Annotated in this window: 53 protein-coding genes and 2 pseudogenes (1 of these 55 cut by a window edge); 30 read left to right on the top strand and 25 right to left on the bottom strand. The window is 66.3% G+C overall.

What is annotated here, in order from left to right:
• Positions 1 to 40: 40 nt before the first annotated feature.
• Genes DMX06_RS11040 through DMX06_RS11025 form a run of 4 tightly spaced genes read right to left on the bottom strand, consistent with a single transcriptional unit; the run spans position 41 to position 4210 of the window.
• The gene (locus DMX06_RS11040; protein ID WP_110736918.1) at positions 41 to 1165 is read right to left on the bottom strand and encodes an agmatine deiminase family protein; all 1125 of its coding nucleotides are present in this window, start codon (positions 1163 to 1165) and stop codon (positions 41 to 43) included.
• Positions 1166 to 1169: 4 nt separating this feature from the next.
• A complete protein-coding gene (locus tag DMX06_RS11035) occupies positions 1170 to 2264 on the bottom strand; it encodes an extracellular solute-binding protein (protein WP_375538093.1) in 1095 nt (364 codons plus the stop codon).
• 3 nt (positions 2265 to 2267) lie between these two features.
• Positions 2268 to 3164 (bottom strand): N-carbamoylputrescine amidase, encoded by an 897-nt coding sequence (aguB, locus tag DMX06_RS11030; protein WP_110736916.1) that lies wholly within the window; start codon positions 3162 to 3164, stop codon positions 2268 to 2270.
• Positions 3161 to 4210 carry an agmatine deiminase family protein gene (locus tag DMX06_RS11025; protein ID WP_110736914.1) on the bottom strand — a complete coding sequence of 350 codons (1050 nt, stop codon included), beginning with the start codon at positions 4208 to 4210 and terminating at the stop codon, positions 3161 to 3163. The genes aguB and DMX06_RS11025 overlap by 4 nt, the downstream gene beginning before the upstream one ends.
• Before the next feature lie 134 nt (positions 4211 to 4344).
• On the opposite strand from DMX06_RS11025, the gene DMX06_RS11020 reads away from it, so the two are divergent.
• The 4 genes from DMX06_RS11020 (at position 4345) to DMX06_RS11005 (ending at position 8637) form a co-directional block, all read left to right on the top strand.
• Positions 4345 to 5202, top strand: coding sequence for a LysR substrate-binding domain-containing protein (locus tag DMX06_RS11020; protein WP_110736913.1), 858 nt, complete (start codon positions 4345 to 4347; stop codon positions 5200 to 5202).
• Positions 5203 to 5506: 304 nt separating this feature from the next.
• Positions 5507 to 6706 (top strand): enoyl-ACP reductase FabV, encoded by a 1200-nt coding sequence (gene fabV / locus DMX06_RS11015; protein ID WP_110700646.1) that lies wholly within the window; start codon positions 5507 to 5509, stop codon positions 6704 to 6706.
• A gap of 167 nt (positions 6707 to 6873) precedes the next feature.
• Positions 6874 to 7560: an N-acetyltransferase gene (locus tag DMX06_RS11010; RefSeq protein ID WP_110736911.1), complete on the top strand. Its 687-nt coding sequence runs from the start codon at positions 6874 to 6876 to the stop codon at positions 7558 to 7560.
• A gap of 168 nt (positions 7561 to 7728) precedes the next feature.
• Complete coding sequence (locus DMX06_RS11005) at positions 7729 to 8637, top strand: alpha/beta hydrolase family protein (protein WP_110736909.1); 909 nt, start codon at positions 7729 to 7731, stop codon at positions 8635 to 8637.
• A gap of 63 nt (positions 8638 to 8700) precedes the next feature.
• On the opposite strand, the gene DMX06_RS11000 is transcribed toward DMX06_RS11005, so the two are convergent.
• The 5 genes from DMX06_RS11000 to DMX06_RS10980 all read right to left on the bottom strand — a co-directional run bounded on the left by DMX06_RS11000 (position 8701) and on the right by DMX06_RS10980 (position 11458).
• Positions 8701 to 9042 carry a HopJ type III effector protein gene (locus tag DMX06_RS11000; protein ID WP_028689852.1) on the bottom strand — a complete coding sequence of 114 codons (342 nt, stop codon included), beginning with the start codon at positions 9040 to 9042 and terminating at the stop codon, positions 8701 to 8703.
• Positions 9035 to 9331 (bottom strand): DUF1244 domain-containing protein, encoded by a 297-nt coding sequence (locus tag DMX06_RS10995; RefSeq protein ID WP_050706872.1) that lies wholly within the window; start codon positions 9329 to 9331, stop codon positions 9035 to 9037. The genes DMX06_RS11000 and DMX06_RS10995 overlap by 8 nt, the downstream gene beginning before the upstream one ends.
• Before the next feature lie 13 nt (positions 9332 to 9344).
• The gene (folM, locus tag DMX06_RS10990) at positions 9345 to 10037 is read right to left on the bottom strand and encodes a dihydromonapterin reductase (protein ID WP_110736907.1); all 693 of its coding nucleotides are present in this window, start codon (positions 10035 to 10037) and stop codon (positions 9345 to 9347) included.
• 76 nt (positions 10038 to 10113) lie between these two features.
• Entirely contained in the window at positions 10114 to 10686 is a 573-nt protein-coding gene (locus DMX06_RS10985; protein ID WP_110736906.1) for an antibiotic biosynthesis monooxygenase, read from the bottom strand.
• A gap of 148 nt (positions 10687 to 10834) precedes the next feature.
• Positions 10835 to 11458, bottom strand: a complete 624-nt coding sequence (locus tag DMX06_RS10980) for a hypothetical protein (protein WP_110736904.1) — start codon at positions 11456 to 11458, stop codon at positions 10835 to 10837.
• A 184-nt stretch (positions 11459 to 11642) separates the two neighbouring features.
• On the opposite strand from DMX06_RS10980, the gene DMX06_RS10975 reads away from it, so the two are divergent.
• Entirely contained in the window at positions 11643 to 12098 is a 456-nt protein-coding gene (locus tag DMX06_RS10975) for a flavodoxin (protein WP_096049361.1), read from the top strand.
• 133 nt (positions 12099 to 12231) lie between these two features.
• On the opposite strand, the gene DMX06_RS10965 is transcribed toward DMX06_RS10975, so the two are convergent.
• A complete protein-coding gene (locus tag DMX06_RS10965; protein ID WP_110736900.1) occupies positions 12232 to 13113 on the bottom strand; it encodes a LysR family transcriptional regulator in 882 nt (293 codons plus the stop codon).
• Positions 13114 to 13213: 100 nt separating this feature from the next.
• Here DMX06_RS10965 and DMX06_RS10960 point away from each other — a divergent pair, with 100 nt between their 5' ends.
• From DMX06_RS10960 to DMX06_RS10945, 4 genes are all read left to right on the top strand, one after another.
• Positions 13214 to 13600, top strand: a complete 387-nt coding sequence (locus tag DMX06_RS10960) for a CidA/LrgA family protein (RefSeq protein ID WP_110736898.1) — start codon at positions 13214 to 13216, stop codon at positions 13598 to 13600.
• Positions 13590 to 14276, top strand: coding sequence for an LrgB family protein (locus tag DMX06_RS10955; RefSeq protein WP_110736896.1), 687 nt, complete (start codon positions 13590 to 13592; stop codon positions 14274 to 14276). Before DMX06_RS10960 ends, DMX06_RS10955 begins: the two co-directional genes overlap by 11 nt.
• Positions 14277 to 14449: 173 nt before the next feature.
• Complete coding sequence (locus DMX06_RS10950; RefSeq protein ID WP_110736894.1) at positions 14450 to 15355, top strand: alpha/beta fold hydrolase; 906 nt, start codon at positions 14450 to 14452, stop codon at positions 15353 to 15355.
• Positions 15356 to 15471: 116 nt separating this feature from the next.
• Positions 15472 to 16386 (top strand): SDR family oxidoreductase, encoded by a 915-nt coding sequence (locus tag DMX06_RS10945; RefSeq protein ID WP_110736892.1) that lies wholly within the window; start codon positions 15472 to 15474, stop codon positions 16384 to 16386.
• A gap of 516 nt (positions 16387 to 16902) precedes the next feature.
• On the opposite strand, the gene DMX06_RS10935 is transcribed toward DMX06_RS10945, so the two are convergent.
• A complete protein-coding gene (locus DMX06_RS10935; RefSeq protein ID WP_110736888.1) occupies positions 16903 to 17685 on the bottom strand; it encodes an IclR family transcriptional regulator in 783 nt (260 codons plus the stop codon).
• Between the two features lie 189 nt (positions 17686 to 17874).
• Here DMX06_RS10935 and hmgA point away from each other — a divergent pair, with 189 nt between their 5' ends.
• From hmgA to DMX06_RS10915, 4 genes are read left to right on the top strand one after another with little or no spacing between them, the layout of a single operon-like run.
• Positions 17875 to 19176 carry a homogentisate 1,2-dioxygenase gene (hmgA, locus tag DMX06_RS10930; protein WP_110736886.1) on the top strand — a complete coding sequence of 434 codons (1302 nt, stop codon included), beginning with the start codon at positions 17875 to 17877 and terminating at the stop codon, positions 19174 to 19176.
• A 3-nt stretch (positions 19177 to 19179) separates the two neighbouring features.
• Positions 19180 to 20472 (top strand): fumarylacetoacetase, encoded by a 1293-nt coding sequence (gene fahA, locus DMX06_RS10925; protein ID WP_110736884.1) that lies wholly within the window; start codon positions 19180 to 19182, stop codon positions 20470 to 20472.
• 13 nt (positions 20473 to 20485) lie between these two features.
• A complete protein-coding gene (gene maiA, locus DMX06_RS10920; RefSeq protein ID WP_110736882.1) occupies positions 20486 to 21115 on the top strand; it encodes a maleylacetoacetate isomerase in 630 nt (209 codons plus the stop codon).
• 51 nt (positions 21116 to 21166) lie between these two features.
• Positions 21167 to 22516 (top strand): MFS transporter, encoded by a 1350-nt coding sequence (locus tag DMX06_RS10915; RefSeq protein WP_110736881.1) that lies wholly within the window; start codon positions 21167 to 21169, stop codon positions 22514 to 22516.
• Here DMX06_RS10915 and DMX06_RS10910 read toward each other — a convergent pair.
• Positions 22505 to 23311, bottom strand: coding sequence for a SirB1 family protein (locus DMX06_RS10910; RefSeq protein WP_110736879.1), 807 nt, complete (start codon positions 23309 to 23311; stop codon positions 22505 to 22507). The genes DMX06_RS10915 and DMX06_RS10910 overlap by 12 nt on opposite strands.
• A gap of 123 nt (positions 23312 to 23434) precedes the next feature.
• Between DMX06_RS10910 and DMX06_RS10905 the strand changes: the two genes are divergently transcribed.
• Complete coding sequence (locus tag DMX06_RS10905) at positions 23435 to 24454, top strand: Leu/Phe/Val dehydrogenase (RefSeq protein WP_110736877.1); 1020 nt, start codon at positions 23435 to 23437, stop codon at positions 24452 to 24454.
• Positions 24455 to 24540: 86 nt separating this feature from the next.
• Here DMX06_RS10905 and DMX06_RS10900 read toward each other — a convergent pair whose 3' ends face one another.
• A complete protein-coding gene (locus DMX06_RS10900; RefSeq protein WP_110736875.1) occupies positions 24541 to 24804 on the bottom strand; it encodes a YebG family protein in 264 nt (87 codons plus the stop codon).
• Positions 24805 to 25026: 222 nt separating this feature from the next.
• Here DMX06_RS10900 and DMX06_RS10895 point away from each other — a divergent pair, with 222 nt between their 5' ends.
• Entirely contained in the window at positions 25027 to 25497 is a 471-nt protein-coding gene (locus DMX06_RS10895; protein WP_110736873.1) for a phosphate-starvation-inducible protein PsiE, read from the top strand.
• A 3-nt stretch (positions 25498 to 25500) separates the two neighbouring features.
• On the opposite strand, the gene DMX06_RS10890 is transcribed toward DMX06_RS10895, so the two are convergent.
• Both DMX06_RS10890 and DMX06_RS10885 read right to left on the bottom strand, forming a co-directional pair.
• Positions 25501 to 25800 carry a DUF3509 domain-containing protein gene (locus DMX06_RS10890; protein ID WP_110736872.1) on the bottom strand — a complete coding sequence of 100 codons (300 nt, stop codon included), beginning with the start codon at positions 25798 to 25800 and terminating at the stop codon, positions 25501 to 25503.
• A 131-nt stretch (positions 25801 to 25931) separates the two neighbouring features.
• Positions 25932 to 26279, bottom strand: coding sequence for an HPF/RaiA family ribosome-associated protein (locus DMX06_RS10885; protein WP_110736870.1), 348 nt, complete (start codon positions 26277 to 26279; stop codon positions 25932 to 25934).
• Between the two features lie 252 nt (positions 26280 to 26531).
• Between DMX06_RS10885 and DMX06_RS10880 the strand changes: the two genes are divergently transcribed.
• Positions 26532 to 27635 carry an NADH:flavin oxidoreductase gene (locus DMX06_RS10880; protein WP_110736868.1) on the top strand — a complete coding sequence of 368 codons (1104 nt, stop codon included), beginning with the start codon at positions 26532 to 26534 and terminating at the stop codon, positions 27633 to 27635.
• On the opposite strand, the gene DMX06_RS10875 is transcribed toward DMX06_RS10880, so the two are convergent.
• On the bottom strand, positions 27604 to 28815 hold the full coding sequence (locus DMX06_RS10875) for a glycosyltransferase family 4 protein (RefSeq protein ID WP_110736867.1): 1212 nt from the start codon (positions 28813 to 28815) through the stop codon (positions 27604 to 27606). The genes DMX06_RS10880 and DMX06_RS10875 overlap by 32 nt on opposite strands.
• A 56-nt stretch (positions 28816 to 28871) precedes the next feature.
• Between DMX06_RS10875 and DMX06_RS26810 the strand changes: the two are divergent.
• Both DMX06_RS26810 and DMX06_RS26805 read left to right on the top strand, forming a co-directional pair.
• Positions 28872 to 29717: pseudogene (locus tag DMX06_RS26810) on the top strand (PAS domain-containing protein); the annotation flags it as partial.
• Between the two features lie 162 nt (positions 29718 to 29879).
• Entirely contained in the window at positions 29880 to 30311 is a 432-nt protein-coding gene (locus tag DMX06_RS26805; RefSeq protein ID WP_371923703.1) for a methyl-accepting chemotaxis protein, read from the top strand.
• Between the two features lie 217 nt (positions 30312 to 30528).
• Here DMX06_RS26805 and cysZ read toward each other — a convergent pair whose 3' ends face one another.
• Positions 30529 to 31257: a sulfate transporter CysZ gene (gene cysZ / locus DMX06_RS10865; RefSeq protein WP_110736863.1), complete on the bottom strand. Its 729-nt coding sequence runs from the start codon at positions 31255 to 31257 to the stop codon at positions 30529 to 30531.
• 315 nt (positions 31258 to 31572) lie between these two features.
• Between cysZ and trxB the strand changes: the two genes are divergently transcribed.
• Positions 31573 to 32535 carry a thioredoxin-disulfide reductase gene (gene trxB / locus DMX06_RS10860; RefSeq protein WP_110736861.1) on the top strand — a complete coding sequence of 321 codons (963 nt, stop codon included), beginning with the start codon at positions 31573 to 31575 and terminating at the stop codon, positions 32533 to 32535.
• Between the two features lie 73 nt (positions 32536 to 32608).
• On the opposite strand, the gene nadC is transcribed toward trxB, so the two are convergent.
• Positions 32609 to 33457, bottom strand: coding sequence for a carboxylating nicotinate-nucleotide diphosphorylase (gene nadC, locus DMX06_RS10855; protein ID WP_110736858.1), 849 nt, complete (start codon positions 33455 to 33457; stop codon positions 32609 to 32611).
• Between the two features lie 243 nt (positions 33458 to 33700).
• Between nadC and DMX06_RS10850 the strand changes: the two genes are divergently transcribed.
• From DMX06_RS10850 to DMX06_RS26795, 5 genes and pseudogenes are all read left to right on the top strand, one after another.
• Positions 33701 to 35845, top strand: a complete 2145-nt coding sequence (locus tag DMX06_RS10850; RefSeq protein WP_110736856.1) for a DUF1631 domain-containing protein — start codon at positions 33701 to 33703, stop codon at positions 35843 to 35845.
• 94 nt (positions 35846 to 35939) lie between these two features.
• Positions 35940 to 36506 (top strand): 1,6-anhydro-N-acetylmuramyl-L-alanine amidase AmpD, encoded by a 567-nt coding sequence (gene ampD / locus DMX06_RS10845; RefSeq protein WP_110736854.1) that lies wholly within the window; start codon positions 35940 to 35942, stop codon positions 36504 to 36506.
• Positions 36503 to 37333: a regulatory signaling modulator protein AmpE gene (gene ampE / locus DMX06_RS10840; RefSeq protein WP_110736852.1), complete on the top strand. Its 831-nt coding sequence runs from the start codon at positions 36503 to 36505 to the stop codon at positions 37331 to 37333. Before ampD ends, ampE begins: the two co-directional genes overlap by 4 nt.
• Before the next feature lie 165 nt (positions 37334 to 37498).
• Positions 37499 to 38620, top strand: a pseudogene (locus DMX06_RS26800) (HAMP domain-containing protein); the annotation flags it as partial.
• 144 nt (positions 38621 to 38764) lie between these two features.
• Positions 38765 to 39478, top strand: a complete 714-nt coding sequence (locus tag DMX06_RS26795) for a methyl-accepting chemotaxis protein (RefSeq protein WP_375538095.1) — start codon at positions 38765 to 38767, stop codon at positions 39476 to 39478.
• Between the two features lie 201 nt (positions 39479 to 39679).
• Here DMX06_RS26795 and DMX06_RS10830 read toward each other — a convergent pair whose 3' ends face one another.
• The gene (locus DMX06_RS10830; RefSeq protein ID WP_110736849.1) at positions 39680 to 40477 is read right to left on the bottom strand and encodes a TatD family hydrolase; all 798 of its coding nucleotides are present in this window, start codon (positions 40475 to 40477) and stop codon (positions 39680 to 39682) included.
• A gap of 2 nt (positions 40478 to 40479) precedes the next feature.
• Positions 40480 to 41475 carry a catabolite repressor/activator gene (gene cra, locus DMX06_RS10825; RefSeq protein WP_110736847.1) on the bottom strand — a complete coding sequence of 332 codons (996 nt, stop codon included), beginning with the start codon at positions 41473 to 41475 and terminating at the stop codon, positions 40480 to 40482.
• A 296-nt stretch (positions 41476 to 41771) separates the two neighbouring features.
• On the opposite strand from cra, the gene ptsP reads away from it, so the two are divergent.
• From ptsP to DMX06_RS10810, 3 genes are read left to right on the top strand one after another with little or no spacing between them, the layout of a single operon-like run.
• A complete protein-coding gene (gene ptsP / locus DMX06_RS10820) occupies positions 41772 to 44621 on the top strand; it encodes a phosphoenolpyruvate--protein phosphotransferase (protein ID WP_110736845.1) in 2850 nt (949 codons plus the stop codon).
• Positions 44621 to 45568 carry a 1-phosphofructokinase gene (gene pfkB, locus DMX06_RS10815; RefSeq protein ID WP_110736843.1) on the top strand — a complete coding sequence of 316 codons (948 nt, stop codon included), beginning with the start codon at positions 44621 to 44623 and terminating at the stop codon, positions 45566 to 45568. The genes ptsP and pfkB overlap by 1 nt, the downstream gene beginning before the upstream one ends.
• The gene (locus DMX06_RS10810) at positions 45568 to 47289 is read left to right on the top strand and encodes a PTS fructose-like transporter subunit IIB (RefSeq protein WP_110736841.1); all 1722 of its coding nucleotides are present in this window, start codon (positions 45568 to 45570) and stop codon (positions 47287 to 47289) included. The genes pfkB and DMX06_RS10810 overlap by 1 nt, the downstream gene beginning before the upstream one ends.
• Positions 47290 to 47513: 224 nt before the next feature.
• Here the strand turns inward: DMX06_RS10810 and DMX06_RS10805 are convergent, their stop codons facing one another.
• A complete protein-coding gene (locus DMX06_RS10805) occupies positions 47514 to 47735 on the bottom strand; it encodes a DUF3820 family protein (RefSeq protein WP_110736839.1) in 222 nt (73 codons plus the stop codon).
• A gap of 204 nt (positions 47736 to 47939) precedes the next feature.
• Between DMX06_RS10805 and DMX06_RS10800 the strand changes: the two genes are divergently transcribed.
• Complete coding sequence (locus DMX06_RS10800; RefSeq protein WP_110736837.1) at positions 47940 to 48416, top strand: ferritin-like domain-containing protein; 477 nt, start codon at positions 47940 to 47942, stop codon at positions 48414 to 48416.
• A gap of 147 nt (positions 48417 to 48563) precedes the next feature.
• On the opposite strand, the gene DMX06_RS10795 is transcribed toward DMX06_RS10800, so the two are convergent.
• Positions 48564 to 50060: a GGDEF domain-containing protein gene (locus DMX06_RS10795; RefSeq protein ID WP_110736968.1), complete on the bottom strand. Its 1497-nt coding sequence runs from the start codon at positions 50058 to 50060 to the stop codon at positions 48564 to 48566.
• A gap of 550 nt (positions 50061 to 50610) precedes the next feature.
• Between DMX06_RS10795 and DMX06_RS10790 the strand changes: the two genes are divergently transcribed.
• Positions 50611 to 50850 (top strand): hypothetical protein, encoded by a 240-nt coding sequence (locus DMX06_RS10790; RefSeq protein ID WP_110736835.1) that lies wholly within the window; start codon positions 50611 to 50613, stop codon positions 50848 to 50850.
• Entirely contained in the window at positions 50847 to 51098 is a 252-nt protein-coding gene (locus DMX06_RS10785; RefSeq protein ID WP_110736833.1) for a DUF3077 domain-containing protein, read from the top strand. The genes DMX06_RS10790 and DMX06_RS10785 overlap by 4 nt, the downstream gene beginning before the upstream one ends.
• A gap of 140 nt (positions 51099 to 51238) precedes the next feature.
• Here DMX06_RS10785 and DMX06_RS10780 read toward each other — a convergent pair whose 3' ends face one another.
• The 3 genes from DMX06_RS10780 to DMX06_RS10770 form a co-directional block, all read right to left on the bottom strand.
• Positions 51239 to 52549, bottom strand: a complete 1311-nt coding sequence (locus DMX06_RS10780) for an OprD family porin (RefSeq protein ID WP_110736831.1) — start codon at positions 52547 to 52549, stop codon at positions 51239 to 51241.
• 204 nt (positions 52550 to 52753) lie between these two features.
• Entirely contained in the window at positions 52754 to 52978 is a 225-nt protein-coding gene (locus DMX06_RS10775) for a hypothetical protein (protein WP_050703787.1), read from the bottom strand.
• A gap of 130 nt (positions 52979 to 53108) precedes the next feature.
• A protein-coding gene (locus tag DMX06_RS10770; protein WP_110736829.1) for a heavy metal sensor histidine kinase crosses the window boundary here: on the bottom strand, positions 53109 to 54192 show its 3' portion. 338 nt of this gene lie beyond the right edge of the window; only the last 1084 of its 1422 coding nucleotides appear in the window; the start codon falls outside the window, past its right edge — the gene reads right to left on this strand; the stop codon is at positions 53109 to 53111.

The raw sequence follows: 54192 nt of genomic DNA, 5'->3' as shown, positions 1-54192 counted from the left end.
CCGGTCGGAAAGGGCTGCGCAGCAGCCCCGGCAATCGTGCCTACACCGCCGGGCACTGGTTGGTCACGCAGTGAATCCCGCCGCCACCCGCTGCAATCGCATCGATATCCAGCTGCACCACCTTGCGCCCCGGATAGAGCTTCACCAACAACGCCCGCGCCTTCTCGTCGGCACTGCGGTCACCAAACTGCGGCGCGATCACCGCGCCATTGATGACGAAGTAGTTGATATACCCCGCCGCGAAGTCCGGATTGTCTTCGCTGAACTTGCTGCGCCGAGGCTTGAGCGGTGGCGACATCGTATGTACCTGCAACTTGCGCCCATCGGCATCGGTGGCGTTGCGCAGGATTTCCAGGTGCTCGAGGGTCACGTCGTGGTCGTAGGAGTCCGGATCGTTGTCCAGGTTCGCCACCACCACGCCGGGCGCCGCGAAGCGCGCATAGAAGTCCACATGGGCATCGGTGATGTCCTTGCCCTTGATGCCCGGCAGCCAGATGATCTTGCGCAGCCCCAGCCGCTCCTTCAATTCGGCCTCGACCTGGGCCTTGCTCCAGCCGGGGTTGCGGTTGCCGTTGATCCAGCTGCTCTCGGTCATTATCCCGGTGCCGTGACCATCCACCTCGATACCGCCACCTTCACCCACCAATTCGCTCTGCTGATACTGGGCGCCGGCCAACTTGGCGACGCGGGCCGCCAGCTTGGCGTCGTAGCGGTGCTGCTGCTTGCCGCCCCAGCCGTTGAAGTTGAAGTCCACCGCGCCCAGCGCGCCGTCGTCGTCGACCACGAAGTTGGCGCCGATGTCGCGCATCCAGATGTCGTCCAGCTCGGTCTCGACGTAGGTGATGTTGTGGCTGCCGCACTCCTCCTCGGCGATATCGCGCTCGCTGGCGCGGCAGAACACCGTCACCGGCTGGAACGCGGCGATGGCCCGGGCGATGCGCCCGAGGGCCGCCTGGACGTCTTCGGTGAAGTCTTCCCAGATGGCGTCCTGGGCGCCGAAGGCGATGTAGGCGCGCTGGTGCGGTTCGCCCTCGTCGGGCATGAACCAGCGGCCAGACTCGGCGGCGCGGGCGCTGCTGCCGCCGAACGGCAGGCCGAAGCTGGCGGCGGCGCCGAGGCCGGCGACGACGCTCATTTGCTGGAGGAAGGTACGGCGAGTGGGCATGGGGTCAGTCCTGTGCGGTCTTGAAGCGGGTCCAGACGCGCATGCGCGCACGCATGTCGGCCTGGGGGATGTCCTTGCCCGGGATCAGCCGGGTGTAGGTGGCATCGTTGAGGTAGATGTCCGGGTTGTCGCGCAGACGCGCATCCACCAGGGGGCGGGCCTTGGCGCTGGCGGTGGGGTAGCCGGTGAAGTTGCTGATCGCGGCCATGTTCTCCGGGCGCATGACGAAGTTGATGAAACGATAGGCGTATTCCGGGTGCTTGGCGTCGGCGGGGATGGCCATGGTGTCCATCCACACCGTGGTGCCTTCGCGGGGCACGCGGTACTGGAAGTCGATGGCCTTGCCGGCGGCCTCGGCGGTGCGCTGAGCCTGGATCACGTCGCCGCTGTAACCCAGCGACAGGCAGGTGTTGCCGTTGACCAGCTCGGTGACCGGTTGCGACTGCAGCTTGCGCACATAGGGGCGGATGCCCTTGAGCAGCTCGCTGGCGGCGGCCAGGTCCTCGCGTTTGGCGCTGCGCGGTTCGCGGCCCAGATAATGGAGCACCACAGCCAGCACTTCGTCGGGCGAGTCGATCATCGAGATGCCGCAGTCGGCGAACTTGGCCGCCAGCTCCGGCTTGAACAGCAGGTCGAGGCTGTCCAGCGGGGCGTCGGGCATGCGCTCGCGGATCTTCGCCGCATCCATGGTCAGGCCGATGGTGCCCCAGGTGTAGGGCACGGTGGCCTGGCTGGCCTTGGGGTAGCGGTCGTGCAGCTGGCGCAGGCCGGGCTCGATATCGTCGAGCGCGGTCAGTTGCTTGCGATCAAGGGCTTGCAGGCTGCCGGCGCGCATCAGCCGTTCGGCCACGGTGTCGCCGGGGAACACCAGGTCGTAGCCGCTGCGCCCGGACATCAGCTTGGCCTCGAGCACTTCGCTGCCGTCCATGACGTCGTAGATTACCGGGATGCCAGTCTCGGCGGTGAAGCGCTTGAGGGTGTCCTCGGCAAAATAATCGGCCCAGTTGTACAGGCGCAGGGCATCCTGCTCGGCCTGGGCGACGCCGGTGCAGGCCATCAGGGTGGCGATGGCGAGCAGTTTCGATGGACGGCTTGGCATGGTTCAGGCCCTCGCGGTCTGTGGGGTGCGGCCGTCCAGGCTGAGCAACGGCGCGTACATGCTGGGGCGACGGTCGCGGTAGATGCCCCAGGTCAGGCGGTCCTCGCGCATGCGTTCCAGGTCCAGGTCGTGCAGCCAGACGCCGCTGCTGTCGCGGTCGGCCTCTTGCAGCATCGCGCCCTTGTGGTCGCAGATGAACGACGAGCCGTAGAAGCGCATCGACAGGTTGTCGTCGCTGCGCGCCACTTCATGGCCGACGCGGTTGGCGGCCACCACCGGCAGCAGGTTGGCGGCGGCGTGGCCGCGCATGGCCATCTGCCAATGATCGCGTGAGTCCAGTTCGGCGGCGCCCGGCTCCGAGCCGATGGCGGTGGGGAACAGCAGCACCTCGGCGCCCATCAGGGCCAGGCAGCGGGCCGTCTCGGGGAACCACTGGTCCCAGCAGATGCCGATGCCCAGGCGGCCGAAGGCGGTGTCCCAGACCTTGAAGCCGGTGTCGCCGGGGCTGAAGTATTCCTTTTCCTGGTAGCCGATGGCGTTGGGGATGTGGGTCTTGCGGTAAACCCCCAGCAGGCGGCCGTCGGCGTCGGCCACCGTCAGCGAGTTGAAGAAGGCATTGCCGGCGCGCTCGTACCAGCTCAGCGGCAGCACCACGCCCAGCTCCTTGGCCAGGGCGGCGAAGCGCTTGAGCAGCGGGCTGTCGTGGTAGTCCTGGGCCAGGGCCTGGTGGCTGTGGCACTGCTCGATGCAGAAGTACGGGGTGGCGAACAGTTCCTGCAGCAGGATCACCTGGGCACCCTGGGCGGCGGCCTGGCGCACCAGTTGCTCGGCGCGCTCGAGGTTGGCGGCCAGGTCCCAGCTACAGGCCATCTGCGTGGTGGCGATGCGCAAGGTGCTCATGGGCGCGCTCCCTGCCAGGCCGGCTGCTGCTGGGTGATGCAGTGGATGCCGCCGCCGCCGTGGGCGATGTGGTCGATGCGCACCGGCACGACCTCGCGGCCGGGGAAGGCCAGGGCCAGCTGCTGCGCGGCGGCCTGGTCGGCGTCGATGCCGTAGGCAGGCATGATGACCGCGCCGTTGGCCAGGTAGAAGTTGGTGTAGGAGGCGCAGAACACCTCGGCTTCGGTATCCACGGCCGCCGTGGCTTCGTACAGGTCGAGCAGCTCGAACGAGCGGCCCTGGGCATCGGTGGCCAGCTCGAGGGCGCGGCGGTTCTCGCGGGCCACCTCGGCATAGACCGAACCGTGGTCGTGGGTCGCGTCCACCAGCAGCACGCCGGGACGGGCGAAGGCGCACACGCCATCGACATGGCCGTCGGTCATGTCGCCGGTGACGTACTGCGGGTCGCCCGGCAGCCAGATGGTCTTGCGGATGCCCAGCAGGCGGGCGAAGCAGTCCTCGAAGTCGGCCTTGCTCACGCCCGGGTTGCGGTTGGGATTGAGCAGCACCGACTCGGTGGTGATCAGCGTGCCTTCGCCGTCGACATGGATGGCGCCGCCCTCGTTGCACAGCGGGGTGCTCAGGCCTTCGAGGCCGAGGTGATCGAGGATGCGCCGGGCCAGGCTGCGGTCCTTGCCGTGCTCGGACTTGTCGCCCCAGGCGTTGAAGCGCCAGCTCAGGCCGGCCACGCCCTGTTGCGGGTGAATGAGGAAGGTCGGGCCGCTGTCGCGGCACCAGCTGTCGTCCACGGCCAGTTCGACCAGCTCGATGCCGGGGCCGCACAGTTCGCGGGCAATGGCCATGGCCGAAGGATCGACCACCATCTTCACCGGCTCGAAGCGGGCGATGGCGGCGGCCACGCGGGCATAGTCGCGCTGCACGTCGGCCAGGGTCACGCCCCAGCCCGACTCCCACAGCGGCTTGTTGTGTGGCCAGATCATCCAGGTGGCGGCGTGGCGGGCCCATTCGGCAGGCATGCGCCAGCCGCTGTCGCGGGACAGGGTCATAGTGAACTCCGATCTATTAGGGATTGTTATCAACGAAGCCCGCCGTCGCGGGTGTTGTTGCCCATGTTATGGCTGGGAAAGTGGGGCGACAAACGATAGATTTAGCGTATTTCTGATCAGTCAGGCTTATCAGCATGCTCAAGCATTGGCCCCCGCTCAACGCCCTGCGCGGCTTCGAAGCCGCCGCCCGCCTGGGCAGCTTCCACAAGGCTGCCGAGGCGCTGAACCTCACCCAGTCGGCGATCAGCCAGCAGATCCGCAGCCTGGAGAGCTACCTGGAACAGCCGTTGTTCCACCGCAGCGGGCGCAGTGTCAGCCTGACCGATGCCGGGCATGACCTGCTCAGCACCACCCAGGCCCTGTTGCAGCAACTGGCGGTGGGTATCCGTCGCCTCGATCAGTACCGCAAGCCCAACCAGCTGGTGGTCAACACCACCCCGGCGTTCGCCCGCCATTGGCTGTTGCCGCGTCTGGCGGATTTCCACCAGCGTCATCCGGATGTCGATCTGTGGCTGTTCACCAGCTTCGAGGTGCCGGACATGGCCAGCGAGACCATCGACCTGGCGATTCGCGACGATATCGGCCCGCAGGCCGAATGCAGCTTCACTGTGCTACACCAGGACACGCTGTATCCGGCTTGTCACCCGACATTATCCGAGACCGGGCGCACGACCTTGCACGGCGAGCGCGAGATGGACTGGAGCCACTGGCAGCTGGAGGGCGGCGAGGAGGTAGGGCAGCAGGGCAAGGGGCTGAATTTCTCCGACCCGGGGCTGCTGCTGGAGGCGGCGGGCGAGGGGCTGGGGACTGCCCTGGTCAGTCAGCTGCTGGCGCAGCGGATGGTCGACGAGGGACGTTTACGGCCCTTGTCGGCACAGCGTGTACGCGGGCCGGTGTGGAGCTGCCTGGTGCACTGGGAAAGCCAGGAGGATCCGTTGGCGCGGCAGTTCCTGGCGTGGTTGCGAGAGGCCCTGTCGCCTGTGTCGTCCTGATGGACTGGACCTTGTGGGAGCGGCCTTGTGTCGCGAAAGGGCCGCGCAGTGGCCCCGGCGATCTTTGTGTCAACTCTGAAATCCTGGGGCCGCTACGCAGCCCTTTCGCGACACAAGGCCGCTCCCACAGGATCGAGCCAGCCTTACGCTCAGAGCCGAATCGGGCTGTACAGACCATGCAGCAATCTCAATGACCCCGTAATATGTGTCGGATATCCCACGAGGGTAGTCTCACCCTCTAGATCAAACGGTAGCGCCCCGAATCCGGGTGCTGCCCCAGCCTAAACCTGACGAGGTACAGACATTGGCCATCATTCATCCCAAGGTTCGCGGTTTCATCTGCACCACGACTCACCCCAAGGGCTGCGAGCTCAACGTCCGTGACCAGATCGAAGCCACCCGCAAGCTGGGCGTGCGCGAGGATGGTCCGAAGAAAGTCCTGGTGATCGGCGCCTCCAGCGGCTACGGCCTGGCCGCGCGTATCACCGCGGCGTTCGGTTTCAAGGCCGACACCCTGGGCGTGTTCTTCGAAAAGCCGGGCACCGAGACCAAGGCCGGTACCGCCGGCTGGTACAACGCCGCCGCCTTCGACAAGTTCGCCAAGGCCGAAGGCCTGTACAGCAAGTCGATCAACGGTGACGCCTTCTCCGACGAAGCCCGCGCCAAGGTCATCGAGCTGATCAAGAACGAAATGGGCGGCCAGGTCGACCTGGTGATCTACTCCCTGGCCTCGCCGGTGCGCAAGCTGCCGCAGACTGGTGAAGTGATCCGCTCGGCGCTCAAGCCGATCGGCCAGCCGTACAAGTCGACCGCCATCGACACCAACAAGGACACCATCATCGAGGCCAGCATCGAGCCGGCCACCGAGCAGGAAATCGCCGACACCGTCACCGTGATGGGCGGCCAGGACTGGGAACTGTGGATCGACGCCCTGAACGCCGCTGGCGTGCTGGCGCCGCAGGCCCGCACCGTGGCCTTCAGCTACATCGGCTCCGACATCACCTGGCCGATCTACTGGGACGGCGCGCTGGGCAAGGCCAAGCAGGACCTGGACGAAACCGCCCAGCGCCTGGGCAAGAAAGTCGGTGGCAGTGCCAACGTTGCGGTGCTGAAGTCGGTGGTTACCCAGGCCAGCTCGGCGATCCCGGTGATGCCGCTGTACCTGTCGATGGTCTTCAAGATCATGCAGGAGAAGGGTATCCACGAAGGTACCCAGCACCAGCTCGACCGCATGTTCCGTGACCGCATGTACCGTGCGGACGGTGCGCCGGCTGCCCTGGACGACGAAGGCCGCCTGCGTCTGGACGACTGGGAACTGCGTGATGATGTGCAGGACGCCTGCCGTGCCATGTGGCCGAAGGTGACCACCGAGAACCTGTTCGAGCTGACCGACTACGCCGGCTACAAGAAGCAGTTCCTCAACTTGTTCGGCTTCGAGCGCGCTGACGTCAACTACGACGAAGACGTGGCCACCGACGTACGGTTCGACTGCATCGAGCTGTAAGCAAGTCCTTGACCGCGCAGCCGTTGATGGCGGCTGCGCGGTTCCCGCCGACGACTTGTTAATATTCTGAAACAAATCACCCAATGGCCCTTTGCCATGGGCACCCCGCGCCTGATCTATACCCCAGCTATTGGCCTGGCAATTCCGCCGGGGCCGAGGAGGGAGCAATGGGCGCACTGCAAAAACTACAAGAACGCATTCGCCAGAAGGGCCTCAAGCGCACCTTCAAGACCTTGTTCGAACGTTACGTGTTCTTCCACTGGGAATTGTTGTGGATGGAACGCGACCTGATCAGTCCGGTGCCTCCCTACAGCCTCAAGGCCCATACACCGGTCACCCTGGTGCAGATCACCACTGCCAACGCCGACGCCTTCGCCGCGAATTTCGGCGACCGTGTCGAGACCATGCGCGAACTGGCCGCCGAAGGGCACACCGGGCACATGTACCTGGACGAGCAGGGCGACGCCGTGGCCTTCATCTGGGCCAGCGTGGTCGACTATTACGACAAGCACTACTACGGTTGCACCTTCCCGGTGAAACCAGGCGAGTTCTTCGAATTCGGCGGCGAGATGACCCGGCCCTATTTTGGCAGCGAGCTGTCGGTGACGGCCCAGGTCGAGCTGTGGAACGCCATGCGTGAGAAGGGCTGCCACAAGGTGGTGGACGTGGTGGAGACCCACAACGTGCCGGCCATGAAGTTGCACCTGCGCATGGGCTATCACGAGCAGGGGCGGGTGATGCATGTGTACGGCCTGCTCGGCCGTTGGAAGCTGTTCCGCGAAACCCGCTACGACGGCTCGCGCCTGGCGGTGCTGCGCAAGCCGGGTGTGGCGCGGGCCCTGCCGACTGCCTGAACCTATCGCGGGGCAAGCCCGCTCCCACGCCGCCTTGAGATGACCACGGTGGCGTGGGAGCGGGCTTGCCCCGCGATAGGGCCGGTACAGCCAGCGATTTTTTTGCTAGCGTGGGCGCACGACAACAGCCCGTCCGCCAGCATGGCGCGACGCCGCAGGGAGCGCGCCATGAGCAGCCTCACCCAACCCGCCTGTGCCTTTCGTCATGTCGCCGCCGATGGTTATAGCCTCGGCGGATTCCGCTGGCGCCACGCCGAGCCCGATCCCGGGCGAGCGCTGGTGATCATCAACGCCGCCACCTCGGTGCGCTGCCGTTACTACTCACGCTTCGCCGACTACCTGTTTGCGCAGGGCTTCGATGTGCTCACTTACGACTACCGCGGCATCGGCGAATCGCGCCCGGCCACGCTGCGCGGCTTCCAGGCGTCCTGGAGCGACTGGGGGCGCCTGGACTTCGAGGCGATGCTGCAATTGGCTGCCGCCGAGCATCCCGGCCAGTCGGTGCATGTGGTCGGCCACAGTTTCGGCGGTTGGGCCCTCGGGCTGGCGCCGTCGGCGGGGCAGGTGCGCCATGCGGTGCTGGTGGGGGCGCAGTTCGCCTACTGGCGCGACTATGCGGCGGACCAACGCTGGCAGCTGTTCGGCAAATGGCATGTGCTGATGCCGCTGTTGACCCGGGTGTTCGGCTACTTCCCCGGCAAGCGCCTGGGCTGGCTGGAGGACACCCCGGCCGGTGTGGTGCACGACTGGAGCACCCGCACCCCGCGCTACGAACACCGGCCTAGCGGGCGCCTGCTCGGGGCGGTGCCGTTCGAACAGGTGCGGGCGGCGACCCTGGCCGTCAGCCTGACCGACGATCCGTTCGGCACGGTGGCGGCCACCGAGCGGTTGTTGGGGTATCTGCGGCAGGCCGAGCGTCGGCACCTGCGGGTGGCGCCTGTGGATATCTCGGTGGAGGAAATCGGGCATTTCGCGTTCTTTCACGATCGGTTTCGTGAAAGTTTGTGGCCAATAGCGCTGGGATGGCTGCGAGAAGGGCAGTTGCAGGGCCAGGTGCCGGGTCGCGTTATCGGTTGAGGACCTCATCGCGGGGCAAGCCCGCTCCCACATAACCGGAGCGGACTTGGGCATGACACGCTATCAGGCCAGGCGCGCCAGCGGCTGGGCGGTGAACTTCACGCCGGCCAGCCCATGCTTGATCAGCGCACGGATGTTGCCATGGTCGCTACCCTCGGGGGTGGCCACCACGCTACGGTAGTGCTCGCCGAAGGCCAGCAGCGCTTCCTGATCGCTCAGCCCTTCCAGCAGCGCCAGGCCCAGGGTCTTGCACGAACCCTCGTTCTGCCCGGCGGCGTTGTGCACGTCGCCGTTGTCGAAGGCCTGGGGCTGGTAGCTGTAGTTCGCGGCGATGAACGCCAGGGTGTCGGCGAAAACGTGTTCGCCGCTGGCGAGGCTGCTGCGCAGGGTGTTCAGGTCAGTCACGAGGTTTTCCTTGTTCGAACGCCGCCTGTTGCTCGGCGCTGGCTTCTTTCTGGTGTTGGGCTTTCCACTCGGCGTAGGGCATGCCGTACACCTGCTCGCGGGCATCGTCCAGGCTCAGCTCGATCTGGCGATCGTCGGCGGCGGCCTTGAGCCATTTCGACAGGCAGTTGCGGCAGAAGCCGGAGAGGTTCATCAGGTCGATGTTCTGCACGTCGGTGCGTTTCTGCAGATGGTCGACCAGGCGCCGGAACGCGGCGGCTTCGAGTTCGAGCTGTTGTTGCGGGGTCATGGGCGGTGTCTCTTCAGGTCATGCGGTTCTTCAGATGGCGGCCACCGTTGATGACCACCTGGCTGCCGGTGCTGTACTGGCTTTCGAGCAGGAACAGCACGGCGTCGATCAGCGGGCGGGCGCCGGGTTCGAATTCGAGCAGGGCCTTTTTCAGGGTCTGCTGGCGGTACTGCTCGTCGCCGCCTTCCTTGAGGATCAACAGGCCCGGCAGGATACCGTTGACCCGCACCTTGGGCGCGTATTTTTCGGCGAACGACAGCACCATGTTCTGCAGCGCGGCCTTGGTCGCGGCGTAGCCGATATGGCTTTTGCTGCCGCGTGAGGAGGTCTCGTCGCAGATGTGGATGATATCGGCCTTGTCCACCTTGTTCAGCCACTCGCCGAGGGCCAGGTTGAGGTGGTAGGGCGCCTCGACGTGCAGGCGGAACATGGTGTCGAGGTTGTCCAGGCCATCGTCGAGCCACAGCGAGGCGTTGTGGATGATCCCGCGCAGGCCGTCGTAGTGGTCGTGCAGGTGGTCGATCAGGGCTTGGCGGTCTTCACTGCGGGTCAGGTCGGCCTGGAACTGCCGGATGTTCGGGTGGGCCGCCTGGGCATGCAGGCTGCGGCTGGCGCTGACCACCGTATGGCCGGCCTGGGCCAGCTCCAGGGCCAGGGCCAGCCCGACGCGCTGGCTGGCGCCGGTGATGAGGATTGGGCTGTTCATGTGCGGGCGGTCTGTTCGTCTGTCCGTGCGTGATGCCCCAGCATACCCGAACTGCGCGGCCTTGCGAGCCCGTGCCTCAGCGGCTGCGCAGCCCCTGGGCGCGGTCGGCGGCGGCGCGTGGCGCGGCGTTCAGCCAGCCGGACAGCAAACGGGTGGACAGCGGGATGAACAGGTACACCATCAAGGGGGTCAGGGCCAGGGTGCTGAACAGCACGCGGGGCAACAGTTCGAGTGGCGCCAGCCAGTGGCCGAACACCAGGTTGAACAGCAGCGAGACCGGGAAGAACGCCAGCCAGATGGCCGTGGCCTGTTTCCAGCGTGGCGGTTTTTGCACCATGTTGGTGCCGAACCAGTCGTCGATGCCGCTTACACGCCTCTCCTTGGGGCGTTCGAACAGGCCGTCGCCGCGCTCCAGCCAGGCCCGGCGCGAGGCGGAATGCTCCCAGGCGTGCAGGGTCTGCTCGTCGGTGAAGCGGAAGATGATCTGGAATTCATCGCCCTCGGCCGGCGGCGCGAGGATGCCCGAGCCCAGGTAGCCGGGGAAGTCGGTGGCCAGCTGTTCGCCTTCGTGCAGCCAGGCCAGCAGGTCCTGGTAGCGGCCACAGGCGGCGCGGCGCGACACCATCAAGGTGACGGGTGGGGTAGACATCGTGTATCTCCTGGCGACGGGGCTGGCGGGTAGCCGGCCCCTTGGCATGCGGCCCGGGGTGGTGGGCGGCGCAGGCGTACTTGCAAGAATCGGGCGCAGATTATGCGCGATCAGTCATGACCGGTCAGTTTCAGCGGCTGGACGGTCCTCAGAACGCGGCGGGGGTCTGGGCGTGCAGCTCGGGGTGGGCCTGGCGGTGGGCCTGCAGGATGTACTCGCGCAGGCGTTCGATTTCCTCGGCCGGGCTGTGCGACAGGTCATAGGCAGCCAGGCGCGGACCGATGCGTCGGCGCAGCACGCCGTGCAGGCCGATCGGCGGGATATCCGCGGCGGCGAAGCGCAGCTTGAAGTGGGACGGCGCCTCGCGCTGGCCACGGACTTCCAGCAGCACGCCCTTGAACGAGATATCCCGCACCCACAGGTCGCAGGCCCGGCCATGATCGTCCAGCAGGGCGCTCGGTCGCTCCAGCGACAGGCGCCAGGGCCGCAGCATCGGGCCGTCCTCGTAGATGTCCGGCGAGCCCAGTTGCAGGTGCAGGGCGTGGAATTCGTCCTCGACCAGTTGCAAGGGGAAGCTCAGCTGCTGGTTGTTGAAACTGGCCTGCAGGGTCACCTGCTCGTTGGCCACCAGGCGGGTTAGCAGCTCCTTCAGACGACGGTCGCCATTGACCAGCAGGCTCGACATGGGGTCGGCCAGGTTCAGCTGGGGCGAATGCTGCATGTCCTGGATGAAATCCAGCTCGTCCTGGGAGAGTAGGGCGTCTGCTTGCATGGTCGAACTCGAAGGGGCGATCGGTAAGGGCGATTTCTTCACGGCGATGGACAGTGGGCAATACGCTTCGTTCCGGTCATTCGTCGGATAATCCTGAAACGTGTGACTTCAGGCGTAGGCGGCCTTTTGCCACTGTCGAGTGCTAGTATCCTACGTTTTCACTCAGTTTCGGAATCCTCACCCGATGAAAGTCGCCATTATTTCCGGTTCGGTATACGGCACCGCCGAAGAAGTTGCCCGTCACGCCGAGTCGCTGCTCAAGGCCGCCGGCCTTGAAGCCTGGCACGCCGCCCGTGCCACCCTGCAGGACATCGAGGGCTTTGCCCCGGACGCGTTGTTGGCAGTGACCTCGACCACCGGCATGGGTGAACTGCCCGACAGCCTGATGCCGCTGTACAGCACCATTCGTGACGTGCTGCCGGCGGCCTGGCGGGGGCTGCCTGGGGCGGTGATCGGCCTGGGCGACTCGAGCTATGGCGATACCTACTGCGGCGGCGGCGAGCAGATGCGCGAGCTGTTTGCCGAGCTGGGGGTGAACGAGGTATTGCCGATGCTGCGGCTCGATGCCAGCGAGACCGTGACGCCGGAGACCGATGCCGAGCCGTGGTTGGCGGAGTTTGTGGCAGCACTCAAAGGTTAAATCGCCCGTGTAGGAGCGGCCTTGTGTCGCGAAAGGGCCGCAGCGCGGCCCCAGCAATTTATGTGCAGACGCTCAGAACCTGGGGCCGCTTCGCGCCCCTTTCGCGACACAAGGCCGCTCCTACACGTTCGTGTCATTCGTTCTGTTCGCGCAACAACGCCAGCCACGCCTGCGCCGCCCGCGACAGATAAGCCCCGCGCCGCCAGATGAAGGCGATGTCCCAGCGCAGGTACTCCGGCGCCCGCAACGGCAGGCGCACCACCCCGGGCCGCTCCAGCGCCCGCGCGACGATCGCCGGCAGCAGCACCACGCCTTGACCGGCCGCCACCAGCGCGGCGAGAAAGTCCGCCTGGCCGCTGCGTCCGCCTTCCCTGGGCGTGAAGCCCTCCTGCTGGCAGGCACTGAGCAACCGATCGTTCAACACGAAGCTGCGTTGGTACAGAAGGAACGGCGTGTCGGCCAGTTGCGCCAGGGCGACGTCGGCGTGCCCGGCCAGCGGGTGCCCGGCGGGCAGCAGGGCCTCCAGCGGCTCGTTGCAGAAAGGTTGATAGTCGAACGCCGGATCGCTCGGCGTCAGGCTGCCGCCCAGTTCCAGTTCGCCACCCTTCACCGCCTGCTCGACCATGCGGCTGCCGCCTTCGAGCAACTGGATCGAGATGTTCGGATGCCGCCGCCGGTACTCGGCGAAGAGTCCGGCGAACAGCGCGTCGCTGCCCAGCAACGGCAGGCCCAGGCGCAATTCGCCGCGGGCCATCTGGCTGAGATCGTCCAGCTCGCTCTGCAACTCCTGGCGCTGACGCAACAGCGCCTCGCCACGCTCGAGGACGATGCGCCCGGCGGCGGTCAGCAGCAACTGTGAGCCCTGGCGCTCCAGCAGTGGCTGGCCGATAGCCTGTTCCAGCTGGGCGACCTGCTTGCTCACCGCCGACTGGCTGATGTGCAGGGTGGTCGCCGCCTGGGTGAAGCCGCCCTTGTGAACGACCTCGATGAAACTGCGCAGCTGTTTGAATTCCATGATCGCTCGATTCCATTCTGGAATGGCTGTCAGTCTAACAATTCGCTTCTGGCCTAGGTGCGCGACTTCTACAATGGGCGCGTTGTCGAGGAACCCCGCCATGAATCCTGAATTGCTGAAGAAAACCCTGCGCCTGCTCGCCGAGCTGACGGTGCTGCTGGCCCTGTTCCTGATCGGTGGCCAGCTGGCCGCCTGGCTGGCCTGGCCGATCCCCGCCGGGGTGATGGGCCTGGCGCTGCTGCTGGTGCTGTTCGCGACCGGCGTGCTCAAGCCGGCCACCCTGCAACTGGGCGCCGGCTGGCTGATGGCCGAGATGCTGTTGTTCTTCATCCCGGCGCTGATGAGCCTGCTCGACTACGCCAGCCTGCTGCGCAGCGAAGGCTGGCGCATCCTGCTGGTGATCGCCCTGAGCACGCTGCTGGTTATGGTCGTTACCGCGCTGACCGTGGAACTGGTGTGCCGCTGGAGGTTGCGCCATGAGCCTTGAACCCATGCCGCTGTTCTGGCTGGCGCTGACCCTGGGCGCCTACCTGGGCAGCCGCTGGCTGTACCGGCGCAGCGGGCGCTACCTGCTGTCGCCGCTGATCCTGGTGCCGGCGCTGCTGCTGGCGGTGGCCATGCCGCTGCACACCGCCTACGCCGAATATGCCCGCAACACCCACTGGCTGATGGGCGTGCTGGGCCCGGTCACCGTCGCCTTCGCGGTGCCGATCTGGCAGCAGCGGGCACTGCTGGCGCGCCACTGGCCGGCGCTGCTGGTGGGCATGCTGGCCGGCAGCGTGGCCTCGATCAGCAGTTCCTGGGCGCTGGCGCACCTGCTGGCGCTGGACGAGGCGGTCAGCCTGTCGCTGCTGCCGCGCTCGATCACCACGCCGTTCGCCATGCCGGTGGCCCAGGACCTGGGCGGCGTGCCGGAGCTGACGGCGGTGTTCGTGATGTTCACCGGCGTGCTCGGGGCGATGTTCGGCGGCATCCTGCTGCGCTGGCTGCCACTGCGCACGCCGTTGGCGCGGGGCGCGCTGTTCGGCGTCGGCGCCCATGGCGCGGGCGTCAGCCGGGCCCAGGAGGTCGGCCGCGAGGAGGGCTCGGTGGCCGGCCTGGTCATGGTCCTGACCGGGCTGCTCAACCTGCTGGCGGCGCCGCTTTTGATGAAGCTGATCTGACCGTTCGTGCCACTGACTCGCACGGTCATCAGGCTGGCTGCCAAGGCGACTTATCACCTTCGTATAGGCTTCTAGACTGAGCCTCGACATAGAGAGCACATGTATGTGCCGAGGTGACATGCAATGAACGCAGCCTTGCCCTCTTCCGACACTTATCCACCGGGACGACCGTGATGCCACTGGCCGAGATTCCATTGTGCGTCTGGCGCACCCGGAGCCAGGGTTTCACCTTCCGGGGCCAGAGCATCCGCTACTGGACGGCAGGGCAAGGAGAGCCCCTGCTATTGCTTCACGGTTTCCCCACGGCCAGCTGGGATTGGCACTACCTGTGGGCACCCCTGACCCAGCGTTTTCGCGTGGTGGCCTGCGACATGCTCGGCTTCGGCGACTCGGCCAAGCCCGCGGACCACGACTACAGCCTGCTCGAGCAGGCCGACCTGCAGCAGGCGTTGCTGGCGCACCTGCACATCGACCAGCCGGTGCACCTGCTGGCCCACGACTACGGCGGCAGTGTCGCCCAGGAGCTGCTGGCCAGGCACCATGAACAGCGGCTCGAGGTGGCCAGTTGCGTATTCCTCAACAGCGGGCTGTTCCCCGAGAGCTGCCGTGTGCTGCTGGTGCAGAAGCTGCTGCTCAGCCGCCTGGGCTGGCTGGTCGGGCGCTCGTTCGGGCGCGACGACCTGGTGCGCAACGTCACCCAGGTCTACGGCCCCTGCACCCACCCCAGCGAAAGCGCCCTGGACGACTACTGGAGCCTGATCGCTTCCAATCGCGGCCCGCGCATCCTGCACCGGCTCATCAGCTTCCTGCCCGAGCGCAGGGCCCAGCGCGAACGCTGGGTCGCGGCGCTGCAACGCCCGGGCGTGCCGCTGCGCTTCATCAATGGCGCTGTGGATCCGTTGTCCGGCGCGCACATGGTCGAGCGCTACCGTGAACTGGTGCCGGAGCCCGACACCGTGGTGCTGCAGGGCATCGGCCACTACCCGCATACCGAGGCGCCAGTGCAGGTGCTGCGCCACTACCTGGCCTTTCGTGAACAACCGATGAGCTATGTGCCGCTGAAGGTCGCCTGGTCCTGACCGGGCGATCATCGCCGGGCGTTATCGGGCGGCATTCGCCACGGTGCGCTTGATTGCCCGGCCCCGGCGGCTGGCGGAGACTGCGTTGCATCCCTTCATTGCCAGGAGCCTTGAGCATGAGCGAACCAGTACGTCTGCAGGATCGAGTGGTGATCGTCACGGGGGCCGGTGGCGGCCTGGGCCGGGCCCATGCGTTGCTGTTCGCCGCGCGCGGCGCGCATGTGGTGGTCAACGACCTGGGCGGGTCGACCCACGGCGAAGGTGCCAACGCCTCGGCGGCCGACCGCGTGGTGGAGGAGATCCGCGCCGCGGGCGGTTCGGCGATCGCCAACCATGACTCGGTCACGGACGGCGCACGCATCGTCGAGCAAGCCATGGACACCTTTGGCCAGGTCGATGTGCTGGTCAACAACGCCGGCATCCTGCGTGACAAGACTTTCCACAAGATGGAAGACAGCGACTGGGAGCTGGTCTACCGCGTGCATGTCGAAGGTGCTTACAAGGTCACCCATGCCGCCTGGCCGCACCTGCGGGCGCAGAACTGGGGGCGGGTGATCTTCACCTCGTCCACTTCGGGCATCTACGGCAATTTCGGCCAGGCCAACTACGGCATGGCCAAGCTCGGCCTCTACGGGCTGACCCGCACCCTGGCCATCGAGGGCCGCAAGCATGGCATCCTGGTCAACGCCATCGCCCCGACCGGTGGCACGCGCATGACCGAGGGGTTGATCCCGCCGCAGGTGTTCGAACGGCTGCAGCCTGAGCTGATCAGCCCGCTGGTGGTGTACCTGGGGAGCGATCAGTGCCAGGACAGCGGCGAGCTGTTCGAGGTGGGTGGCGGCTGGGTCGGCAAGGTGCGCTGGGAGCGCAGCCAGGGCGTGGGTTTCGACCCGCGCGAAGGGTTCACGCCCGAGCAGGTGGCGGACAACTGGGCGCGGATTGGCGACTTCGAGGGCGCCGGGCATCCGCAGGACAGCCTGCAGGCGTTGCAGCAGATGATGGCGAACCTGCAGAAGTATCCGTTGGGTTGAGGCGCGCGTGTCACGGCAGGGTCGGATTTGCGTGGGAGATCGCCCAGCCCTTTGGGCCGAATTGTCGCGCAGGGAACGATCCCCCTGTGGGAGCGGCCTTGTGTCGCGAAAGGGCTGCGCAGCAGCCCCCAGCAATTTCGATGGAGGCTCGGAGTCTGGGGGCGCTGTGCGCCCCTTTCGCGACGCAAGGCCGCTCCCACAAAGACCGCTCTCAGCCAGCCCGTTCCCACAAGGTTCCGTCAGCCGATTCTTGCACAAATAAAAAAGGCCGCTGCAATCGCAGCGGCCAATCGAGACGTTAGATCAAGGAGCTTCAAAATCAACGTCGGTGAACCTGGGCGGGCGCGAAAGGCGGGGGGGAGAGCCCTTCGTGCCGGCCAGTGAGATCAGGATAAGCGTTCGAACCCGTGGGAAAAATAGCCGCTTATGACATTCACCTTTACGTTTCGGGTAAAAGTGCAAGGCGGACTATAGCCAGCCTTCGCAGTGAAAATCCGTAATGCTTTGTAAGTCCTTTCACTGGTCCGCGCCGTAGCCCATCCGCCAGCTGGTGGCCTGGGTGGCGGCGAGCAGGCGCCGGGCGGCGGGGCCGTGCTCGTCGGCATGGAAGATCGAGGTCGGCCCGACCACGGTCATCACCGCGGCGACCTGGCCCATGGCGTTGAACACCGGCGCGGACAGCGCATCCACCCCCGGCATCAGCAACCCGTGCACATGGTGCAGGCCGCGCTGGCGGATCTGCTCCAGCAGGGGCGCATAGTCGTCCGCCTTCTGGCCGAGCGTGGCCAGTTCCTGGTCGCGCAGTTCCACGGTCTCCCGCTCGGGTAGATGAGCCGCGAACACCAGTCCGGTGGACGAACTCAGCAACGGCAGCACCGAGCCGATCTGGGTCACCACCGTCACTGCCCGCACTGCCGGCTCGATGCTCACCACGGTCGCGCCCTGGTTGCCCCACACGGCGATGAAGCAGCTTTCGTTGAGTTCGTCGCGCAGCTGCGACAGCGGTAGCGCCGCCACTTTCAGAACATCGATGCTGCCCAGGGCCGCCATGCCTACCCGCAACGCCTCGCGCCCGAGCCCGTAGTGGTTGGTGGCTGGGTCCTGCTCGGCGAAGCCGCTGGCGATCAGTGCCTGCAGGTAGCGGTGCACCTTGCTCGCCGGCATGTCCACGTGCTCGGCCAGGCGCGACAGCGAGGTGGAGGGGGAGAGTTCGGCCAGGGCCTTGAGGATGTCGGTGCCGACTTCCGCCGAGCGGACCTTCTGTTTGCCGTTGTCGGCACTGCTGCTGGCTTTGGCCATGGGGGGCTTCTATGCAGATTTCATGGAGTGGCGCCTTTATAGCTTGACGCCTGCGCGCGGGCAAATTACGTTATTCGTAATCTGATTACGATAAAAACAATGCAGACGCGCTGCCGCCCTTGGTGCCGGTTTCAGGATCGGGCCCGCAGCCAGCTGCCCGCAACGGCTCCCAGCAGCCTGGAGGCACCGATGACCCGCGACACTTCCCCTGAACTCGAGTACCTGAGCGGCTTCGGCAACGAATTCGCCAGCGAAGCCTTGCCCGGCGCCCTGCCGGTCGGGCAGAACTCGCCGCAGAAGGCCCCTTACGGGCTGTACGCCGAGCTGCTGTCGGGCACTGCCTTCACCATGACCCGCAGCGAACTGCGCCGTACCTGGCTGTACCGCATTCGCCCGTCGGCGCTGCACCCACGCTTCGAGCGCCTGGAGCGCCAGCCGCTGACCGGCGCGCTGGGGCCCGTCAACCCCAATCGCCTGCGTTGGAGCCCCCAGCCGATCCCGTCCGAGCCGACCGATTTCATTGACGGTTGGGTACCCATGGTGGCCAACTCGGCATCGGAAAAGCCGGCTGGCGTGAGCATCTACATCTACCGCGCCAACCGTTCCATGGAGCGGGTGTTCTTCAATGCCGACGGCGAGCTGCTGCTGGTGCCTGAACAAGGTCGCCTGCGCATCGCCACCGAGTTGGGCGTGCTCGAGGTCGGGCCGCTGGAGATCGCGGTGATCCCACGGGGCATGAAGTTCCGGGTCGAACTGCTTGATGCCCAGGCCCGTGGCTACATCGCCGAGAACCACGGTGCGCCGCTGCGCATTCCGGACCTCGGCCCGATCGGCAGCAACGGCTTGGCCAACCCGCGTGACTTCCTCACCCCGGTCGCCCATTACGAAGAGAGCACCGGCCCGGTGCAACTGGTGCAGAAGTTCCTCGGCGAACACTGGGCCTGCGAACTGCAGCACTCGCCGCTGGACGTGGTCGCCTGGCACGGCAGCAACGTGCCGTACAAGTACGACCTGCGCCGCTTCAACACCATCGGCACGGTCAGTTTCGACCATCCCGACCCGTCGATCTTCACCGTGCTGACCTCGCCCACCAGCGTGCATGGCATGGCCAACATGGACTTCGTGATCTTCCCGCCGCGCTGGATGGTGGCCGAGAACACCTTCCGTCCACCATGGTTCCACCGCAACCTGATGAACGAGTTCATGGGCCTGATCCAGGGCGCCTACGACGCCAAGGCCGAAGGCTTCCTGCCCGGCGGTGCTTCGCTGCACGGGGTGATGAGCGCCCACGGCCCGGACGCTGAGACCTGCGACAAGGCCATCTCGGTGGACCTGGCGCCGCACAAGATCGACAACACCATGGCCTTCATGTTCGAGACCAGCCAGGTGCTGCGTCCGAGCCGCCAGGCCCTCGAAAGCCCGCAGTTGCAGGCCGACTACGATAGTTGCTGGGCTACCCTGCCGAGCACCTTCAACCCGAACCGGAGATAACCGATGAACCACACCGCCATTGCCCGCAGCTGGGTCGAGCACGCCAACGGGCACCGTGACTTCCCGCTGCAGAACCTGCCCCTGGGCATCTTCAGCCGCCCAGGGCAGGCGCCACGTTGCGGCGTGGCCATCGGCGACGCGATCCTCGACCTCGAGGCCGTGCTGGCCGCCGGCCTGTTCGACGGCGCGGCCAAGGCCGCCGTCGAAGCCACCGTCGGTGGCGCGCTGAACGCCTTCTTCGCCCTCGGCCGGGCGGCCCGCGTGGCCCTGCGCGAGCGCCTGCTGGCGCTGCTGGGCGAGGGCAGCGAGCACCAGGGCGCGCTGAAGGCCGCGCTGTACCCGGCCAGCGAATGCCAACTGCACCTGCCGGCGAAGATCGGTGACTACACCGACTTCTATGTTGGCATCGAGCACGCCAAGAATGTCGGCAAGCTGTTCCGCCCGGACAATCCGCTGCTGCCCAACTACAAGCACGTGCCGATCGGCTACCACGGCCGCGCCTCGACCATCCGTGCTTCCGGCGCCGATGTGCGCCGCCCCAAGGGCCAGACCCTGCCGGCGGGCCAGACGGAGCCGAGCTTCGGCCCCTGCGCGCGCCTGGACTACGAGCTGGAGCTGGGCATCTGGATCGGCCAGGGCAACGAAATGGGCCAGCCGATCCCGGTAGGCGACGCCGCCGAGCACGTGGCCGGTTTCTGCCTGCTCAACGACTGGTCGGCGCGGGATATCCAGGCCTGGGAATACCAGCCGCTGGGCCCGTTCCTGTCCAAGAGCTTCATCACCACGGTGTCGCCATGGGTCGTCACCGCCGAGGCCCTGGAGCCGTTCCGTTGCGCCCAGCCGGCCCGTCCGGACGGTGACCCGCAGCCGCTGTCCTACCTGCTGGACAAGCGCGACCAGGCCGCCGGCGCCTTCGACATCGAACTGGAAGTGTTGCTGCTGACCGCGAACATGCGCGAGCAGAACCTGCCGGCCCACCGCCTCACGCTCAGCAACACCCGCAGCATGTACTGGACCGTGGCGCAGATGGTCGCCCACCACAGTGTCAACGGCTGCCAGCTACAGCCGGGCGACCTGTTCGGTTCGGGCACCCTGTCGGGCGCCGCGCCGGGCTCGTTCGGCAGCCTGCTGGAGATCACCGAGGGCGGCAAGCACCCGGTGGAACTGGCCAGCGGCGAGGTGCGCAAGTTCCTCGAGGACGGCGACGAGCTGATCCTGCGCGCCCGTTGCGTGCGTGATGGCGTGGCCAGCATCGGCTTCGGCGAGTGCCGCGGCACCATCGTCGCGGCCAACTGAGGGGGGCAGGGCGATGGAACTGTTCACCTACTACCGCTCCACCTCGTCGTATCGGGTGCGCATCGCCCTGGCGCTCAAGGGCCTGGATTACCAGGCCGAGCCTGTGAACCTGCTCAAGGGCGAGCAGCGCGGCGCGGACTACCTGGCACTCAACCCCCAGGGCCGGGTGCCGGCCCTGCGCCTGGAGAGTGGCGAGCTGCTGGTGCAGTCGCCGGCGATCATCGAGTACCTGGAGGAAGCCTTCCCCCAAATGCCCCTGCTGCCTCGTGCGCCCGAAGCCCGGGCCAAGGTGCGCGGTGTGGCGGCGATCATCGGTTGCGATATCCATCCGTTGCACAACGTCAGCGTGCTCAACCAACTGCGTCAGTTGGGGCACGACGATGCCCAGGTCAACCAGTGGATCGGCCACTGGATCAGCCAGGGGCTGGCGGCGGTGGAGCAACTGATCGGCGATGACGGCTTCTGTTTCGGGGCGACGCCGGGCCTGGCCGATGTCTACCTGATCCCGCAGTTGTACGCAGCCGAGCGCTTCAACATCGACCTCGGTGGCTACCCGCGCATTCGCCGGGTGGCCGCCCTGGCCGAGCAGCACCCGGCCTTCCACCAGGCCCACCCGGCGAGGCAGCCCGACACGCCCGACTGATCGCCACCGCCCGCACCTGCACTCATAACAACAAAAGACAGGGACCTTGCGATGCACAACCAGATAGCCAGCTTTCGCGCGGCGCTCGACGCGCGCCCGGTGTCACCCTACCAGTGGCGCCTGCTGCTGCTGTTGATCCTGCTGTTGGTCACTGATGGTTATGACGCCCAGGTGCTGGGCTATGTGATTCCCGCGCTGGCCCAGGACTGGGGCCTGGAAAAGGCCGCCTTCGGGCCGGTGTTCAGCGCCAACCTGCTGGGGCTGACGGTCGGCTCGCTGGCGGTGACGCCACTGGCCGACCGCTTTGGCGTGCGCCGGGTGCTGCTGTGCTGCGTGCTGTTGTACGCCAGCCTGACGGTGTTGATGGTGTTCGCTTCTTCGCTCGACAGTCTGATGCTGGCGCGCTTTCTCTGCGGCATCGGCATGGGCGGCGCCATGCCCAGCGCCATGGCGCTGATGGCGGACTACGCGCCGCCTCGACTGCGTACCCTGATGGTCACCCTGGCGGCCTGCGGTTTTTCCCTGGGTGGCGCTGCGGGAGGCTTCGTCGCTGCGGGCTTCATCGACCATTACGGCTGGCAGGCAGTGTTCCTCGCCGGCGGCGTTGCACCCTTGCTGCTGTTCCCGTTCCTGGCACTGTTCCTGCCCGAGTCACTGCCGCGCCTGCTGCGCGACGCCCCGCCCTATGTGCGGTTGCAGCGGGTGACTGCCCGTCTGTTGCCCGGTTGGCAGATACCCGCGGCGCGGATCACGGCCGACGAGCCGGCGGACAGCAAACTCACCGTGGTGTCGCTGTTCCGCGACGGTTTCGCCCGCCCGACCCTGCTGCTGTGGAGCACCTTCTTCGTCAGCCTGATCCTGTTGTATTTCATGATCAGCTGGCTGCCGTCGCTGCTGCAGGAAAGCGGGCTGGCGCTGAACCAGGCCAACCTGGTCACCTCGCTGTTCCTGTTCGCCGGCACCTTCGGCGCGGTGTGCCTGGCCTGGTGCGCCGACCGCATGGCCAACAAGGCTTATCTGCTGGCCGCCGTGCTGCTGGGCGCGGCGCTGTTCAGCGTGCTGGTCGGCCTGAATCATGACGATCCGCGCTGGCTGGTGCCCAGCGTGTTCGCCGCCGGATTCTGCATCATCGGCGGCCAGTTGACGCTCAATGCCTTCGTCAGCAACTTCTACCCGGCCCAGGTGCGTGCAACCGGTACTGGCTGGGCCCTGGGCGTCGGGCGTTTCGGCTCGATCCTCGGGCCTCTTCTGGGCAGCCTGCTGCTGACCTTGCACATGCCGGTGGAGCAGATCTTCTTCTTCTGCGCCGTCCCGGCCGTGCTGGGGGCGCTGTTGATCAGCAGGGTGCGGGCGCCGCGGCCGCGTGAGCCGAAGGTCGAGGGCGAGGCCTTAATGGATTGAGCGTTTGCCGCTGGGCAACTGGCCGAGGCGTTCGCTGAGCTTCAGGCGCTGCAGCGGGTCGTCGGTCAGCAGCAGCGCGTGCTCCAGGTCGAAGCGTTCGGCCTGGGGGCAGTCCAGATGCTGGTACAGCGTGGCGCGGGCCAGGTAGTCGTTGACCTGCACCGGGCCCAGTTGCATGACCCGCTCGGCATCGACCAGCGCGGCCAGGTCGTTGTCGTTGCTGGTATGCAGCTGGCGCAGGTTGCGCGACAGGCGTTGGAGCATCTGCATCGGCGAGGCGCTGCGCAGGTGCTCGGCGGTCAGCGGCATCTGCGGGCCGAACTGGCGGGCGAGCAGTTCACGGCAGTCGTTGGGGTAGAGGCGCCGGCCACCGCAGGGGTCGAGCAGGTGGTCGGCGCCGGGTACGCGCAGCAGGAAGTGGCCGGGGAAGTTGACGCCTTCCAAGGGGATCGACAGGCGGCGGGCCAGTTCCAGGGCAAGGATGGCCAGCAGCAACGGCTGGCCGCGGCGGCGCTGCAGCACCTTGTCCATCAGGGCCGCCTGCGGTCGCAGCGGGTGGTACTCGTCCTGCTGGAAGCCCAGGGCGTTGAGCTGGCGCAGCAAGGGTTGGGCCAGCTCAACGAGTGGCAGCATCGGCAGGCTGGTGCTGACGTCGCGTTGCAGCTCGTGCAGCCGTGCCAGGCCGGCCGCAGGCTCGACGCTGCCGTCATGCTCGGCGGCGATCCACAGGGCGGCTTCCAGCAGGGCGACCGGCTCGCGTTCCAGGCAGGCCAGGCAGGCTTGGCGTGGGTTCATGGGACCTCTCCATCACGCTTAACTTGTAGCCCTGGCGCGGCTTTTCGTCCAGTGGTCCGCCCGTGAGTTGTCCGGCCACGACCTGTTTATACTGGTAGGAGCACCTCGTTGGGGAGCCCGTCTATGTTCGAGCTCATGCAAAGCACCCGCGCTCAGTCACTGCACCTGTTCATCGACCCGCCCACGGGCCTGAAGGCCGTGGTGGTGATCCACAGTGAACAGCTGGGACCGGCCATGGGCGGCTGCCGCTACCTGCCCTATGCCGACGATGAAAGCGCCATGACCGACGCCATTCGCCTGGCCCAGGGCATGAGCTACAAGGCGGCCCTGGCCGGCCTGCCGATGGGCGGGGGCAAGGCGGTGATCGTGCGCAATCCGCACGTGGAAAACCGTGCGGCGCTGTTCGAGGCCTTCGGCCGCTTCGTCGACACCCTCCAGGGGCGTTTCATCACGGCGGTGGACAGCGGCACCTCGACCCTCGACATGGACTGCATCGCCCAGTCCACCCCCTATGTGACCAGCACCACCGCTTCGGGCGACCCATCGCCCCATGCGGCCATCGGCGTGTTCGCCGGCATCCGCGCCACCTCCATGGCCCGACTGGGCAGCGACAACCTGGAGGGGCTGCGGGTGGCGGTGCAGGGGCTGGGCAACGTGGGCTATGCCCTGGCCGAGCAACTGCATGCGGCGGGCGCCGAGTTGCTGGTCAGCGACCTGGATGCAGGCAAGGTGCGCCTGGCGGTGGAGCAGTTCAATGCCCATCCGGTGGCCCACGAGGCCTTGATCAGCACCCCGTGCGACATCTTCGCGCCCTGTGGCGTGGGGCCGGTGCTCAACGGCCAGAGCGTGATGCAGTTGCGCTGCGCGGCGGTGGCGGGGTCGGCGAACAACCAGCTGACCACTCTGCAGGTGGCCGACCAGTTGGAGAGTCGGGGGATTCTGTATGCGCCGGACTACGTGATCAACGCGGGCGGGTTGATCTATGTGGCGCTGACCCACCGGGGGGAAGCCGTGGGCACCATCACCGCGCACCTGGCGCGAATTCCCACGCGGCTGACCGAGGTGTTCGCCCATGCCCAGGCGGAGAAACGGTCGCCGGCCAGGGTGGCGCAGATGTTGGCCGAAAGATTGTTGTATGGCTGATGGCCCAATCGCGGGGCAAGCCCGCTCCCACGCTGGCCGCCTTTACAGGAGGGGGGCGTGGGAGCGGGCTTGCCCCGCGATGCTGTTTACTCGGCTGTGCCACCTTCGAGCAACTCCGCCAGCGCATCCGGCTGGCTCTTGAACGCCCGGGCGAACACGTCGCGGTTCTTGGCCATGTAGATACCGGCTTCCTCGACCTGCTGTTCGCTCAGCGACGGCACGGCCTTGTGCAGCACCTCGGCCAGGCGCTCGGCCAGTTCGAGCATCTTGTCGTGACGGTCTGCTTCGGCCTTATCCATGAACAAGCGCTCCGGGTCGCGGCTGCTGCGATACACCACTTCGACGGCCATTCATCACCTCTGTGCCTTTTTGCTGGTTGGGTTGCGGACAACTGTATTTTTATACAGTACATCGCCCGGCCATCATCCTGCAACCGCAATGATGGCCCGGCAAACTGAAAATCAGCGTAGCCCACAGGTGTCCTGCGGCAATCGGCCGCCTTCCAAGACAGGGGCCGTGGCCCTTTAACTGCATGGCACAAGACCTTCAGCCGTATCTAGGAATCGAACATCGTGAACATCAAATGGGCAGAAAGACTGCGCAAGGGCCTGCACGGCTCCGCCGACTCGCTGGGCAACCTGTGCGTGGAAGCCTTCCACTACCTGGCGCTGTTCGGCATCGGCGCGATCACCGCCTATGCGGCGGTGGTGACCTTCCTGGACATGCTGGGCAAGGGCGGGGTCAGCGTCGATGACATCCTGCTGCTGTTCATCTACCTGGAGCTGGGGGCGATGGTGGGGATCTACTTCAAGACCAACCACATGCCGATCCGCTTCCTGCTCTACGTGGCGATCACCGCGTTGACCCGCCTGCTGATCGGCGATGTCTCGCACCACAAGGCGCCGGATGTCGGGCTGCTGTACGTGTGCGGGGGCATCCTGCTGCTGGCCTTCGCCATCCTGGTGGTGCGCTACGCCTCGTACCGCTACCCGTCGACCAAGGCGCTGGATGCCAGCGGCAAGGAAGTGGACGAGGGCAAGTAGGCCTCAGTTGGCAATGCCGGCGGCAGGAAAGCGCTGCTCGCCGTGCCCAGTGCGGGTCAGGGCCGCCAGCACTTCCAGCGGGTTCTGCCCCAGCTCGATGGCCAGGCCCAGGCGGATGCTGTCGATGACCCGCTGCAGGCGCACCGGGTCGTTGCGCTGGGCCTGGCTGATCAGGCGCCTGGCGACCACGCCGCTGTCGTCGGAAAGGGTCAGCATGATGCTGCCGTCCAGGCGTTCGATGCTCAGGTTGACCCGGTACTCGGGGGCGAAGGCGGCGCTGATCTGATCGAAAGGGTTGTTCATGGTAGGGGTCTGCAGTGAATGACTGCAGGGGTTGACCGGAGGCGGCCGGGGTTGGTTCAGGCCCGCTGATCGGCGAACAAATGAAAACGCCCGGCGCGAGGCCGGGCGTTTTCATTGGACACATTCGAGTGTCAGGCGTCTGGATCGCTCAGTTCCAGGACGCCGCGCTTGCTGCGCAACTTGCCATAGAAGTGTTCCAGCGCATGGTTCAGCTTGCTGGCGGCGCCATCGACGGCATGTTCCAGCGAAGTGGCGGTGTGGGTCACGGAGATCGGCTGGTGACCTTTCGGGCGAGCCTCCATCTGGCAGCGTTTGTCGTGGGGACCGGGCTTGGCGCCGTTTTCGTCACGCAGGTGGACTTCGATGCGGGTGAGGTCGTCCTCGTAACGTTCGAGGCTGCTCTGCAGGGTACTGCGGACCCATTGGTCGAGACGGATGTTGCCTTCGATGTGGTTGCTGCTGTTGACCTGGATTTGCATGATTCAATCCTTATTCAGCTTGCTCGCGAGAGGCGTGCCTAGGCCACTGAGGGCGTTGGGTTTTCTGCGCCTCTTGACTCTAAAGTCAGGCAACCGCCGGACGAATTCAAGCCCTTTCGCAAAATAAATTTCCTGTTGCAAATCGGCCCGCTCGCAGCGATACCTGCCGATCACTGCAATCAATGATGCTGTGACACGCACCTGACGGCCCCTAAGCTCGGGCGCATCCATCTCATCCCTCGGGAGCGCCGCATGTCCAGCAACCCTCTGTTCCAGCCCTTCACCCTCGGCTCCCTCGACCTGCCGACCCGCGTGGTCATGGCACCGATGACCCGTACCTTCTGCCCCGGCGGCGTGCCCCACGACGGCGTGGTCGAGTACTACCGCCGCCGCGCCGCCGCCGGTGTCGGCCTGATCATCACCGAGGGCACCACGGTCGGGCACAAGGCCGCCAACGGCTACCCCAACGTGCCGCGCTTCCACGGTGAGGATGCCCTGGCCGGCTGGAAGCGCGTGGTCGAGGCCGTGCACGCCGAGGGCGGGCGCATCGTGCCGCAGCTGTGGCACGTGGGCAGTGTGCGCCGCCTGGGCACCGAGCCCGACGCTGCGGTCCCGGGCTATGGCCCGAGCGGCAAGGAAAAGGACGGCCAGGTGCTGGTCCACGGCATGAGCCGGGAGGATATCCGCGAGGTGATCGCCGCCTTCGCCCAGGCGGCGCGCGATGCCCAGGCCATCGGCATGGACGGCGTGGAGATCCACGGCGCCCACGGCTACCTGATCGACCAGTTCTTCTGGGAAGCCAGCAACCGTCGCGACGATGAATACGGCGGCGACCTGGCCGGGCGCTCGCGTTTCGCCATCGAACTGATCCAGGCCGTGCGCGCGGCCGTCGGCCCGGACTTTCCGATCATCCTGCGTTTCTCGCAATGGAAGCAGCAGGACTACAGCGCGCGCCTGGTGGAAACCCCCGAGGCCCTGGCGGCGTTCCTCAAGCCCCTGTCCGAGGCGGGCGTGGATATCTTCCACTGTTCCACCCGGCGCTTCTGGGAGCCGGAATTCGAGGGCAGCGAGTTGAACCTTGCCGGCTGGACCCGCCAGCTCACCGGCAAGCCGACCATCACCGTGGGCAGTGTCGGCCTGGATGGCGAGTTCCTGCAGTTCATGGTCGCCACCGACAAGGTGGCCAAGCCCGCCAGCCTGGAAGGGCTGCTGCGCCGCTTGCACGACCAGGAGTTCGATCTGGTGGCCGTGGGCCGCGCCTTGCTGGTGGACGCCGAGTGGGCGCGCAAAGTGCGGGACGGGCGTGAAGACGATGTGCTGCCGTTCAGCCGTGAGGCGCTGACGACCCTGGCTTGATCACCAGCGCCGGGGTCTGTTCGCGGGCGGACTGCAGCTCGCGGCAGGCGCCGTACAGGTAGCCCTCGAACTGCTCGACGATCGCCGGCCAGCCCTGGCGGCTGGCATGCTGGCGGGCGTTGAGGCGCACCCGGCGCAGGGTTTCGCCTTCCTCCAGCAACCAGCAGGCGGCGTCGATGAACGCCGCCTGGTCCCCCGGCATGGCCAGGGCGCCGCTGTGGCCGTGGCGGATATGCTGGGCGGCGGCGGCCTCGTCGTAGGCGACCACGGCCAGGCCCGAGGCGAGTGCCTCGAGCACGACATTGCCGAAGGTTTCGGTCAGGCTCGGGAACAGGAACAGATCGCCGCTGGCGTAATGTTCGGCCAGCACCTTGCCGCGCTGTGCGCCACAGAACACGGCATCGGGCAGTTGCTGTTCGAGTTGGCCGCGCATCGGGCCATCGCCGACGATCACCAGGCGCAATCGCCGCTGTGGATAGGCCTTGGCCAGCGCCTCCATGCAAGGACGCAGCAGGGCCAGGTTCTTCTCCACGGCCAGGCGTCCGACGTGCAGCACGGCAATGTCATCCACACCCAGCCCCCACTGCTCGCGCAGGGCCTGGCTGCGCCGTGATGGGGTGAACAGGCTGGCATCGACGCCGCGGGCCATCAGGCCGAGCCGCTCGAAACCACGGCGTTCCAGCTCCAGGCGCTGGCTGACGCTGGGCACCAGGGTGATGGCGGTGCGCCGATGGAACCAGCGCAGGTAGTGGGTGAGCATCCGCGACAGCAGGCCCAGGCCATATTGCCCCGAGTACTGCGGGAAGTTGGTGTGGAAGCCGCTGACCACCGCCACGCCCAGGCGCCGGGCGGCGCGCAGGGCGCTCAGGCCCAGCGGGCCTTCGGTGGCGATGTACAGCACGTCCGGACGTTGCCGGCGCCAGCGGCGCCACAGCTTGTGCATCGACACCTCGCCCCATTGCAGGCCAGGGTAGCCCGGCAATGGCCAACCCCGGCACAACAGCAGGGTCTCATCGTTGCCGGCCCCGTTGTCGGAGGCCTGGCGCGGGCGGATCAGTTCCACCTGGTGGCCGCGCAGACGCAGCCCTTCGCTGAGGCGGCCAAGGGTATTGGCCACGCCATTGATCTCGGGTGGGAAGGTTTCGCTGACCAGGGTGATACGCAGGGACGGTGTGCTCATGAGAAAAAGTGTCCGCCGCCCCCGTTGCGGCCATGTGACGCCTTTGTGACGTGCGCATGACGCCTGATTTCCGGCACTTTCAGTCGTTTGAATATTTCCTTGCAAAGCTCTCAAGAACTCTTGTCACGCAGCCGATGCAGAGGCATTCGACTACAGGAATTCGCTCCGGGAGAGCGGCCATGTTCAACAGCAAACTGAAGAAAGAAATCCAGCAACTGCGCGAAGAGCTGATGTCCATCGAGCAGGTCAAGAACAGCCTCGACAGCGAGATGCTGGTGCTCCAGCTCGACCCCCAGGGGCGCATCGAGTCGGTAAACAACAACTTCGAGGCCGAGATGGGCTATCGCGCCGAGCAGCTGGTCGGGCGCAACATCGAAGAGATCGTGCCGGCGCATGTGAAGAAGCTTGATTTCTACCAGCGCATGAAGCACGCCATCACCCGTGGCGAGCACCTCAACGGCGCCTTCCGTCTGCTGCGCGGCAACGGTGACGAGGCCTGGCTGCGCTCGATCCTGCAGCCGGTCAAGGACAGTGACGGGCGCATCAAGTACTTCTCTCTGCACTCCAGCGACCTGACCCGCACCATCGAGACCTCCCGCGAGCACGAGAGCCTGATCAAGGCCCTGATGCGCTCCACCGCGGTGATCGAGTTCAACCTCGAAGGCCAGGTGCTGACCGCCAACGACCGCTTCCTGCAGACCATGGGCTACAGCCTGGAGCAGATCCGTGGCAAGTCCCACCGGATGTTCTGCGACCCGGAAGAAGCCAACTCGGCCGGTTACCAGGCTTTCTGGGAGCGGCTGCGTCGCGGCGAATTCGTCGCCGAGCGTTTCAAGCGCATCGACGCCCATGGCCGCGTGGTCTGGCTGGAGGCCTCGTACAACCCGATCATCGACGCCCATGATGTGCTGTACAAGGTGGTCAAGTTCGCCACCGTGATCACCGACCAGGTCAACCAGGAACTGGCCGTGGCCCAGGCCGCCGACATCGCCTACACCACCTCGCTGGAGACCGACGACAGCGCGCGCAAGGCCACCGACGTGGTGACCCAGACCGTCGAGGTGATGCGCGGCCTGGAAGGCTCGATGCAGGACGCCGCCGATGGCATCCAGGCGCTGGACAAGCAGTCGAAGGTGATCGGCGCGATCATCAAGACCATCAGCGACATCGCCGGGCAGACCAACCTGCTGGCGCTCAACGCCGCCATCGAGGCTGCCCGCGCCGGCGAGCAGGGGCGTGGCTTTGCCGTGGTCGCCGACGAAGTGCGCCAGCTGGCCTCGCGCACCAGCAGTGCCACCGAGGAGATCGCCAAGGTGGTGCAGCAGAACGAACAGTTGGCCCAGGCCGCGGTGGACATCATCGACACCAGCAAGCGCCAGGCCGAGCAGGGCCTGGCCCTGGCCGCCGATACCGGCGGGGTGATCGTCGAGATCCAGGAAGGGGCGAAGAAGGTGGTGGATGCGGTGGGGCAGTTTTCCAGTCAGTTGAGCCACTGATTGGCTTCATGGAGCAAACCGTAACTTATTGATTTAGTGAGACCCTGTGGCAGCGGCCTTGTGTCGCGAAAGGGGCGCGCAGCGGCCCCAGATTCCGGGCGAACATCGAAATTGCTGGGGCTGCTGCGCAGCCCTTTCGCGACACAAGGCCGCTCCCACAGGGAGATAGCTCCCTGCGCAACAGCGTAGTCCGAAGGGCTGTGTGATCTCCCACAGGTCAGGTACGCTCACGCACCCAGAACAGCGTCGCCCCGGCCACCGCCGCCGGCATCATCAGCACGTTGACCCCCGGAATCATCAGCGCAAGATAAGTGATTCCGCCAAAACCCATCGATTGCCAGCGCTTCTGCCGCAGCCAGGCGAGCATGTCCTGCCAGCTCATCTTGTTGTTGTCCGCCGGGTAGTCGATGTACTGGATGGCCATCATCCAGATGCCGAACACCAGCCACAGCGGCGCGGCGATCACGTTCACCACCGGGATGAACGAGAGGATGAACAGGCCGATGGCCCGCGGCAGGAAATAGCCCAGCTTGCGCATCTCGCGGCTGAGGGTGCGGGGCACCATGGCCACCAGTTCGCCCCAGCTGAAGGGCGGGAAGTTGTCCTGGCCGCGCACCACCACCTCGACTTTTTCCGCCAGGAAGCCGTTGAACGGGGCGGCGATGATGTTGGCCAGCAAGGTGAAGGTGAAGAACACCATCAATAGCACCAGTGCGACGAACAGCGGCCACAGGATATAGCTGAGGAAGCTCAGCCAGTCGGGCAGGGTGGGCATCAGCGCATCGACCCACAGGCTGAACTGATGGCCGGCGAAGTAGATCAGGCCGCCGAACAGCAGCAGGTTGACCGCCAGCGGCAGCAGCACGAACAGGCGCAGGCTCGGGCTCAGGATCAGTTTCAGGCCTTCACGCAGGTACTGGGGGCCGGAAAGGACAGGGGCTTGCATCGGAATGCTCCGCTTGAGGAAAACGCGCTGACCTTACCGAGTTTGGCGCGCCGACGAAAGGCACCGCGCCTTTGGGAAACGGCGTGTAACAAAGCATTGGGACAATGGCTGACGGATAGAGACTGTCTATAAGGTGGATTGTCGAAGGATATTTCCTTAATCTCTGCGGCCTCGCTACAGTGCGCTCAACTTTTTTGGTTTTGGACCAACGCGTTGTAGCCTTCCCCAAGTGCTGCGTGGGTCCCTTTTAATTCCAGCTGGCGCAACCGGCACCTAGATGCCGGCCCCGTGCGACCCGCTCGACAGGAGTTCGACATGTCCGAAGTACGTCATTCGCGCGTCATCATTCTCGGTTCCGGCCCTGCCGGTTACAGCGCCGCGGTGTACGCCGCCCGCGCCAACCTCAAGCCGCTGCTGATCACCGGCATGCAGGCTGGCGGCCAGCTGACCACCACCACCGAAGTCGACAACTGGCCGGGCGACCCCCATGGCCTGACCGGCCCGGCCCTGATGCAGCGCATGCAGGAACACGCCGAGCGCTTCGAGACCGAGATCGTCTTCGACCATATCAACGCCGTCGACCTGGCCAACAAGCCGTTTACCCTGCAGGGTGACAGCGGCACCTACACCTGCGACGCGCTGATCGTCGCCACCGGCGCCAGCGCCCGCTACCTGGGCCTGCCGTCGGAAGAAACCTTCATGGGCAAGGGCGTTTCGGCCTGCGCCACCTGCGACGGTTTCTTCTACCGCAACAAGCCGGTCGCCGTTGTCGGTGGCGGCAACACCGCCGTGGAAGAGGCGCTGTACCTGGCCAACATCGCCAGCAAGGTGACCTTGGTGCATCGCCGCGATACCTTCCGTGCCGAGAAGATCCTGATCGACAAGCTGCACGCCCGTGTCGCCGAAGGCAAGATCGAGCTCAAGCTCAACGCCACCCTGGACGAAGTGCTGGGTGACAACATGGGCGTGACCGGTGCGCGCCTGAAGAACAACGACGGCAGCTTCGACGAAATCAAGGTCGACGGCGTGTTCATCGCCATCGGCCACACCCCGAACACCTCGCTGTTCGAAGGCCAGCTGACCCTGAAGGACGGCTACCTGGTGGTCCACGGTGGCCGTGAAGGCAACGCCACCGCCACCAACGTCGAGGGCGTGTTCGCCGCCGGCGACGTGGCCGACCACGTCTACCGCCAGGCCATCACCTCGGCCGGCGCCGGCTGCATGGCGGCCCTGGACGTCGAGCGCTACCTGGACGGCCTGGCCAACGCCGCGCACTGATCCAGCCTTTGCGGGCCAGCCCTGCATAAAAAAACCGGCCATCTGGCCGGTTTTTTTGTACCCGCGTTTCAGCTCACAGGCTCAGGCGCATCGACAGGTCCACCGCCTTCACGTCCTTGGTCATCGCGCCGATCGATATGTAGTCCACACCCGTTTCGGCGATCACCCGCAGGGTGGTCTCGTTGACGCCGCCGCTGGCCTCCAGCTTGGCCTTGCCGGCGGTGAGGCGCACCGCTTCGCGCATCTCGTCCAGGGTCAGCTCGTCGAGCATGACGATATCGGCCCCGGCCACCAGCGCCTGGCGCAGTTCGTCCAGGCTTTCCACCTCGATTTCCACCGGTTTGCCCGGGGCGATGCGGTGCGCCGCCGCCACGGCCTCGGCCACGCCACCGCTGGCGGCGATATGGTTTTCCTTGATCAGGAAGGCGTCGTACAGGCCGATGCGGTGGTTGTGGCAGCCGCCGCAGGTGACCGCGTACTTCTGCGCCAGGCGCAGGCCGGGCAGGGTCTTGCGGGTGTCGAGCAGGCGCACCTGGGTGCCCTCTACCAGGTCGGCCAGCAAGCGTGCGCGGGTGGCCACGCCCGAGAGCATCTGCAGGAAGTTCAGCGCCGAGCGTTCGCCGCTGAGCAGCGAGCGTGCCGGGCCTTCGAGGTGGAACAGCACCTGGTTGGCCGTGGCCCGTTCGCCGTCGGCCACCTGCCAGTGCACCGCCACCCGTGGGTCGAGCTGGCGGAACACCGTATCGACCCAGGCGGTGCCGGCGATCACGCAGTCCTCGCGGGTGATGATGGTCGCCTTGGCCAGGCGCTCGGCCGGGATCAGCTGGGCGGTGATGTCACCGCTGCCGATGTCTTCGAGCAGCGCGCGGCGCACGTTGGCTTCGATTTCGGCGGTCAGGTCGGCGAGGCGTAGGTTCGGCATGGTCGGCTCCACAAGCTAGGTGCCGGCGATTATAGGGCAGGGGGGCTGCGTGTACAGCTGCCGGGCCGATGACCTTTGGTCCGGCGGTTTGAGCAATCCAGCGAACGCACTGTCAGTTGAGGCGTGCGAATGGCGTGCTGGCAGCTATCACAATTTTCACCGATAATAGCGCCCAGTATTTGGCGTCATAGCTTTGACGATTACCTCCAGTCGAACAACGCAACATCCAGCAAGGAGTCCGGGATGCATGATGAAGGCAAGGTGGTGCCCCTGGCGGCCGCCATCGACCGGGGTGCGCGCGCGCCCTCGCCATGCCTTCCCGTGCTGCTCCTGCAGGTGCGCGACAAGGCCGCGCTGCAATTGCGCCAGGGCTTGCAGGCGCTGTTCGACAATGCCGACGACACCCTGTTCGAAATGGCCGACAAGGCCAGCGGTCGTCTCGACCAGAACCTGTATTTCGAAGCCATGCGCGACCTGCGCCTAAAGCGCAAGAGTATTGAACGGGGTTTCCTCGACACCTTCTACGAGGCCTTCGCCCGGATCGGCCAGGGCGACGGGCTCGAGTCCCTGGTCAGGGCACAGACGCAGGACAAGCCGTCGCTGGAGCGCTCGGTGGCCGTGCAGGCCATGGTCGACCGGGTGCTGTCCCGCGACGGCTTCCTGCTGGAGCAGTTGAACCTGCGCTTCACCACGCTGCTGGAGTTGCCGCTGGCGAGCGCAAGCAATCCCCTGGGCCCTGGCAACCTGTGTGGCTACTTCCTGGACGCCGGGCGTAACCTGGGAGTCGGCGCCAGCGTCAAGATGGTGCTGCTCAAGCTGTTCGAGCGCTATGTGCTGCGTGACCTCGACCTGTTATATGGCGAGGCCAGCCAGTTGCTCGCCAGCGCCGGTGTGCTGCCTGACCTGATGCCCGCCCCACGGCGCCGCGCCGAGGACCGGCGCAGTATCGCCCGGCGCATCCCGGCCAGCCCGGCGCTGGGCGGCTTGTCCGACTCCGCCGGCCAGGCCTTCTTCGCCTCGGTGCAGGCGCTGCTGGCGCCGGTGCGCGGGCGTGTCGCGCCGCGGCTGCAGGCGGCCGGAGCGGCACAACCGACTAGCACCGGCGACCTGCTGCGCCTGCTTACCCACTTGCAGCATTATGTGCCGGCCCCCGGCGAGCCGGATGACTTCAACCTCGGCCAGCAGTTGGAGCAGCTGTTGCTGCGGGTCAGCGTGCGCAGTGGCACGCGGCGGCGGATCGCTACCGACGACGAAGACACGATCAACCTGGTCGACCTGCTGTTCACCTACATCCAGGGCGACGACAACCTGCCGGCCAGCCTGCGGGCGCTGATCGCCCGCCTGCATATCCCGGTGCTCAAGGTCGCACTGATCGACAAGGGCATGTTCAGCCGTGGCAGCCACCCGGCGCGGCGCCTGCTCAACGAGATCGCCGCCGTGGCCATCGGCTGGGAGAGCGATGCCGAGGGGCTGCGCGACAGCCTGCACCTGCGGGTCGAGCGTATCGTCCAGCGCCTGCTCAATGACTTTTCCGACGACTGCGCGGTGTTCAACGAGCTGCTCGACGAGTTTCTCGCCTTCAGCCAGGACGAGCGCCGACGCAACGAACTGCTCGAGCAGCGTACCCGTGACGCCGAGGAGGGCCGTGCCCGTACCCTGCAGGCCCGCCAGCGGGTGCAGCAGGAGCTGAACGACCGCCTGCATGGCCGGGTGCTGCCGCAGGTGGTGGTGCAGATGCTGGTGCAGTCCTGGAGCCAGGTGCTGCTGCTGGCCTGGCTGAAGCAGGGCGAGGCCTCGGCGGCCTGGGCCGACGCCCTGGCGACGGTGGACGACCTGCTGGTCAGCATTGCCCCGTACCGTGAGCCGCAGCGCCTGCTGGAGCAGGTGCCGGGCCTGCTCAAGGCCTTGCGCGACGGCCTGGCGGGGATAGCGCTGGACTCCGCCGCCACCCGTGATTTCTTCCTGCAACTGGAGAAGCTGCACCTGCGCGCCTGCGGTGGCACGCCTGAGCCGGATGCCGCGCTGGACGAGGTGTGGCTGGAAGACGCTATCGTGCTGGCGGTCAGCGACGAGTCCGCCCTTGCCCCTGGCCTGCCACTCGACGAACAGGAGCCGGCGTTGCGCCAGGTTCAGCGCCTGCAGGTCGGTTCCTGGGTCGAGGTGATGGACGACGACGAGCCGCTGCGCTGCAAGCTGGTGGCGCGCATCGACAGCAACGACCGCCTGGTCTTCACCAACCGCACCGGCATGAAGGTGCGTGAATGGAACCGCATGGGCCTGGCCCTGGCCCTGCGCCGTGGCGAGGTGCGCCTGCTGGACGACGGCCTGCTGTTCGAGCGGGCGCTGGAAGCGGTGCTGGAGCAGTTGCGCGGGCAGCAGGCGCAGTAACGCTGACTTTCCCTACACAATCATTTACATGCAAGCGCCGGCCGGCCACGGCATACTGGGCACCTGTCTCGGGCGTCATTTCAGGATCTGCACCATGCAATTGGACCGTGCGACCGGCTGGTTCACCGGCGTCAGCCACTGCCCCTCGCCGAACTTCAACGCCCGCCCTGACGGCGAGGCCATCGCGCTGCTGGTCATCCACAACATCAGCCTGCCCCCGGCCTGCTTCGGCACCGGCAAGGTGCAGCAGTTCTTCCAGAACCGCCTGGACCCGAACGAACACCCTTACTTCGCGACCATCAACCACCTGACCGTCTCGGCGCACCTGTTCGTCGAGCGCGATGGTGCGGTGACCCAGTTCGTCTCGTTGCTCGACCGCGCCTGGCATGCCGGCGTGTCGCGCTTTGGCGAGCGCGAGGGCTGCAACGATTTTTCCATCGGCATCGAGCTGGAGGGCACCGACGAACTGCCCTATACCGATGCCCAGTACGCCACCCTGGAGCGGCTGACCCGCGAGATCCGCGCGGCCTGGCCTGTGATCGACGCCCAGCGCATCTGTGGCCACAACGACATTGCCCCGCAGCGCAAGACCGATCCGGGCCCGGCCTTCGACTGGCCACGCTACCGGGCCGCGCTGCAACGCAACGAGGACAAGGCATGAGTTTTCTGGTGTTGGTGCTGGCGCTGTGGATCGAGAAGTTCTCGGCCCTGCGCCAGCGGTTGCAGCGCGACGGCTTCTACCTGGGCGAGCTGGTGCGCCTGGAGCGCAGCGGCAAGGTCCACCCCTGGTGGACGCTGGGCATCCTGGTCCTGGCGCCGGTGGTGTTGCTCGTGCTGCTGTTGCATGTGCTGGAGCCGGTGGCCTACGGCCTGCTGGCGTTGCCGGTGCACCTGCTGGTGCTGGTCTACAGCCTGGGCCGCGGCGATGTGAAGGCGGCGCTCGGGCCGTTTCGCGACGCCTGGCGTCGCGGTGACGAACAGGCCGCGCTGCATGTGGCCGAGCGCGACCTGGGGCTGGCTGCCGACGATGCCCAGAACCTGATCAAGCGGGTCCAGGGCCATCTGCTGTGGCAGGCCTACCAGAGCTTCTTCGCGGTGATCTTCTGGTACTTCCTGCTCGGCCCCGGAGCTGCGTTGACCTACCGCCTGCTGGCGCTGACCATGGACAACAGCCGCCAGCCGGCGCTGCAGACCCTGGCCGGGCAATTGCGCCACGCCATGGACTGGCTGCCGGTGCGGGTGATGACGGTGAGCTTTGCCCTGGTCGGCAACTTCGTCGCGGTGACCCGGGTGATGTTGCACGAGCTGCTCGACTGGCATGTCAGCGCCGGGCACCTGGTGGCCAAGGTCGGCCGGGTGGCCGACGACATTCCCGAGGAGGAAGACCGCCAGCGTGGCCTGGAGCGCCTGGACAGCCTGTGGGAGCTGCTGCTGCGTTGCGCCGTATTGTGGTATGCCTGCTTCGCCCTGTGGACCGTGCTGGTCTGAGCTGTTCATCAGCCCGTTACTTGCTTAACCATAAGTTACAAACCTTGATTCCAATCTGCGCTATACAAAGCCACTGGCCCTAGATGGCCTTGTGCTACCCCGCAGAACAACAAGAATTCAAGGAGGTGACCTGTGAAGCGTCTGCTCTATCCGGCCATCGCACTGATGAATCGGCTGAGCTTCGGCATGAAGTTCAGCCTGATCAGCGTCCTGTTCTTCCTGCCCATGCTGGTCACCAGCTTCTACCTGGTCCGCGATGCCTACAACCAGCTGCAGGCCACCCGCGGCGAACTGCAGGGGCTGGCGCCGTTGTCCGAGAGCCTGGCCCTGCGCGGCGACCTGGAGACCTTGGGCAACCTGCTGCAGATCAACGCCGTATTGGGCCAATCGGGCCAGGCCGGCGATGTGGAGAGCCGTATCGCCGCCCTGCAGGACAAGGTCCAGGCCCGACTCGACGGCCTCAAGGGCAGCGACCCGGCCCTCGAAGCCAAGCGTACCGAGCTGGCCGAGGCCTTTGCCCGTGCCCGCGACGAAAGCTCGCTGCAGAACAAGGCGGCGCTGTTCGACAAGCTGCTGGCCCAGGCCCAGGTGCTGGGCAAGCAGGTCGCCAGCCAGTCGGGGCTGAACCAGGACAGCCAGGCCTCGGTGCGCCAGTTGAGCGAGCTGGTCGGCAACGCCACGGCGCAAGTCACCCAGGCCCTGGGCGAAGGCCGGGCGATGGGCGCGGTGGCCCTGGGCCGCGGCTTCATGGACTCCTCGGGCAGCGCGCGTTTTGAAGACCTGCTGCAGCGCCTGGAGCGGCTGTCGGCCGACTACGCCATTCGCCTCGACGACGTCCTGGCCAGCGATGCTGGGCTCAGGGCCGCGCTGGCCAGCGATGCCCAGGCCAGCCAGGCCACGGTCAAGCAGGCCGCGACCCTGTTCGAGGACCAGGTGGTGGTGGCCGAGACCCTGGATGCGCCCTGGGCCGGCTTCTACCAGCAGACCAGCGACCTGATGGCGCAGACCTACCGCTTCAACGACGCGGTCCTGGCCCACCTGCACGGCCAGCTGGAGGAGCGCCTGGGCGAGCACCGCCTGCGCACGGTCGCGCTGGTCGCGGCCCTGGCCACGGTGTTTGCGCTGATCATCTACCTGTACGGCGGCTTCTATGTCTCCACCCGCGAAACCCTCGGTAACCTGGGCAATGCCATGGACAAGGTGGCCGCCGGCGACATGACCATCAGCTTCAAGGCCAACAGCCAGGACGAACTGGGCGAGCTGGGGCGTGGCTTCAACGAGACGGTACGGCGCATTCGCGGGCTGATCGAGCAGGTCGGCAAGACCGTGACCACGGTCGAGGAGCAGGCCGGGCAGGTGCTGTCGGTGTCGAGCCGCAGCAACCAGGCGGTCAGCGGCCAGCGCGAGCAGATCGAGCAGGTGGCCACGGCCATGAACCAGATGAGCGCCACCGCGCAGGAGGTCGCCCGCAGCGCCGCCCTGGCCGCCGAAGGCGCGCAGCGGGTCAACCACGAGAGCGCCTCGGGCCGCGACCTGGTGGCAAGTCAGCAGGGCAGCATTGCCCGCCTGGCCGGCGAGATCGACCAGAGCGTGGTGGCGGTCAACCAGCTGGCGGGCGACAGCCAGGCCATCGGCCGGGTGCTGGAAGTGATCCGCAGCATTGCCGAGCAGACCAACCTGCTGGCCCTCAACGCCGCCATCGAGGCGGCCCGGGCCGGCGAGCAGGGCAGGGGCTTCGCCGTGGTCGCCGACGAAGTGCGGACCCTGGCCAGGCGCACCCAGGACTCCACCGAAGAGATCGCGCAGATGATCCAGCGCCTGCGCGAAGGCGTTGGCGCGGCGGTGCGGGTGATGGGCAGCAGCCATCAGATGGCCGCCGGCACCGTGGACGAGGCGCGCCAGGTGCAGCAGGCGCTGGGCAATATCCTTGGCGCGGTGGGCGGGATCGTCGAGCAGAACCAGCAGATCGCCGCCGCCGTCGAGCAGCAGACCGCCGTGGCCCACGACATCGACCAGAACATCGTGGCGATCAACCGCGCGGCACAGGACACCACCGAGGGCGCCTGCCAGACCGAGGACGCCAGCCGGGCGTTATCGGCGCAGGTGGTGGAGCTCAAGCGGTTGATCGGGGCGTTCAGGGTGTGATCGAGGGCAGCGTAGATCCCGTGTAGGAAAGGCCTTACCGAGGCGTCGGACTGGTCGGAAAGGGCTGCGTATCAGCCCCAGGATTTTAGTGTTGACGCAAAGATCGTTGGGGCCGCGTTGCGGCCCTTTCGTGACACAAGGCCGCTCCCACAGGGGGCAGTTCCCTGCGCGATAGCGCAGCCCAAAGGGCTGGGCGATCTCCTACACGGGATGCGTGTCGGACTGCCAGCCAAAGACCTCGCAAGCGTTTCGACTGCTGGCCTCGGCCAGCAGCCCTGGCTCGATCCCCATGACTTCGGCCAGCGCTACGGCAATCTCAGGTAAGTGCTCCGGGCTGTTGCGCTGCCCCGGGAACATCGCCGGCGCCATGTCCGGCGCGTCGGTCTCCAGCACCACGCTGTCCAGCGGTAGCCGTGGCAGGGTCTTGCGCAGGCGCAACGCCTGGGGCCAGGTGCCGGCGCCGCCGAGCCCCAGCTTGAAGCCGAGCCTGATGTACTCCCGCGCCTCCTCGTAGCTGCCGGCAAAGGCATGGATGATCCCCGCCCGCGCCGGCTTGTAGCGCTTGAGCGTGGCGATGACCTGGGCGTGGCTGCGGCGCACGTGCAGCAGTGACGGCAGCTCGAAGTCGCAGGCCAGTTGCAGCTGGGCCTCGAACAACGCCTGCTGGCGCGCCGGGTCCAGCTCGGGCAGGTAGAAATCCAGGCCGAACTCACCCACCGCGCATAGTCGTGGATCGCCGCGCAGGCGTTCGAGCCAGTCGCGCAGCTGCGCCAGGTGCTCGGGGCGGTGCTGCTCGAGGTAGATCGGGTGCAGTCCCAGTGCCGCGTACACGCCTTCGTTGGCGCAGGCCAGGTCCCAGACCCGCTGGAAATTGTCCTGGTACACCCCCAGCACCACCATGCGCTCCACCCCGCGTGCCGCCGCGTTGGCCAGCAGGCGCGGGCGGTCGGCATCGAAGTCGGGGAAGTCGAGGTGGGTGTGGGTGTCGATCAGGCGCATGTTCAGGCCTTGGCGATCCGTTGCTTGAAGGTGCGGCCGATGGCGTGCACGCCGGGCTCGTAGCGCTTGTCCTCGATGGCGGCCAGGGCCAGTTCCAGCGCGGTGGCGGCGATCAGGCCGTGCTGCTGGGCCATGGCGTTGACCGGCAGCGGCAGGAAATCGAGCAGCTGGTTGTCGCCGAAGGTGCCCAGTTGCAGCTCGCGCGAATTCTCCGGACGCGCCTGGAGCGTGTCGAACACGCCTTGCAGCAGTACGTAGGAGGTAGTCACCAGGGCATCCGGCAGGCCGCCCAGCTCGTCGATCAGTTGCTGCATCAGGCGCTGGCCGCATTCGCGGCTGAAGGCCTCGCCCTGGTAGCGGCGCACGTCGCCGTCGAAGCCTTGCAGGGCCTCGTCGAAGCCACCGGCGCGGGCCTGGCTCACCGACAGCTCGGGGCGCGCGCCAATCAGCGCGATGCTGCGTGGGCGGGTTTTCAGCAGGCTCTGGGCCAGCTGGCGGCTGGCGTCGCGGTCGTCGCTGATCACCGAGCAGAAATGCGCCGGGTCCAGGCGCCGGTCGATGGCGATCACCGGCAGGCCCTTGGCCTGCAACTCGCGATAGCTGTCGTCTTCCGGTGGCAGGCAGCTGGCGACGAACAGCGCGTCACAGCGCCGGGCACGGAACAGCTGCTGCAGCTGACGCTCGCTGTCGGGCTGGTCGTCGCTGCTGGCGATCAGCAACTGGTAGCCACGGGCACGGGCGCCTTGCTCCAGTTGCTTGGCGATACGGGCGTAGCTGGGGTTCTCCAGATCCGGGAGAATGAAGCCCAGGGTGCGCGTGTGGCGGCTGCGCAGGCCGGCGGCCTGGGGGTTGGGCGTGAAGCCGTGGGCCTCGACCACCGCACGCACGCGCTCGACGGTGCTGTTGCTGATGCGCTGCTGTTCGGCCTTGCCATTGATGACGTAGCTGGCGGTGGTCACGGACACACCGGCCAGACGGGCGATATCGCTGAGTTTCACCGAATTTTCCTTGTTGTTTCCGGGACTGGCTGCGGGGCTTGACCGGCTAGTTTCACCCATCGGCGGGCCCGCGCGCAGACGACCATTGTCGCAATTGTCCGACAGGATGGGGCTTTTTCGTCGGCAGATTATCGAGTAACGTGGCCGCTTGGTCAGATTAAACGTTTCAGCAAAACGAAATTTCCTGCCTGGAAATAAGGTTTCCCTTGTTGCGCTGATCGTTTTGGCGGCTTTTGCCGTCGAATTCCACAACAATACCTCGGTAGCCGACAGGGTTGCCGCAAAAGGAGAGGGTCATGCTCGAGCTTGCCGTGGAGCAGATTGCCATGGGCCAACGTGCCGCCGACAAAGGCGAGGCACTGGCGTTGCTGGCCGATCGACTGGTTGCCGATGGCCTGGTCGCCGAGGGCTACCTGGCAGGGTTGCAGGCCCGGGAAGTGCAGGGCTCGACCTTCCTCGGCCAGGGCATCGCCATCCCCCACGGCACGCCGCAGACCCGCGAGCTGGTGTACGCCACCGGCGTGCGCCTGCTGCAGTTCCCCAATGGCGTGGACTGGGGCGACGGCCAGATCGTCTACCTGGCCATCGGCATCGCCGCCCGCTCCGACGAACACCTGCGTCTGCTGCAACTGCTGACCCGCGCCCTGGGCGAAACCGACCTGGCCGAGGCGTTGCGGCGGGCCAGCAGCGCCGAGGCGCTGCTCAAACTGCTGCAAGGCGCGCCGCGCGAGCTGGCGCTGGATGCCCAGCTGGTCGGCCTCAACCTGGCGGCGGAGGACTTCGACGAACTGGCCTGGCGCGGTGCCCGCCTGCTGCACCGCGCCGGCTGTGCCGACAGCGGCTTTGCCGCCGTGCTGCAGCAGACCGAGCCGCTGCCGCTGGGCGAAGGCCTGTGGTGGCTGCACAGTGAACGCGAGGTGCGTCAACCGGGGCTGGCCTTCGTCACTCCACAGCAGCCACTGCGCTACCGCGACCAGCCACTCAATGGGCTGTTCTGCCTGGCCAGCCTCGGCGCCGCCCACCAGGCTTTGCTCGAGCGTCTGTGCGAGGTGCTGATCGAGGGCCGTGGGCAGATGCTCTACCAGGCCACCAGCAGCCGCGCCGTGCTCGAAGTGCTCGGCGGCGAGGCGCCCGCCGACTGGCCCAGCGCCCGGGTGGTGCTGGCCAACGCCCATGGCCTGCATGCGCGTCCGGCCAAGGTGCTGGCGCAGTTGGCCAAGGGCTTCGAGGGCGAGATCCGCATTCGCCTGCAAGACAGCGCCCAGCCCGCCGTCTCGGTGAAGAGCCTGAGCAAGCTGCTGAGCCTGGGCGCTCGCCGTGGCCAGGTGCTGGAACTGATCGCCGAACCGGGCGTTGCCGCCGATGCCTTGCCGGTGCTGCTGGCCGCCATCGAGCAGGGGCTGGGCGAGGAGGTCGAGCCCTTGCCGCAAACGGCAGCAGTGGAGCCGCCACCCATCGAAATCCTCCAGGCTCCGGCGCCCGGCAGCACCCTGCAAGGTGTCGCGGCCGCGCCGGGCATCGCCAGTGGCCCGGCCCATGTGTGCGTCGAGCGCGAAATCGATTACCCGCTGCGCGGTGAGTCGCCCGGCCAGGAGCGCGCCAGGTTGCGAGCGGCCATCGACAAGGTGCACGCCGACCTGCAGGCCTTGGTGCAACGCAGCGACAAGGCCATCGGCGAAATTTTCGTCACCCACCAGGAAATGCTGGCCGACCCGGCCCTGACCGATGACGTCGAGCTGCGCCTGGCCCAGGGCGAGAGCGCCGCCGCCGCGTGGATGGCGGTGATCGAGAGCGCCGCCCGCCAGCAGGAAGCGCTGCACGATGCGCTGCTGGCCGAGCGCGCCGCCGACCTGCGGGATATCGGTCGCCGTGTGCTGGCCCAGTTGTGTGGCGTGCAGGCGGTGGTCGAGCCCGAGCAGCCCTACGTGCTGGTGATGGCCGAGGTGGGCCCATCCGATGTGGCGCGCCTGGACCCGGCGCGGGTCGCCGGCATCGTCACCGCCCAGGGCGGCGCCACGGCCCACAGCGCCATCGTCGCCCGGGCCCTGGGCATCCCGGCGGTGGTCGGTGCCGGGGCGGCAGTGCTGCTGCTGGAAAGCGGCACGCCGCTGTTGCTCGATGGCCAGCGCGGGCAGGTCGAGGTCGCGCCGCCCGAGGCCCGCTTGCAACGGGCGCTGGCCGAGCGCGATGCCCGTGAGCGGCGCTTGCAGATCGCTTGGGCCAACCGCCATGAGCCGGCCCTGACCCGTGACGGCCACGGCGTCGAAGTGTTCGCCAACATCGGCGAAAGCAGTGGCATCGACAAGGTAGTGGAGCAGGGCGCCGAAGGCGTCGGCCTGCTGCGCACCGAGCTGATCTTCATGGCCCATCCGCAACTGCCCGATGTGGCCACCCAGGAGGCCGAGTACCGGCGGGTGCTCGATGGCCTGGCCGGGCGCCCGCTGGTGGTGCGCACCCTCGATGTGGGCGGCGACAAGCCCTTGCCGTACTGGCCGATCGCGGCGGAAGAGAACCCGTTCCTCGGCGTGCGCGGCGTGCGTCTGACCCTGCAACGCCCGCAGGTGATGGAAGAGCAACTGCGGGCCCTGCTGCGCGCAGCGGACAATCGCCCGCTGCGCATCATGTTCCCCATGGTCGGCCAGCTCCATGAATGGCGCGCCGCCAAGGCCATGGTCGAGCGCCTGCGCCAGGAAATTCCGGTGGCCGACCTGCAAGTGGGCATCATGGTCGAGGTACCGTCGGCCGCCTTGCTGGCGCCACAGCTGGCCCGCGAGGTGGACTTCTTCAGCATCGGCACCAACGACCTGACCCAGTACACCCTGGCCATCGACCGTGGCCACCCGAGCCTCTCGGCCCAGGCCGACGGCCTGCACCCGGCGGTGCTCAACCTGATCGACATGACCGTGCGCGCCGCCCATGCCCAGGGCAAGTGGGTGGGCGTGTGCGGCGAACTGGCGGCCGATCCGCAGGCTGTAGCCGTGCTGCTGGGCCTGGACGTGGACGAACTGAGCGTCGCCGCCCGCAGCATTCCTGAAGTCAAGGCACTGGTGCGCCAGGCCGACCTTTCGACGGCCCGCGCCCTGGCGCGCGAGGCCCTGCAACAAGACAGCGCCGAGGCAGTCCGGGCGCTGGTGGAGCGTTATTGATGGCCAAGATCCTCACCCTCACCCTCAACCCGGCGCTGGATATCACCATCAGCCTCGATCGCCTGCGCCCCGGCGCGGTCAACCGCAGCCAGGCCCAGCACAGCCATGCCGCCGGCAAGGGGCTGAACGTCGCCCAGGTGCTGGCCGACCTGGGCCACAGCGTGACCGTCGGCGGGTTTCTCGGGCTCGACAACCTGGCGCCGTTCGAGGCGCTGATCGCCTGGCGTGGGTTCGCCGACTGCTTCGTCCGTGTGCCCGGCGAGACCCGCAGCAACATCAAGCTGGTCGAGGCCGATGGTCAGGTCACCGATATCAACGGCCCCGGGCCTGAAGTCGACGAGGCCGCCCGCGACGCCTTGCTGCAACGTCTGGCCGAGGTGGCCCCGGAGCATGACGCCGTGGTGGTGGCCGGTAGCCTGCCGCGGGGGATCAGCCCCGAATGGCTGCGCGAGCTGCTGCTGATGTTCAAGTCGCAGGGATTGAAGGTGGCCCTGGACAGCAGCGGCGAGGCCTTGCGCGTCGGCCTCGAGGCCGCGCCCTGGCTGGTCAAGCCCAATACCGAGGAACTCGGCGAGGTGCTCGGACAGCCCGTGCTTGACCCGGCCGGCCAGCGCGGCGCCGCGCAGCGCTTGCTGGCCAGCGGTGTCGAGCATGTGGTGGTGTCCCAAGGCGAGCAGGGCGTGACCTGGTTCGCCGCCGGCCTGGCGCTGCATGCGCAACCGTCGAAGGTGCGCATCGCCAGCACTGTCGGCGCGGGCGATTCGCTGGTCGCCGGCATGGTCCATGGTCTGCTCCAGGCCGAAGCGCCCGCTGCCACCTTGCGCCGCGCCACCGCCATCGCCGCCCAGGCGGTCACCCAGGTCGGCTTCGGCATCCAGGATCGCGAGCAACTGGCCCGCCTGGAGGCCGCCGTGCACCTGGCAGAACAACAAGAAGAGGGCTCTTGATGAACATTGCCATTGTCACCGCCTGCCCCAACGGGCAGGTGTCCAGCGTGCTCAGCGCCCGCTTGTTGGCCGCCGCGGCCCAGCGTCGGGGCTGGAGCACCAGTGTCGAGGTGCAGGATGCCGAGCACCCCGAGCGTCGCCTGACCACGGCGCAGATTGCACAGGCCGACTGGGTACTGGTGGTCAGCACCGGGTCGGTGGACCTGGCGCGCTTCGCGGGCAAGCGCCTGTACCAGAGCACGCCGGCCCGGGCGCTGGCGGACCGTGAAGGTTTCCTCGAGGAAGCCGCCGCCGGGGCCCGGGTGCACGAGGCGGCGCCGGCCCCGCAGGGCAGCGCGCCGAAAATCGTCGCGGTGACCGCCTGCCCGACCGGCGTGGCCCACACCTTCATGGCCGCCGAAGCGCTGCAACAGGCCGCGCAGGCCATGGGCTACCAGCTCACCGTGGAGACCCAGGGCTCGGTCGGCGCGCGCAACCCGCTGCCGGCCGAGGCCATCGCCGAGGCCGACGTGGTGCTGCTGGCCGCCGATATTGAAGTGCCGGCTGCGCGTTTCGCCGGCAAGCGCATCTACCGCTGCGGTACCGGCATCGCCCTCAAGCAGGCCCGGGCCACGCTGGACAAGGCTCTGGCCGAGGGCAAGGTGCAGGCCACGGGGGATGCGGCCGGCGCGGTGCAGCAGGCCGAGAAGACCGGTGTCTACAAGCACCTGCTGACCGGGGTGTCGTTCATGCTGCCGATGGTGGTGGCTGGTGGCCTGCTGATTGCCTTGTCGTTCGTGTTCGGCATCGAGGCCTACAAGGAGGCCGGCACGCTGCCCGCCGCGCTGATGCAGATTGGTGGCGAGGCGGCGTTCAAGCTAATGGTGCCGCTGCTCGCTGGCTACATTGCCTGGTCCATCGCCGACCGTCCGGGCCTGGCGCCCGGGATGATCGGCGGTCTGCTGGCCGGTACGTTGGGGGCGGGGTTCATCGGCGGCATCGTTGCCGGCTTCCTGGCCGGCTACAGCGCCAAGGCCATCGCCCGCTGGGTGCGCCTGCCCAGCAGCCTCGACGCGCTCAAGCCGATCCTCATCATCCCGCTGTTGGCCAGCCTGTTCACCGGCCTGGTGATGATCTACGTGGTCGGCCAGCCTGTGGCCGCCATGCTCGAAGGGCTGACCCACTTCCTCGACAGCATGGGCACCACCAACGCCATCCTGCTCGGGCTGCTGCTCGGCGGCATGATGTGCGTGGACTTGGGCGGGCCGATCAACAAAGCCGCCTATGCGTTCTCGGTGGGGTTGCTGGCGTCGTCGAGCTATGCGCCGATGGCCGCGACCATGGCCGCCGGCATGGTGCCGCCGATCGGCCTGGGCATCGCCACCTTCCTGGCCCGGCGCAAGTTCGCCCAGAGCGAGCGAGAGGCTGGCAAGGCCGCGCTGGCGCTGGGGCTGTGTTTCATTTCCGAAGGGGCGATCCCGTTCGCCGCCAAGGATCCGTTGCGGGTGATCCCGGCGAGCATCGCCGGGGGCGCGCTGACCGGGGCCCTGTCGATGTACTTCGGCTGCAAGCTGATGGCGCCCCATGGCGGCCTGTTCGTGCTGCTGATCCCCAATGCGATCAACCATGCGCTGTTGTACCTGCTGGCGATCGTGGCCGGCAGCCTGCTGACGGCGGTGGTGTATGCCGTGATCAAGAAGAGCGAGCAGGTGGAGATGGTGGCGGCGCCGGCCAAGGGGTAGCCACGCCCTGCGCAATCCCTGTAGGAGATCGCCCAGCCCTTCGGGCAGAGAACTGTCCCCCTGTGGGAGCGGCCTTGCGTCGCGAAAGGGTCGCGTAGCGGCCCCAGATTCTGAGCCACCATCGAAATTGCCGGGGCTGCTGCGCAGCCCTTTCGCGACGCAAGGCCGCTCCCACAGGGACTAGCTAAAGCAATGAGTTACGGTTTGTTCCATGAGTGCGGCCGTCAGCCCCGTGTCTTGCCCCGCAACGGTTTCAGCAAGTCGCCCAGCCCGTTGTGGTCGATCTCATGCATCAATGCCAGCAACCCGCCCAGCTCGCCGGGCGGGAAGCCCTTGCGGGCGAACCATGCCAGGTAATCGCCGGGCAGGTCGGCGATGATCCGCCCCTGGTACTTGCCGAAGGGCATGGTGCGGGTGACCAGCAGTTGCAGGGATTCGGGTTTCATCGGGCATCGGCCTGTGGCAGGTGAAGCGCGGACCATACTGCAAACTGCACGACGACCCAAGCGGCGATCATGCAGAACGCCGTTTTCAGGCTTTCTGTTTTTCATCTCAAGGTATTGATTTTAATGACTAATTTCATATCAATCAGCCTGGCACGAAGCCTGCTCCGGTAAAGGTGACTATCACCTGCCAAGGAGTTTGTTGCCATGAGCAATCCCAACAAAGACACGATCGACGTACTCAACGACCTGATTGAGTACAGCAAGGATGGTGAGAAAGGCTTCAAGACCTCTGCCGAGGATGTGAAGAATCCCCAGCTCAAAGCCTTCTTCGTGCAGCGCGCCAGCGAGTGCGCCAGTGCCGCGGCCGAGCTGCAGGGCGAGGTGCGCCGGCTGGGTGGCGATCCCGAGACCAGCACCAGCATCAGCGGCGACCTGCACCGTGGCTGGGTCAACCTCAAGTCGATGGTCACCGGCAAGGATGAAGAGGCGGTGCTCAACGAGGTGGAGCGTGGTGAAGACCATGCGCTGAAGGCCTATAAAGAGGCCCGTGAGAAGCTGGTCAAGCTGGGGCGTACGGTCAATGACCAGAGCTATGCGCTGGTGGAGAAGCAGCTGCAGGGCGTGCAGCGCAATCATGACCAGGTGAAGGCGTTGCGTAACGCGGCACGCGCTCAGTCTTGAGAGTCTTGGGGCTGCTTTGCAGCCCTTTACTGATTTAACGGGAACGGCGTGGGCTTGACCCGCGATCATCGGCGAAGCCGGTGCCATGTAGTGCATCGCGGGTCAAGCCCGCTCCCACGCTGCCCGAGTTGGATCAAAGAATTACAGTCAGCCCTGAGGCCCTTCCACCCGATTCCGGCCATTGGCCTTGGCCCGGTAGAGCGCCTCGTCCGCATCACCCAGCAGCGCCGCCAGATCCTGCTGTGTGCCTGGGATATGCAGGCCGATCCCCACACTGATCGTCACCGACCGCTCGTCGTCGCCAAACGGCGGCATAGCCTCGACGCTGGCGCGAATGCGCTCGGCCAGCAGCCTGGCGCCAGCCAGCTCGGTTTCCGGCAGCACCACCTGAAACTCCTCCCCACCATAACGCGCCGCCAGGTCCGCCGGGCGCCGAATGCACAGCTCAAGGGTCGTGGCCACTTCGCGCAGCACATGGTCGCCGCCGGCATGGCCATGGCGTTGGTTGAACGCCTTGAAGTGGTCCACATCCACCATCAGCACCGCCAGCGGCTTGCGGTTGCGCTGGGCGCGCGCCCATTCCTGGCGCAACACCTGGTCCAGGCGGCGACGGTTGGCAAGGCCCGTGAGGCTGTCGGTGGCGGCAAGCGTGGCCAGGCCTTGCTCGGCATCGTGGCGGCGGCGCAATTCACGGCCCAGCAGCAGGGTCAGCCAGAGGATGCCGATGCACAGCACGCCGGTAGCCACGCTGACCACGATCGCGGTGCGGCGCCACGACTGGAATACCTCGTCGGCCGAGTGCGCCACCAGCACGATCAGCGGCAGGTCGGCGACCCGGGCGAAGGTGTAGAGACGCTGGCCCTCGTAGGCTGTCGAGCGGGCGGTGAAGCTGCCGCTGCGCTCCTCGAGGATGCGCTTGAAGTTGGGGCGCTCGCTGAAACTGGTGCCGATCAACGGGTCCTGCGGGCGGGTTGGCTGGCGTGCCAGCAGTTGGCCGTCGGTGTTGAGCAGGTTGATGCTGCTGTCCACGCCGATGTCCAGGCGCTGGAACAGCTCGTTGAAGTAGGACAGGCGCAGGGCCCCGGCGGCCAGGCCCTGGAATTCGCCGTTGGCGCCGGAGATGCGCCGGCTGAAGCTGATGCACCAGTCCAGGTCGCCCAGCCGCGCCTTGAACGGCGGGCTGATCAGCAAGCCCAGGCCCGGGCGGTCGCGGTGGGCCTGGAAAGCCACGGTGTCGGCGAAGTTGGCCTGGCGCGGCACCGCGCTGGTGGAGTCGCCAAGCACGTCGCCCTTGGCGTCGAGCCAGAGGATGTCGCCGCGCACCGGGGCGGAGAAGGCCTGGTTGAAGAGGATCTGCTGGCGCAGTTTGGCGGGCACGTTGAGCAGCTCGGGGTGCTGCACGGCCCAGATCAGGCCCTTGAGCGACTGGTCGTAGAGTTCGACGTTGCGCAGGATATCGCTTTCGATCAACTGCACGATGTTGCTCGAGGAGCGCATTTCCGATTGCTCGACGCTGTCGCGCTCGCGGGCCAGCAGGTAGCTGACGATGGCCACGATGGCGAGCACGGCGAGGCAGCTGCCCAGGTTGAGGACCAGCTCGGGGTGCGACTTGTACAGGGCGGATCGTGGTGATCGGGTGGGCAACGTCATGCTCGCAACTGCATAAGCCCCGGGATCCATGGGGAGTGGGCCGGAAAGCGGCGGCGGTATTTTAGGCAAGGCGGGATTGTCGGACAAGATCAAAGCTGATTTGGCCGACGGAAATGATTCAGTAGGCCCATCGCGGGGCAAGCCCGCTCCCACCATTCGGCAGGTTCAGGTTCAGGTTCAGGTTCAGGTCATGGTCGTGGGAGCGGGCTTGCCCCGCGATGGGGTGTACGACATTTCCGAATCTGAAACCAAATGCTTCAGTTGGTCTGTGCTTGGGACCTATCCTACGCGCCTGCCGGAAGGGTCTGGATAGGCGGGGAAATGCATCAGGGATAACGTCGTCGGGTCGCCGAATTTGGCAACCGGGTGTGAGAAACCCGAACGATGTTGGTCCCGCATTCTGTTACGGCAGCTGTGCATGGGCAGACCTAGGTCTGGCCGGGTTCCGATGTCCTCGGTTTTCTCACCCCATGTACGGCTGCCACCCTTATCTGGTGAGAAAGGATGAGCTGGCGGTTTCCTTTAATGACATTGGAAAACGCACATGAAGAAGCTGGTACCTGATCCCCCCATCCCCTACATCTCCATCATCGACCACCTGCCGCTGGCCGAAGTCTGGGAGCATGCCGCTGTCCTGATGACCATGATGACCCGCACCTGCGATGTCTACATGGCCTTTCCCGAGGATGAACGTCCCGAGATCCTGGTGGACAACATTTCCATCCTCAGCCGGCTGCTGAGCTGCCTGATGGCCCACGCCAGGTCGCTGGAGGCGCAGCCATGAGCGAGCAGCCCGATATGCCCGTCACCGCGGGCGACGAGACGTTTCTGGAGTGTTATCGCGTGCTGCCGGGTGTGCCCTTGAGCCGGGCATTCGATGAGCTGTCGGTGTTGCAGGATTGCATCCTGCACCTGACCACAGAGGCGGAAATGGAAGGGGATTTGAAAGCGGGGAGTGCGGCGCGGATGCTCAGTGCCATGGCCAAGGCGCTGATCAATGACCTGGAGATCGGCTTGAACCGTAACCGTTGAAGCAGGGAGCGCTGGTGTAGGAGCGGCCTTGCGTCGCGAAAGGGCTGCGAAGCAGCCCCAGCATTCTGTGCATCACTTTGGAAGCTGGGGCCGCGTTGCGGCCCTTTCGCGACACAAGGCCGCTCCTACAGGGGGCTGCGTTAGAACACGTTCAACGGATAATCCACGATCACGCGGAATTCGTCGTTGTCCGACTCCTGCGAGTACGCCGCGTTGGCCCGGTGCGTGGCATAGCGCAGCAGCACCGACAGGTCCTTCAGCTGGCCTTCCTGGAACACGTACTTCACGTCGAAGTCGCGCTCCCAGTGCCGGGCATTCTCGCCGTCGGCGTTGTAGAAGGCGTAGTACTGGGTGTCCTGGCTGGCCTTGGTCAGGTCGGCCTTGCCGCGTGAGTACGACAGCGAGGTGCTCAGGCCCGGCATGCCGAGGCCGGCGAAGTCATAGTCGTACTGCAGCTTCCAGGAACGCTCGTTCGGCGCGTTGAAGTCCGAGTACATGCGCGAGTTGTCGAGGAAGATGCTGTCGCCCAGGTTGATGTAGTCGAACGGCGTGTCGCCGTTGACCCGCTGGTAGGCAGCGGTGACGCTGTGGTACCCGGCGGCCACGGTGAAGTGCACGCTCCAGGTGTTGTTGTCGATGTCGCCCAGCTTCGACTGGCCGGTGTCCTGGGTGTGGTAGAAGTGCACGCCCGGGTTCAGGCTGACCAGGTCGTTGACCTGGTAGGTGTAGTCGAAATCAGCGTAGTACTGGTTCCAGATGTCCTTCAGCTCGGCCGCGTAGACGTTGGCGGTGACGCCCTCGGTACCGCTCCAGGAGGCGCCGGCCCAGCTCAGGTTCTGGCTGTCCTGCTCGCGCGTCTGGTTGCTGTAGTAGGTGTTGATGCGGCGGTGGCCGCTCTGGTTGTACGGCTTGGTGAAGCTGACCTTGCCGCCTTCGAGCATCAGCCCGTCGATGCTGCGGTTGGTCACGGCGACGCCGCGGAAGGTCTGCGGCAGCATGCGGCTTTCGCCACCGGCGATCACCGGGTTGGTGAGGAACAGGTCACCTGCCTTGAACTCGGTGTCGAAGCCCTTGAGCTTGATCGCGCCGCCGGCGGTGGAGAAGGCGTGGCGTGCCTTGTCTTGCGGCGCACTCGGCAGGATCGAGGTGCCGGCGCGGCCACTGCCGCCGTCCAGCTTCAGGCCGACCATGGCGTGGGCGTCGAGGCCGAAGCCGATCACGCCGGGCGTGTAGCCGGACTCGAAGCGGGCGACGGCGCCTTGGCCCCACTCGCGCTTGTCCTTGATCGAGGCATTCTTCTCGTTGCGGTTGAAGTAGGCATTTCTGAAATGCAGGTTCAGCGTGGAACCCTCGATGAAGCCATCAGCCTTGTCTTCATCGGCCTGTGCGGCCACGGGCATCGTTGCGGCCAATGCAACGAACAACGGGGTGAAACGAAACGCAAAAGACACCGGTACAAACTCCTTTGGTCAAGCGATGGGGCAGTTTTTTATTGTCGTGTCTGCAAGTTCTTATTAGAGACGTAACAGCCAGGCTGATATTTTCGACGCATAAAAAAAGCCGCTGAAAGGCAGCGGCTTTGAAAGGCTAACATATCGTCACGGGCACTGCCCATGGTGTAGCCAAGGGAAAACTGGAAACTGGAGTTAGGCCAATCAGCTGTCGGCATCGGTGTCGACAGAGACTTTGGAAGCAGTCTGCCGTGCGTCTTTTACCGCATCGGCCTGTTGCGCGGCATAGGCTTCGCGAGCCTCCTGATGGACGGCGGCAAACTCGGCGTTACGGGCGACGAAGGCCGGGGATTCTTCCGCCATGGCCAGGGGCGACAACAACAGGGAAGACAGGACGAACACGCTGGCAATACCCATACTGTTGGACATGTGATGCAACCTTCTTGCGGGGCAAGTGCTAATGGAGACAGGGCTAAAGTTAGTCCTGTAAACAGCGGGGAAACAGAGGCTGTTCAGATAAGCACTGTTGCGCAAAAAGTAATGATCGCGGCAAAAATACTCAGACTTTTACCGCAAACCCGCGTAGTTGAGCGTTTGGCAAGTTGATACCGAAGGTATTGGCGCCCGCTTCGCTGTGCACGAAAACACTGCCGCCGTGCATCAGGGCGATCGCCTTTACGATGGCCAGGCCCAGTCCGTGGTTGCCGCCGCCGCTGTTGGCGCGGGCCGCATCCACCCGGTAGAAGCGCTCGAACAGCATCGGCAGGTGCTCGTCGGCAATCGCCGGCCCCGGGTTGCTCACGGCGATGCTGACCTGTTCCTCGCCCGCCTCGATGCGTACCTGGATCACCTGGTGCGGCGCGGTGTGCTGCACGGCGTTGTTCAACAGGTTGATCAGCGCCCGGCGCAGTTGGGCCTTCTCGAAGCAGGCCTGGGCGTCGCCGCTGACGCTGACGCTGACCTGGGCGTCCTCGAGGATGAAATCGAGGTAGTCGAGGGTGGTGGCCACTTCCTCGGCCAGCGAGGCGCTGGTCAGCGAGGTGGCCTTGCTGCCTTGGTCGGCGCTGGCCAGGAACAGCATGTCGTTGATGATGCTGCGCAGGCGCTCCAGCTCCTCGAGGTTCGATTGCAGCACCTCGAAGTAGTGCTCGGCGCTGCGTCCGCGGGTCAGGGCGACCTGGGTCTGGCCGATCAGGTTGGTCAGCGGCGAACGCAGTTCGTGGGCGACATCGGCATTGAAGGCTTCGAGTTGCGAATAGGCCTGGCTGACCCGGTCGAGGGCGGCGTTGAAGGCGCCGGCGAATTGCGCCAGTTCCGGCGGCAGGGCGCGGGTCTGCAGGCGGCCGTCCAGGCGCGGCGGGGCCAGGGCCTGGGCTTCATCCGATAGTGCCAGCAGGGGCTTGAGGCCGATGCGCGCGACCCAGTAGCCGAGCAGCGAGGCCAGCAGCACGCCGAAGGCGGCCAGGCCGACGATGGCCACCAGCAGGCTGTGCTGGGCCTGCCAGAAAGTCTCGGTGTCGATGCCGATCAGAAAGCGCAGCGGCGGGCGCTCGCCCAGGGCCGGCAGTTCGCTGACCAGCACCTTGTACGGGTAGGGGCTGTCGCTCAGGCGCAGGTCGCGCATGCCTGGCGCGCCCTCGGCG

The sequence above is a fragment of the Pseudomonas mosselii genome, from assembly GCF_003205295.1.
Lineage (GTDB): Bacteria > Pseudomonadota > Gammaproteobacteria > Pseudomonadales > Pseudomonadaceae > Aquipseudomonas > Aquipseudomonas mosselii_B.
This window is presented reverse-complemented; position numbering and strand designations above follow the sequence as displayed.

Bases quoted from the DNA above. Each gene is read 5' to 3' on its own strand.
- DMX06_RS11040 (WP_110736918.1), bottom strand. From the start codon at position 1,165: ATGCCCACTCGCCGTACCTTCCTCCAGCAAATGAGCGTCGTCGCCGGC.
- DMX06_RS11035 (WP_375538093.1), bottom strand. From the start codon at position 2,264: ATGCCAAGCCGTCCATCGAAACTGCTCGCCATCGCCACCCTGATGGCC.
- aguB (WP_110736916.1), bottom strand. From the start codon at position 3,164: ATGAGCACCTTGCGCATCGCCACCACGCAGATGGCCTGTAGCTGGGAC.
- DMX06_RS11025 (WP_110736914.1), bottom strand. From the start codon at position 4,210: ATGACCCTGTCCCGCGACAGCGGCTGGCGCATGCCTGCCGAATGGGCC.
- DMX06_RS11020 (WP_110736913.1), top strand. From the start codon at position 4,345: ATGCTCAAGCATTGGCCCCCGCTCAACGCCCTGCGCGGCTTCGAAGCC.
- DMX06_RS11010 (WP_110736911.1), top strand. From the start codon at position 6,874: ATGGGCGCACTGCAAAAACTACAAGAACGCATTCGCCAGAAGGGCCTC.
- DMX06_RS11005 (WP_110736909.1), top strand. From the start codon at position 7,729: ATGAGCAGCCTCACCCAACCCGCCTGTGCCTTTCGTCATGTCGCCGCC.
- DMX06_RS10995 (WP_050706872.1), bottom strand. From the start codon at position 9,331: ATGACCCCGCAACAACAGCTCGAACTCGAAGCCGCCGCGTTCCGGCGC.
- folM (WP_110736907.1), bottom strand. From the start codon at position 10,037: ATGAACAGCCCAATCCTCATCACCGGCGCCAGCCAGCGCGTCGGGCTG.
- DMX06_RS10985 (WP_110736906.1), bottom strand. From the start codon at position 10,686: ATGTCTACCCCACCCGTCACCTTGATGGTGTCGCGCCGCGCCGCCTGT.
- DMX06_RS10980 (WP_110736904.1), bottom strand. From the start codon at position 11,458: ATGCAAGCAGACGCCCTACTCTCCCAGGACGAGCTGGATTTCATCCAG.
- DMX06_RS10975 (WP_096049361.1), top strand. From the start codon at position 11,643: ATGAAAGTCGCCATTATTTCCGGTTCGGTATACGGCACCGCCGAAGAA.
- DMX06_RS10965 (WP_110736900.1), bottom strand. From the start codon at position 13,113: ATGGAATTCAAACAGCTGCGCAGTTTCATCGAGGTCGTTCACAAGGGC.
- DMX06_RS10960 (WP_110736898.1), top strand. From the start codon at position 13,214: ATGAATCCTGAATTGCTGAAGAAAACCCTGCGCCTGCTCGCCGAGCTG.
- DMX06_RS10955 (WP_110736896.1), top strand. From the start codon at position 13,590: ATGAGCCTTGAACCCATGCCGCTGTTCTGGCTGGCGCTGACCCTGGGC.
- DMX06_RS10950 (WP_110736894.1), top strand. From the start codon at position 14,450: ATGCCACTGGCCGAGATTCCATTGTGCGTCTGGCGCACCCGGAGCCAG.
- DMX06_RS10945 (WP_110736892.1), top strand. From the start codon at position 15,472: ATGAGCGAACCAGTACGTCTGCAGGATCGAGTGGTGATCGTCACGGGG.
- DMX06_RS10935 (WP_110736888.1), bottom strand. From the start codon at position 17,685: ATGGCCAAAGCCAGCAGCAGTGCCGACAACGGCAAACAGAAGGTCCGC.
- hmgA (WP_110736886.1), top strand. From the start codon at position 17,875: ATGACCCGCGACACTTCCCCTGAACTCGAGTACCTGAGCGGCTTCGGC.
- fahA (WP_110736884.1), top strand. From the start codon at position 19,180: ATGAACCACACCGCCATTGCCCGCAGCTGGGTCGAGCACGCCAACGGG.
- maiA (WP_110736882.1), top strand. From the start codon at position 20,486: ATGGAACTGTTCACCTACTACCGCTCCACCTCGTCGTATCGGGTGCGC.
- DMX06_RS10915 (WP_110736881.1), top strand. From the start codon at position 21,167: ATGCACAACCAGATAGCCAGCTTTCGCGCGGCGCTCGACGCGCGCCCG.
- DMX06_RS10910 (WP_110736879.1), bottom strand. From the start codon at position 23,311: ATGAACCCACGCCAAGCCTGCCTGGCCTGCCTGGAACGCGAGCCGGTC.
- DMX06_RS10905 (WP_110736877.1), top strand. From the start codon at position 23,435: ATGTTCGAGCTCATGCAAAGCACCCGCGCTCAGTCACTGCACCTGTTC.
- DMX06_RS10900 (WP_110736875.1), bottom strand. From the start codon at position 24,804: ATGGCCGTCGAAGTGGTGTATCGCAGCAGCCGCGACCCGGAGCGCTTG.
- DMX06_RS10890 (WP_110736872.1), bottom strand. From the start codon at position 25,800: ATGAACAACCCTTTCGATCAGATCAGCGCCGCCTTCGCCCCCGAGTAC.
- DMX06_RS10885 (WP_110736870.1), bottom strand. From the start codon at position 26,279: ATGCAAATCCAGGTCAACAGCAGCAACCACATCGAAGGCAACATCCGT.
- DMX06_RS10880 (WP_110736868.1), top strand. From the start codon at position 26,532: ATGTCCAGCAACCCTCTGTTCCAGCCCTTCACCCTCGGCTCCCTCGAC.
- DMX06_RS10875 (WP_110736867.1), bottom strand. From the start codon at position 28,815: ATGAGCACACCGTCCCTGCGTATCACCCTGGTCAGCGAAACCTTCCCA.
- DMX06_RS26805 (WP_371923703.1), top strand. From the start codon at position 29,880: ATGCGCGGCCTGGAAGGCTCGATGCAGGACGCCGCCGATGGCATCCAG.
- cysZ (WP_110736863.1), bottom strand. From the start codon at position 31,257: ATGCAAGCCCCTGTCCTTTCCGGCCCCCAGTACCTGCGTGAAGGCCTG.
- trxB (WP_110736861.1), top strand. From the start codon at position 31,573: ATGTCCGAAGTACGTCATTCGCGCGTCATCATTCTCGGTTCCGGCCCT.
- nadC (WP_110736858.1), bottom strand. From the start codon at position 33,457: ATGCCGAACCTACGCCTCGCCGACCTGACCGCCGAAATCGAAGCCAAC.
- DMX06_RS10850 (WP_110736856.1), top strand. From the start codon at position 33,701: ATGCATGATGAAGGCAAGGTGGTGCCCCTGGCGGCCGCCATCGACCGG.
- ampD (WP_110736854.1), top strand. From the start codon at position 35,940: ATGCAATTGGACCGTGCGACCGGCTGGTTCACCGGCGTCAGCCACTGC.
- ampE (WP_110736852.1), top strand. From the start codon at position 36,503: ATGAGTTTTCTGGTGTTGGTGCTGGCGCTGTGGATCGAGAAGTTCTCG.
- DMX06_RS26795 (WP_375538095.1), top strand. From the start codon at position 38,765: ATGAACCAGATGAGCGCCACCGCGCAGGAGGTCGCCCGCAGCGCCGCC.
- DMX06_RS10830 (WP_110736849.1), bottom strand. From the start codon at position 40,477: ATGCGCCTGATCGACACCCACACCCACCTCGACTTCCCCGACTTCGAT.
- ptsP (WP_110736845.1), top strand. From the start codon at position 41,772: ATGCTCGAGCTTGCCGTGGAGCAGATTGCCATGGGCCAACGTGCCGCC.
- pfkB (WP_110736843.1), top strand. From the start codon at position 44,621: ATGGCCAAGATCCTCACCCTCACCCTCAACCCGGCGCTGGATATCACC.
- DMX06_RS10810 (WP_110736841.1), top strand. From the start codon at position 45,568: ATGAACATTGCCATTGTCACCGCCTGCCCCAACGGGCAGGTGTCCAGC.
- DMX06_RS10805 (WP_110736839.1), bottom strand. From the start codon at position 47,735: ATGAAACCCGAATCCCTGCAACTGCTGGTCACCCGCACCATGCCCTTC.
- DMX06_RS10800 (WP_110736837.1), top strand. From the start codon at position 47,940: ATGAGCAATCCCAACAAAGACACGATCGACGTACTCAACGACCTGATT.
- DMX06_RS10790 (WP_110736835.1), top strand. From the start codon at position 50,611: ATGAAGAAGCTGGTACCTGATCCCCCCATCCCCTACATCTCCATCATC.
- DMX06_RS10785 (WP_110736833.1), top strand. From the start codon at position 50,847: ATGAGCGAGCAGCCCGATATGCCCGTCACCGCGGGCGACGAGACGTTT.
- DMX06_RS10775 (WP_050703787.1), bottom strand. From the start codon at position 52,978: ATGTCCAACAGTATGGGTATTGCCAGCGTGTTCGTCCTGTCTTCCCTG.